The organism is Polaribacter sp. (assembly GCF_036480315.1).
In the GTDB taxonomy this organism is placed as follows: Bacteria; Bacteroidota; Bacteroidia; order Flavobacteriales; family Flavobacteriaceae; genus Polaribacter.
The window spans coordinates 1-57671 of record NZ_JAZGGG010000005.1; the positions used below are offsets into that span (position 1 = coordinate 1).

The following is a 57671-nucleotide window of genomic DNA, read 5'->3' on the forward strand; positions in this document are numbered from 1 at the left end:
AGGTTTTAAGACTAGAATACTCTCAAAATTAACCTCATTAACAATTATTCAATTCATTAATAAGTTTACTTTTGATAGAAATATTAACAACTTAAAAATTAGTATTATTTAAATGCACAACGGGTTAAGTATTCTTTTATTAATATGTTTAATACAAAGTTGTAAAACGAAACATCCTTTAATTCCAATAAAAACAGATTTTGGGAAAGTGTCTTCATATGCAGGAACATGTGAAAAAGCACAAGGGTTTTGTTCTGGTCTTGGTGATTCAAATGGTACTATTCAGGGAATTGAAAAAGGTTTTCAAATGAAACTATCTAAAGAAAATCTTTCTAAAGAGTTTGTAGATAATTTAATGAATAAAAAGATATTTACAGTTGAAAAAGATTTTTATATTTCTGAAAAGCTTACAGATAGGCTCTTTGAAAAAGAAAAAGGAAAGAAGTATAAATTAAAAGTTAAAAAAGGAAAGTATCCTGTAAAAATTAAAAAAACAGAAAAAGGAACTGTTATAGTTATCCATTTTAAGCCTCCCTCAGATGTTTATCTTAACGGAAAATATATTGGAAAATATGAGTGGGTTATTATAATAGATTGATTAAAAAATAAAAAGTTCTAAAAAAGTTGTCTTTAATAAGGCAGCTTTTTTATTTTTACAAAATGAAAAAAATCGAGCACATAGGTATTGCTGTAAAAAATATTGAAGAATCGAACACATTATTTGCTTCACTTTTTGGTAAGCCACATTATAAAATGGAAGAAGTTCTTTCCGAAGGTGTAAAAACTTCTTTTTTTAAAGCTGGTCCTAATAAAATTGAATTACTTGAAGCCACAAACCCAGAAAGTCCTATTGCAAAATTTATAGAAAAAAAAGGAGAAGGAGTTCATCATATTGCTTTTGCTGTTAAAGATATTTATTCAGAAATCGAAAGATTACAAAAAGAAGGATTTACTGTTTTAAACACCACTCCAAAAAAAGGAGCTGACAATAAATTGGTTGCTTTTTTACATCCAAAGTCTACAAACGGAGTTCTAATTGAATTGTGCCAAGAAATAGAATAGTTAAAATACTGCTAACAGTTACTGTCAACTAGATACTAATTATTATCTTGCAGCGTTTTTAAAAGTAAAAATAGAATGTCATCAAAATTTGATTCTTATCAGAAACGACGCCTGCAATCTTCTTACATCTCTGTTGTAATTAGTATTGCATTGGTGCTTTTTATGGTTGGTATTTTAGGATTGGTTTTATTAAAATCTACGCTTGTAGCCAATCGCGTAAAAGAAAAAGTAGCTATTTCTTTATTCTTAAAAGATGAGGTTACTAAAAAACAAATAAATACTTTTAAAACTTCTTTGCAAGAAGAAGAATTTACAAAAAGAATTATTTATACTTCAAAAACACAAGCGGCAAAAAAATATAGTAAAGAAATTGGCGAAGATTTTTTACAATTTTTAGGAAAAAATCCACTAAAAAACGGAATCGACATTTATTTAAAAGCAAATTTTGTAACTCCAGAAAAAATACAAGAACTAGAAACTCGTTTTCTAAAAAATGCTTTTGTAGCAGATGTTTCTTATGACAAACCTTTAATAACATTATTAACCAAGAACATTAAAAGAATCAGTTTTTGGTTGTTGGTTGTAAGCAGTTTCTTTGGTTTAATGGCCATTATTTTAATTAATAGTTCTATTAGATTATCCGTTTATTCGAAGAGATTTAACATAAAAACCATGCAAATGGTTGGGGCAACAAAAAGTTTTATTAGAAGGCCATTTATTTGGAGAAGTATAAAACTAGGAATGATTGGTGCATTTTTAGCATTAATTGGTTTAGCATTTGTTATTTATTATGTCGATAAATATGCACCAAGTTTGGCATTAATTAAAGATTATGTAACCTTAAGTTATTTAGTTGGGGGTGTTGTTTTATCAGCATTTATAATTACTTGGTTTAGTACTTTTTTAGCCACACAACGTTTTTTAAATTTACAAACAGACGAACTTTATTACTAAAAATATGAAAGAACAAAATGCTGAAAAGCAAGAATTTTTATTTGGTAAAAAAAATTATACCATCATGATTGTTGGTATACTTGTAATTGCTCTAGGATTTATTTTTATGTCAGGTGGCGGTAGTGATAATCCTGAAGTTTTTAATGAAGATATTTATAATTGGCAACGAATTCGTTTAGCACCAACGTTAGTGATTATTGGTCTTGGAATAGAGATTTACGCTATTCTAGCAAGTCCTAAAAAATAAGATATGGATATTATTGAAGCAATTATTCTTGGAGTTATTCAAGGTTTAACAGAGTTTTTACCAGTTTCATCTAGCGGACATTTAGAATTAACAAAGGCAATTTTAGGCGATACTTCTGTGCCAGAAGAAAGCCTAGCTTTTACAGTAGTATTACATTTTGCAACAGCATTAAGTACGTTAGTTATTTTTAGAAATGAGGTTGCGGAACTTATTAAAGGTTTGTTTCAGTTTAAATGGAACGATGAATTAAAATTTTCATTAAAAATTATTCTTTCCATGTTTCCAGCAGTAATTGTTGGTTTACTTTTTGAAGAACAATTAGAATCTTTTTTTGGCGGAAAAATATTATTAGTTGGTTGCATGCTTTTACTTACAGCGTTATTGCTATTATTGGCAGATAGAGCTAAAAACACCAATAAAGAAGTTTCGTTTTCTAACGCAGTTTTAATAGGTATTTCTCAAGCAATTGCAATGTTGCCTGGTATTTCTAGATCTGGCGCAACAATTTCTACATCAGTTTTATTAGGTATAGATAGAACAAGAGCTGCAAAATTTTCTTTTTTAATGGTAGTTCCATTGATTTTTGGAAAAATAGGAAAAGATGTTTTAAGTGGAGATTTAAACTTTCAATCTTCAGACATGTTATCTATTTCTGTAGGTTTTATTGCCGCTTTTTTAGCAGGTTTATTAGCTTGTAAATGGATGATTGCTTTAGTAAAAAAGAGTAAACTTTCTTACTTCTCTTTATACTGTGCAATTGTAGGTTCAATTGCAATAGGTTATGCATTATTGAATTAATTCTGAAATAAATTCAGCATAAATGACAGAAGAAGATTACAAAAACGGACAAGTTTTATTGATTGATAAACCACTTACTTGGACCTCTTTTCAAGTAGTGAATAAATTACGTTGGGAAATAAAACAACGTTTCAATATAAAAAAAATTAAAGTTGGTCATGCTGGTACTTTAGATCCACTGGCTACAGGTTTATTAATTATCTGTACAGGAAAACAGACCAAACAAATAGATACTTATCAAGGGCAAATTAAAGAATATACAGGTACTTTTACAGTTGGCGGTACAACACCAAGTTATGATTTAGAAACAGAAATCGATCAAACTTTTCCTACAGAACATATTTCTGAAGAATTGTTGAAAGAAGCAACCAAACAATTTATTGGTGAAATTCAGCAAAAACCACCTATTTTTTCTGCAATTAAAAAAGATGGAAAACGATTGTATGAATTGGCAAGAAAAGGTGAAACTACAGAAATAAAAGCAAGAACTGTAACTGTTTTAGAATTTGAAATTACAAACATAAATCTACCAAATGTAGAATTTAGAATTGTTTGTAGTAAAGGAACTTACATTCGTTCAATAGCCTATGATTTTGGTCTAGCTTTAAATTCTGGCGCTCATTTATCAGCATTAAGAAGAACAAAAATTGGAGATTATTCTGTAGATAATGCAGCTTCTGTAGAAGGCTATATCGAAAATTTAAAAAAAGGATAACCTAAACTTTTATTGTTAACATTGGTTTTAAAGCACTTTTAGATAAGTTTTTGGTAACACTTGCTGAAAATAAGTGAGATAAACCACTTCTACCATGCGTACTTAATGCTATAATATCTGCATTTACATCTTTAGAAAAATTTAAAATCCCATTTTCTACAGAAGTGTCATTATATATATTTATAGAATGTTTTGGTAACTTATATTCTTTTATAAAATCCTTTACCTTCTCTTTTGCATCATGTGTACTTTCAAAATGAGAAGGTGTATTAACTTTTAATAAATGTACTTTACTCCCAAATTTATGAGCAAAATCTAAAAATTTACTAAATACTTCTTTATTGTCATTTTTAAAACTTGAAGCAAAAACTAAATTTTTTATTTTAAATTTTTTATCATCCTTTTTAACAACAATAACGGGGGTTTTTGAGGTTCTTACTACTTTTTCTGTGTTAGAACCAATTAAGATTTCTTCAAATTCAGAATGACCTTTTGAACCCATGATTATTAAATCTGCGTTAATTTTTTCTGCATATTTTTGAATTCCTTCAAATGGTGTATTCAGTTTTATAAAGTATTCTACGTGAATATCATCACTAAAGATCTTGTCTTTAAATTGTAGTACTTTTTCTCTAACTTTTCTTAAATATAACATGCTTTCTGGAATGCTAAACCTGCTTCCAGCTCCCATATCTATTACTCCTTTTGGAAGTTCTATCATGTGAATAAGGTAAACGGTGGCATTTGATTTTTTTGCAATTCTAGCTGCCATTTTTGAAGCGTATTCAGATGGTTTAGAAAAATCGATAGGAACTAGAATCTTCTTCATGAGTTAAAAGTTTAAAGTTAAAAAAGTAATATTTAAAGTTACAATTTTTTTTTGAATTAAACTCTGTTTGTTAAATCATAAAGATTTAGTATATTTGCACCGAAATTTATAGTAAATGAAGAAAGAAGGGGACTAAAAGTCCCCTATTTTTATCTTTTATTTTAAGGTGTAAAATGGATCAAACAAAAGTAAAAGATTTAATAGAAGAGGCTTTATCATTGAATGAATCATTGTATTTAGTAGATTTAGTTATTTCTGAAAACAATAAAATTCAAGTTACAGTAGATGGAGACAATGGTGTTCCTTTAAGCGAATGCATAAGAATTAGTAGAAGTGTAGATGGTAATTTTGATAGAGAAGTAGAAGATTTCTCATTAGAAGTTTCAACACCAGATATTTCTCATCCATTAAAACTGAAAAGACAATACGTTAAAAACATCAATAGAATACTAAAAGTAAAAACTGATACGGATAAGTTAGAAGGTACTTTAGTTGAAGCAGACGAAGATAAAATTGTTTTAAAATGGAAAGTAAGAGAGCCTAAACCAATTGGTAAAGGAAAAGTTACTGTAGAAAAAACAGCAACTATAGAGTATAAGGATATTAAAGAAGCAAAAGTGAAAATTGTATTTTAAGCAAAATATATAATGGAGAATATAGCGTTAATTGATTCGTTTTCAGAATTTAAAGATAATAAAAGTATAGACAGAGTAACATTAATGTCTATTTTAGAAGAGGTTTTTAGAGCTGCCTTAAAACGTAAATTTGGGTCTGATGATAATTTTGATATCATTATTAACCCAGATAAGGGAGATTTAGAGATTTGGAGAAATAGAATTGTTGTTGCGGATGGTTTTTCTGAAGATGATAATGAAGAAATAGAATTAGCGGAAGCAAGGTTAATTGAGCCAGATTTTGAAATTGGTGAAGATGTATCTGAAGAAGTAAAGTTAATCGATTTAGGAAGAAGAGCAATTTTGGCATTACGTCAAAATTTAATTTCTAAAATTTATGAACATGATAGTACAAACATCTTTAAGCAGTTTAAAGAACTAGAAGGAGAATTATATACTGCAGAAGTTCACCACATTCGTCATAATGCAATTATCCTGTTAGATGATGATGGAAATGAAATTGTATTACCTAAAAGTGAACAAATCCGTTCAGACTTCTTTAGAAAAGGAGATTCTGTTAAAGGTGTTATAAAAACAGTAGAATTAAGAGGAAACAAACCAGCGATTATCTTATCAAGAACATCGCCAACTTTCTTAAATAAATTGTTTGAACAAGAAATACCAGAAGTATTCGATGGTTTAATTACTGTTGAAGGTGTTGCTAGAATACCGGGTGAAAAAGCAAAAGTAGCGGTAGATTCTTATGATGATAGAATAGATCCTGTTGGAGCTTGTGTAGGTGTAAAAGGTTCAAGAATTCACGGTATTGTTCGTGAATTAGGAAATGAAAATATAGATGTTATTAACTATACCAAAAACGAACAATTATTCATTTCAAGAGCTTTAAGTCCTGCAAAAGTGACTTCAATGGAAATTGAAATGTATGAGGAAGAAAAAAATGGTAAGAAAGGACGAGTTAAAGTTCTTTTAAAACCAGAAGAAGTTTCTAAAGCAATTGGTAGAGGTGGTGTTAATATTCGTTTAGCAAGTGAGTTAACAGGTTACGAAATAGACGTTCAAAGAGAAGGTTTAGAAGAAGAAGATGTTGAGTTAACAGAATTTGTAGACGAAATTGAAGATTGGGTAATTACAGAATTCAAAAAGATTGGTTTAGATACTGCTAGAAGCGTATTGGAAACGAGTGTTGCAGAATTGGTGAAAAGAACTGATTTAGAAGAGGAAACAATTATGGATGTTCAAAGAGTTCTTAAAGAAGAATTCGAAGAATAATCAATATTTAAGAGTAAACGTAAAAAAGTATATTTTTACAAATTAAAGGCTAAAAAATAATATATGTCTGAAGGCAAAACAATGAGGCTTAATAAAGTTTTAAGAGAGTTAAACATTTCTCTTGATAGAGCAGTAGAGTATTTAGCAGATAAAGGTCACGAAATAGAATCTAGACCTACTACTAAAATTTCTGGTGATATCTATCAGGTTTTACAAGATGGCTTCCAAACAGATGCTAGCAAAAAAGCTGCGTCTAAAGAAGTTGGCGCGGAAAAACGTAAAGAAAAAGAAGCAATTCGTTTAGAGCTAGAGGCTAAATTAGAAAAGAAAAGAGCGGAAGAGGTTAAAAAAGAAGAAGTTCTAAAAGCCAAGGCAGAAAAATTAGAGTTTAAAACTGTTGGTAAGATAGATATAGACAATCTTAACAAAAAAGGAACTCCTAAAAAGGAAGAAGTAAAAACTGAAGCTCCTAAAGCAGAGGTTGTTGCAGAACCTAAAGTTGAAAAACCGGTTGAAGAAAAACCAGTTGTTGCTGAGGTAAAAGTTGAAGTTCCTAAAGTAGAGGAAGCTAAAATCGAGTCTCCTAAAGTAGAAAAGCCTAAAGCTCAAGGGCCAGTTTCTCAAATAGAGAAAGAAGCTTCTAGAGTTGATGAAAAATCTTCTACAAAAAAAGATGGTAATTCTAAAGCTACTGAAACTCCAGAAGAAGTTAATGTAGAGAATGCTGAAGCCATTAAAACACAGTATAAAAAGCTAGATGGACCTAATTTTACTGGTAAGAAAATTGATTTAAAACAATTTGAAAAACCAAAGAAAAAGAAACCTGAAGCTAAAAAAGACGCAAATTCAGATCCTAAAAAGAAACGTAAGCGTATAGTAACTAAAGCAACTGGAAATACAGGTGCAAATAGAGGAACTGCTGGAAACAGAGGTCCAGGAAGTAGAGGTCCAGGTAATAATAGACCAGGTTTTAGAGGTGGAAGAGGAAACACAAGACCAGCAGCAGTTAAAAAAGAAGAACCAACAGAAGCAGATATCCAGAAGCAAGTTAGAGAAACTCTCGAGAAACTTCAAGGAAAATCTTCAAGAGGAAAAGGAGCAAAATACCGTAGAAATAAAAGAGATGCTCATAGAGAACACACAGAAGCTGAACTTGAAGCGCAAGCATTAGGTAGTAAAATATTAAAAGTAACAGAATTTGTTACAGTAAGTGAAGTTGCTACAATGATGGAGGTTCCTGTAACTAATATTATTTCTGCATGTATGTCTTTAGGGATGATGGTAACAATGAATCAGCGTTTAGATGCAGAAACATTAGTTATTGTTGCAGAAGAATTTAATCATAAAGTTGAGTTTATCGGTGCGGAAGTAGAGGAGTCTATTGAAGAAATAATCGACAAGCCAGAAGATTTAGAAACTCGTGCGCCAATTGTTACGGTAATGGGTCACGTAGATCATGGTAAAACATCTTTATTAGATTATATTAGAAAAGCAAATGTAATTGAAGGCGAAAGTGGAGGAATCACACAACATATTGGTGCGTATTCTGTTAAAGTAGGTGATCAAAAAATAGCATTTTTAGATACACCAGGTCACGAGGCCTTTACAGCAATGCGTGCACGTGGTGCTCAAGTAACGGATTTAGTTATTATTGTAGCTGCAGCAGATGATGATGTAATGCCACAAACAAAAGAAGCAATTTCTCATGCACAAGCTGCAGGAGTTCCAATTATATTTGCAATTAATAAAATTGATAAGCCAAACGCGAATCCAGATAATGTAAAAACACAACTTTCTTCAATGAATTTATTGATAGAAGAATGGGGTGGTACTATTCAGTCTCAAGATATATCAGCAAAAACTGGTCAAGGAGTTGAAGAGTTATTAGAAAAAGTTTTATTAGAAGCAGAAATTTTAGAATTAAAAGCTAATCCTAATAGAAATGCAGTTGGTACAGTTGTAGAAGCATTATTAGATAAAGGAAGAGGTTATGTATCTACAATAATGGTACAAACTGGAACTTTAAAAATTGGTGATTATATTCTTGCAGGAAAAAATAGTGGTAAAGTAAGAGCTATGTTTGATGAGCAAGGAAACAACTTAAAAGTTGCTGGCCCATCAACACCTGTATCTATTTTAGGTTTAGACGGCGCGCCACAGGCAGGTGATAAATTTAATGTATTTGATGATGAACGTGAAGCAAAACAAATTGCATCTAAACGATCACAATTACAACGTGAGCAATCTGTAAGAACTCAAAAAACATTAACGTTAGATGAAATCGGACGTAGAATTGCTTTAGGAGACTTTAAAGAATTAAATATTATTCTTAAAGGTGATGTTGATGGTTCTGTTGAAGCATTAACAAATTCATTCCAAAAATTATCTACAGAAGAAATTCAAGTTAATATTTTACATAAAGGTGTTGGAGCCATTACAGAAAGTGATGTGTTATTAGCAACAGCTTCAGATGCAATTATTGTAGGGTTTAATGTACGTCCGCAGGGAAATGCTAGAACTATAGCAGATAAAGAAGAAGTAGATATTAGAACTTATTCTATTATTTATGATGCAATAAATGACTTAAAAGACGCCATGGAAGGAATGTTATCTCCGGAAATGAAAGAAGAAGTTATTGGTAATGTAGAAGTTAGAGAAATTTATAAGATTTCTAAAGTTGGTAACATTGCAGGTTGTATGGTAATGTCTGGTAAGATTCAAAGAGATTCTCAAATTAGAATTATTAGAGACGGAATTGTAGTTCACGATGGAACTTTAACAGCGTTAAAACGTTTTAAAGACGATGTAAGAGAAGTTACAAAAGGCTTTGATTGTGGTGTTCAAATTAAAAATTTCAATGATATTTTAGAAGGCGATGTAATTGAAGCTTATAAAGAAGTAGCAGTAAAAAAGAAGTTGAAATAAACTGATTATTATATAAAGTAAAAGCCGAAATTCGTAAGAATTTCGGCTTTTTTTATTTTGCAACCCTTCAGGTAAATCGAATATTTTCACTTATTATTTCCCCATAGGTATTACAATAATTCCAGAAAATTTTTCTTTAAATTTTAATACAGCCTTGTCTGCATCTAATTTTGTTTTATAATTCCCAACCTGTACTTTCCAATAAGGTTGGTTATATTCTAATGAATTATAAACTCCAGGAAACTGAAATCTAAATTTATTTCTTAGGCTTCTTGCTTTAGTTTCATTTCCGTAATAAATCTGAATTTTATAACCAAAACCAATTTCTTTATTGTAAGCTCGCTTTTTTGTAATTAAATCTTTTACTTGTTTGCTACTATTTGTGCTATTTTGAGCCGAAAAGGTCTGTATTCCATAAAATGAAGAAGCTAAAAAAGTGACTAAAAGGAGTTTATTTTTCATATTAAATTTATTTTTACAAAAATAACGACTTGTAATAGAATAAATTGAATAACATTGCTATTTAGAATTATTATAAATTAAATTTAACAGTCTTTTAGCTTTTCAAATTTTAGCAATAAGTAGTACTTTTGTCAAACTGTTCTAAAAATCTGTTTTTTTGGACGAATTTATACACATTACTAAAATAATAGTTTGTAAATATGAAAAGTGTAGCACTACACAATAGACTAACAACGGTACTTCTTAAGAGTTTTACGTTACTTCTATTTTTTGCATTTAGCTTATCGTCTTATTCTCAAGACATAGATGAAGCACGTCAGAAAGAAGGAAAAAAATTGTTTAAATCTTTATGTGCTTCTTGTCATAAGCTAGATAAGAAACTAATAGGTCCTGCTATAGGAGGAATTGAAGATCGAAGAGAAAATGCTTGGTTACAGGCTTGGATTAAAAACAATGCAGAATTAAGAGCTTCTGGAGATAGAGATGCAATCGAAATCTTTGATGAGTATAAAGGTTCTAATATGACTGCTTTTCCTCAGTTGACAGATCAAAATGTAAACGACATTTTGTATTATACAACTGTTGGAGAAATTAAAAAAGTAGCAGATAATGCAAGTCAAGGTTCTCTTGATGCTCCTTCAAGTGGAGCTCCAGGGTGGTTGATTTATTTATTAGCATCTGCAATAATTGTTGCCTTTTTAATGATTGCAAGTTTATTGAAACAAGTAAACGAATTAAAAGGAAATACTGCTCCTGGTGAAACTTCTAATCTTAAAAGGGATTTGCAAGAACTTTGGTCTGGTATGGCAAATAATACTTTCTTAAAAGTATTGTCAACAATATTTTTACTTTTAATAGGTGCATATCTAGTATTTGGTACTTTATTTAAAATAGGTGTTGATGAGGGATATATGCCACTTCAAGAAATTGCTTTTTCTCATAAAATACATGCAGGAGATAATAAGATAGATTGTCAATATTGTCATTCATCTGCTAAACACAGTAAAACATCAGGTATACCATCTGCAAATGTTTGTATGAATTGTCATAAAAATATTTCTGAAGTAGCTGAAGATACAAAAGTAGAATGGGATGGTTTAACTTATGGGAAGCCTGAGTTAGATAAAGAAATTGCTAAAGTATACGATGCTGTTGGTTGGGATGCTGAAACTCTAGAATATACTGGTGTAACAAAACCTATTAAATGGGTAAGAGTTCATAATTTACCAGATTTTGTATATTTCAATCACTCACAACACGTAACTGTTGCGGGTTTAAAATGTCAGAAATGTCATGGACCAGTTGAGGAAATGGATGAAATGCGTCAGTATTCTCCATTAACAATGGGTTGGTGTATCGATTGTCATAAGGATACTAAAGTGGATTTAAAAGGTAATGAGTATTACAAAAAAATTCATGAAGAATTGGCAAAGAAATTCAATGTTGAGCAAGTTACAATTGCACAATTAGGAGGAAAAGAATGTGGTAAGTGTCACTACTAATTCAAAAAAATTAAAAATTAGAAGATTAAGAAATAGTATTATTTTAGAATCTTTCAATCATTAAATAAAAAGTATAAATGGCTTCAAACAAAAAATACTGGCAAAGTGTTGAGGAACTTAAAGGAAGTTCTATTGTTGAAACGTTAGGTAAAAATGAATTTGTAGAAGAGATTCCTACAGATGATTTTTTAGGTGATAAAGAGACATTAGAAAATTCTTCTACTTCACGTAGAGATTTCTTGAAATATGTTGGTTTCACAACTGCTGCAGCTTCTTTAGCTGCCTGTGAAGGTCCAGTAAGAAAGGCTATTCCTTATGTTGTAAAACCAGATGACGTTACTATTGGTGTAGCAGATTGGTATGCAACTGCTATGGCAGATGGTTACGATTTTGCAAACGTGTTGGTAAAAACTCGTGAAGGTCGTCCAATTCAAATAATGCCAAATAAAGAAGCAAACGGAACAACAAGCGCAAGAGTACAAGCTGCTGTTCTTTCTTTATATGATGAAAAACTACGTTTAAAAGAACCTACTAAAGGAGGTGAAACAATTTCTTGGGCAAATGCAGATAAAGAAATTGGTGCTAAATTAAACGAATTAAAAGAAGCAAATAAACCTGTTGTGTTATTAACAGGTACAATGGCAAGCCCATCAATAGATAAGATTGTTGAAGAATTTGTAACTGCAAACCCAAATGTAAAACATGTGGTATATGATGCGGTTTCAGAATCTGGTGCTGCTGATGCTTTTATGGCAATGTATGGTAAACGTGCATTACCAAATTACCATTTACAAAATGCAGAAACAATTATTTCTTTTGGAGCAGATTTTTTAGGAGATTTTCACGGAGGACTTGAAAAAGCATTTATTGATGGTAGAAGACCAGAAAACGGTAAAATGTCTTACCATGTTCAGTTTGAAAGTAATATGTCTTTAACTGGAGCAAATTCTGATAAACGTGTGGTTTTAAAGCCATCTGATCAAGTATTTGCTTTATTAAATTTATATAATGCTATTACAGGACAAGGTGTTACTTCTAAAGTAACTCCAGTAGATGCAGATGTTAAAGCAGCTGCGAAAGCTTTGAAAAAAGCAGGATCTAAAGGTGTTGTCTTAACAGGATTAAATGATAAAAATGCACAGTTAATTACATTAGCAATTAACAAAGTATTAAAAAGTGAAATTATTGATACAAACAACACATTAAATATCCGTCAAGGAAATGATGCAGAAGTTGCTCAATTAGTTTCTGATATGAAAGCAGGTAAAGTTGCAGGATTAATTTCTTACAATGTAGATCCTATTTATTCATTATCAAATTCTTCAGATTTTTCTGAAGGATTAAAAAAATTAGAATTATCAGTTGCATTATCAACAGAAAATAATGAGACGGTAAACGCTTCTAATTTTGCATTACCAACTCCACACTTTTTAGAATCTTGGGGAGATACTCAATTCGATTCAGTAACTTATGGTTTAATGCAGCCAACAATTCAACCATTATTTAATACACGTCAAGTTCAAGACACGTTATTAGGTTGGTCTGGAAATTCAACAAAATATTACGATTATTTAAAAGCCTTTGCTACTTCTAATGTTTTAGGAGGTAGTTCTTGGAATACAGCGTTACACAATGGTTTCTTTAAAAAAGATTTACCATTTAGTATTATTGAAGAGTTTGAATCTAATTCAACAGTCTCTACAGCTGCTAGTTCATTATCAAGTTCTGCAAAAAAAGCTTCAGGTTTTGAATTAAACTTATATACTAAAACAGGTTTAGGAGACGGTAAACAAGCAAACAATCCTTGGTTACAAGAATTTCCTGATCCAATTACTAGAGCTTCTTGGGATAATTACTTAACAATGTCTATGGCAGATGCTAGAGAGTTAGGTTTTTCTAATCCTGTAAAAGATAACGGTGCTATTGATGGTGATTATGCCAAAGTATCTGTTAATGGAAAAGAAGTTGTTGTTCCAGTAATGGTTCAACCAGGGCAAGCAAATGGTTCTGTAGGTTTAGCATTAGGTTTTGGTAAAACTTTCGGATTAAATAAAGAAATGCAAGTTGGTGTTAATGCTTACACATTATATGCTAACGGAAACAACATACAATACGGAGTTGCAATAGAAAAAGTATCAGGGACACATCAATTTGCTTGTACACAAGTACAAAAAACAATTGCTGGTCGTCATGATATTTTAAAAGTTGCTTCTTTAAAAGAATATAATACAGTTGCTCCAAAGGACAAAAAGAATGGTTGGAATAGACCTTCAATGGTTTCTTACGATCATCAAGAAGTAGAAGCAAATACTATTGATTTATGGGATGAACATAACAGAGAAGTTGGTCATCACTTTAATTTATCAATAGATTTAACATCCTGTACAGGATGTGGTGCTTGTGTTGTTGCATGTCATGCAGAGAACAATGTACCAGTAGTCGGTAAAAAAGAAGTTAGAGTTGGTAGAGATATGCACTGGTTGCGTATCGATAGATATTATTCTTCTGAAGTTGAAACTAGAGAAGATGCAAAAGAATTAGGATTAAGTAGAGCAGATACTTATAGAGCTTTAGAAACTGAAGCAGAAAATCCTGAAGTTACTTTTCAACCAATGATGTGTCAGCATTGTAATCATGCTCCTTGTGAGACTGTTTGTCCAGTAGCAGCAACGTCGCATGGTCGTCAAGGTCAAAATCAAATGGCATATAACAGATGTGTTGGTACAAGATATTGTGCAAACAATTGCCCATATAGAGTTCGTCGTTTTAACTGGTTTAGTTATTCAGATAATAATGAGTTCGACTTTAATATGAACAACCAATACGGTAAAATGGTGTTAAACCCAGATGTTGTAGTTCGTTCTAGAGGAGTTATGGAGAAATGTTCTATGTGTATTCAAATGACACAAGCAACAATTCTAAAAGCTAAAAAAGAAGGAAGAGCTGTTAATACAGATGAGTTTGAAACAGCTTGTTCATCTGCATGTACTACAGGAGCTATGGTTTTTGGAGATGTGAATAACAAGAAAGATAAAGTAGCTGCATTAGCAGAAGATAAAAGAGCTTATAACGTGTTAGATTATTTACAGACGAAACCGAATGTGATTTATCAAGTTAAAGTTAAGAATACAAACGAAGCGTAATTAAAAATTAAGATATAAAAATATGTCTCATTACGAAGCACCCATAAGGGAACCTTTAGTATTAGGTGATAAAAGTTACCACGATATTACCGAAGATATTGCAAGACCTATAGAAGGTGCTGCAAATAAAAACTGGTACATCGCATTTTATATTTCTTTAGCTGCAATGCTATGGGGATTTGGATGTATTTTCTATACAGTAGGAACTGGTATTGGAGTTTGGGGATTAAGCAAGAACATTGGATGGGCTTGGGATATTACCAACTTTGTATGGTGGGTAGGTATTGGTCACGCAGGAACATTAATTTCCGCGGTACTTTTATTATTCCGTCAGAAATGGAGAATGGCAATTAACCGTTCTGCAGAAGCAATGACAATTTTTGCTGTTTTTCAAGCAGGATTGTTTCCTATTATTCACATGGGAAGACCATGGAATGGATATTGGGTATTGCCAATGCCAAATCAATTTGGATCATTATGGGTAAACTTTAACTCACCATTATTATGGGATGTTTTTGCAATATCTACTTATTTATCTGTATCATTAGTTTTCTGGTGGACAGGTTTATTACCAGATTTTGCAATGATTAGAGATAGAGCAGTAAAGCCTTTTCAAAAGAAAATATATGCTTTATTATCATTTGGGTGGTCTGGAAGAGCAAAAGATTGGCAACGTTTTGAAGAAGTATCATTGGTACTTGCTGGTTTAGCAACTCCATTAGTACTTTCTGTACATACAATTGTATCTATGGATTTTGCAACATCAATCAATCCAGGATGGCACTCAACAATTTTCCCACCTTATTTCGTAGCTGGAGCAATCTTTTCAGGATTTGCAATGGTACAAACGTTATTAGGAATTATGAGAAAAGTTACTAATATGGAAGATTATATTACACGTATGCACGTAGAATATATGAACATTGTAATTATCTTAACAGGTGGAATTGTAGCTGTAGCTTATGCAACTGAATTCTTTATTGCATGGTATACAGGATCTCCTTATGAAAACTATACGTATTTATCGGTAGGTGCTGCAACAGGACCTTATGCTTGGGCATTTTATTCATTATTATTCTTCAATATTTTAACACCTCAAATACTTTGGTTTAAGAAAATTAGAAGAAGTTTTATATGGTCATTTATCATTTCAATATTTATTAATATTGGTATGTGGTTTGAGCGTTTTGATATTATAGCAATTGTATTAAGTAAAGGTCATTTACCATCAACATGGTGGCGTTTTGAACCTACGTTTGTAGATGTAGGTATCTTTATAGGTACAATAGGATTCTTCTTTGTATTATTCTTATTATATGCAAGAACATTCCCAGTTATCGCGCAAGCGGAAGTAAAAACTATTTTAAAATCTTCTGGTGAGTTTTACAAGAAGAGAAGAGAACAAGGAATTCCTACTAAACCTGCAATTGTAGTTACAAATGCAGCAGCAATTAAAAAGGAAGATTCTGATAACACCTTAAACGAATAATTATGGAATCATCAAAAGTTATTCACGCGTTTTATACTGATGACGAAGTTTTAATGGATGCAGTTAAAGCTGTAAAAGAAAAACATCATCATATTGAAGAAGTATTCTGTCCTTTTCCAGTTCATGGACTAGATAAGGCAATGGGATTAGCACCAACTAGATTGGCAATAACTGCATTTTTCTACGGAATTATAGGTTTAGCATTTGCTATTTGGATGACTAATTATATGATGATTGAAGATTGGCCGCAAGATATTGGTGGTAAACCAAGTTTTTCTTGGATAGATAATATGCCTGCATTTGTACCAATTATGTTTGAATTAACAGTGTTTTTCGCAGCTCACTTAATGGTGATTACTTTTTATATGAGAAGTAGAATTTGGCCGTTTAAAGAAGCAGAAAACCCAGATCCAAGAACTACAGATGATCATTTTTTAATGGAAATCCCTGTACATAATAATGAAGCCGAGTTAACGGAGTTATTAGCATCAACAGGAGCTGTAGAAATTAATGTAGTAGACAAGCACTAATATATAGATGATAATGAAGAATTTTAAATTTTTTATCGCTTTAGCAGTTGTTGCAAGTTTTATGTCTTGTAACGATAGAAGAACACCACAAGTACAATACATGCCAGATATGTATGTTTCTGTACCTTATAACCCAAATGGAGCTGATGGATTAAATGGAAATCCAGTTAATTCTGAACCTGTATCAGGAACAATAGCACGTGGTGGACATCCTACTTATGATATTCCTAATACGAATGAAGGATATGAAAAAGCAAAAGCTGAATTAACAAACCCTATTGAAGCTACAGAAGAAAACTTAGCAAACGGAAAAGTTATGTACGATATTTATTGTGCAACTTGTCACGGAACTAAAGGTGATGGAAACGGAGTTTTATCTCAAAGAGATAAGTTTTCAGGAATTCCTAACTATAAAGATAGAGATATTAATGCAGGATCTATTTATCATGTAATTATGCACGGTAAAAACTTAATGGGTTCTCATGCTTCTCAAATAACGTATACAGAACGTTGGCAAATAGTACAATACGTAGAAAAATTACGTATAGATTTAGCAAAATAATTACAAAAAGAAGAATACGAAAGATATGTATCAATTCTCAGGTAAATTAAAAACATTCTCATTAGCACTAATTATTTTAGGAGCTTTGGGTATTGCTTATAGTTTTTATTCAGCACCAAAAACTGTTGAACAAGCAAAAGAAATTATAGCAAGTCAAGCAGCACATGGTGACAGCCATGGATCTTCTCATGCAGAAGTTAAGGTTGATGAGCATAAATTAGATGTAGAACCTCATGCACATGATGAGAAAGGAAATCATGAAACAAAGGAAGCGCATCATGAAACAAAAAAAGAAACTCATGTTTCAGCAGATGCTCACGGAGAACACCATGATGCAGCGCATGATTTACATGTTTTTCATCAATTACAAAACAAACCTTGGGCATCATTATATGTAGCGTTATTTTTCTTTTTAGGAATATCGTTATTAGTATTAGCATTTTATGCTATACAGAGAGTAGCACAAGCAGGTTGGTCTGTTGTTCTTTTTAGAGTAATGGAAGCAATTACTGCTAATTTAGTACCAACATCAGTTGTTATGCTATTTGTAATTATTGCATCAGTAATGCATTGGAATCATTTGTTTCCATGGATGGCAGAAGGAATTTTTGATCCAAATCACGCTAACTATGATCCAATTATAGCTGGTAAATCTTGGTGGATGAATGTACCAGGTTGGGCAATAAGAAGTATTGTTTATTTAGCAATATGGAATACTTACAGATGGTTTATCCGTAGAAATTCTATTAAAGAAGACACTGCAAATGATGGTGGTAAAACGTATAAGTTAAACTATAATGTTTCTGTAGGATTTTTATTCTTATTTATGCTTACAGAATCTATGATGTCTTGGGATTGGATTATGGGATTAGACCCACACTGGTTCTCAACATTATTTGGTTGGTATGTATTAGCAAGTCTATTAGTAAGTGCATTAACAGTAATTGCTTTTGTAACAATATATTTACGTTCTAAAGGAGCTTTACTGGCAGTAAACGATAGTCATATTCATGATTTAGCAAAATTTATGTTTGGTTTCTCTGTATTCTGGACATACTTATGGTTCGCTCAATTTATGTTAATATGGTATGCAGATATTCCAGAGGAAACTACTTATTTCGTAGCTAGATTCAATGAATATAAATTACCTTTCTTAGCAATGGTAGCAATGAATTTTGCATTCCCAATATTGTTATTAATAAATAGCGATTTTAAGAGTATTCCATGGTTTGTAGTAATTGGTGGACTTGTAATTTTAGGAGGGCATTATATAGATGTTTTCGTAATGATTATGCCTGCAACAGTTGGTGCTCAATGGTCTTTTGGAATTGCTGAAATAAGTGGATTACTTTTCTTTTTAGGAATCTTTATATATGCTACTTTTAGTTCATTTGCAAAAGCAAATCCAATACCAAAAGGAAATCCATTTTTAGAAGAAAGTGAACATTTCCATTATTACAATATTGAACACAGAGGAGAAGGATCATCAGATCATCATTAATAAATAATTTGAATTAAAATAATTAAGACGGGATAACTATGCTAGCTCTATTTTATATTTTTATAGCTGTTGCAATCGGAGTAAGTTTCTGGCAAATAACCAGAATATTAAACTTAAGAGGCGTAATTGCCACTGATAAAGACAATGCTACTCAGGGTAAAATCGCCATATACTTTATGGTATTCTTTTATGCAATGATGATTTATTGTTTAATCTTCATGAACGTAATTATGTTACCAGAATCTGCTTCTATCGAAGGAGAACATGACGATAATTTATTTGACATCACATTTTGGTTAATTGGTATTGTACAATTTATAATGCAATTCTTAATTTTCTTTTTTACTTTTAAGTATAGAGGGAAACAAGGTAAGAAAGCAAAGTTTTATGCAGATAGCCACAAATTAGAATTAATTTGGACAGTTACACCAGCAATTGTTTTAGTGGTATTAATCGGTTACGGTTTATGGCAATGGAATAACATAATGGATTTATCTGATGAAAAAGACGCTGTTGTAATAGAGGTTTATTCTCAGCAATTTAGATGGGATGCTCGTTATGCAGGAGAAGATAATACTTTAGGTTTAGGAAATGTAAATTATATCAAAGGAATCAATACAATGGGTGTTGATATGACTGATAAAAATTCTGCAGATGATAAACAAGTAACTGAATTGTATTTACCAAAAGGTAGAAAGATTCATTTTAAGTTTAGATCACAAGACGTTTTACATTCAGCATATATGCCACACTTTAGAGCACAAATGAATTGTGTTCCAGGGATGGTTACAGAATTTGGTTTTACACCTAAATTCACTACAGAGGAAATGAGGAAACAATCTGAAGTAGTTGCAAAAACAAAAGGTATTAACAAAATAAGACAAGCTAAGGGAGAAGATCCTTATGTTTTTGATTATTTGTTATTATGTAATAAAATTTGTGGAGCTTCTCATTACAATATGCAAATGAAAATTACAGTTGTAGAAGAAGAAGAGTACAATAAGTGGCTTGCAGAGCAACCAACATTAGCATCAGTTATTAAATAATTAAATTAAGATACTACAAATAAAAAAATTATGTCAGATCATCATCATAAAGAAACATTTGTAACAAAATATATTTTTAGTCAAGATCATAAAATGATTTCTAAACAATTCTTGGTAACAGGAATGTTTATGGGAATTATTGGGGTATTGATGTCAATGTTATTCCGTATGCAAATTGCATGGCCAGAAAAATCGTTTTCACTTGTTGAAGCATTTTTAGGACCTCACCAAACAGATGGTATAATGAACCCAGATATGTATCTAGCATTGGTAACAATTCATGGTACAATAATGGTTTTCTTTGTACTAACAGCAGGTTTAAGTGGTACATTCTCTAACTTATTAATTCCATTGCAAATTGGTGCTAGAGATATGGCTTCTGGTTTCCTAAATATGATTTCTTATTGGTTATTCTTTATTTCAAGTATAATCATGGTTATTTCATTATTTGTTGAAGCAGGACCAGCATCTGCAGGGTGGACAATTTATCCGCCCTTAAGTGCATTACCACAAGCAATACCAGGTTCTGGTATGGGAATGACTTTATGGTTGGTTTCTATGGCAATATTTATTGCATCTTCATTAATTGGATCTTTAAATTATATTGTTACAGTATTTAACTTGAGAACCAAAGGAATGAAAATGACAAGATTGCCATTAACAATTTGGGCATTCTTTATAACTGCAATTATTGGTGTAGTTTCTTTCCCTGTATTATTATCAGCATCATTATTATTAATTTTTGATAGAAGTTTTGGAACATCATTTTACTTATCAGATATATTTATATCAGGTGAAGTATTACATTACCAAGGTGGATCACCCGTTTTATTTGAACATTTATTTTGGTTTTTAGGTCACCCAGAAGTATATATTGTTTTATTACCTGCATTAGGTATCACTTCAGAAATTATATCAACGAACTCTAGAAAACCAATTTTTGGTTATAGAGCAATGATTGGTTCTATTATGGCAATTGCATTTTTATCTACAATTGTTTGGGGTCACCATATGTTTATTTCAGGAATGAATCCATTTTTAGGTTCTGTATTTACATTTACAACTTTATTAATTGCAATTCCATCTGCAGTAAAAGCTTTTAACTATATTACTACTTTATGGAAAGGTAATTTGCAATTAAACCCAGCAATGTTATTTTCTATTGGATTAGTTTCTACATTTGTAACAGGAGGTTTAACCGGTTTAGTTTTAGGTGATTCAGCTTTAGATATTGCAATTCATGATACGTATTTTGTAGTAGCACATTTCCATTTAGTAATGGGAGTTTCTGCTATCTTTGGTATGTTTGCTGGTGTGTATCATTGGTTCCCAAAGATGTATGGTAGAATGATGAATAAAACATTAGGTTATTGGCATTTTTGGTTAAGTATTATTTGTGCTTACGGAGTATTTTGGCCAATGCACTTTATAGGATTAGCTGGTTTACCTAGAAGATATTATTCTAACACAGCATTCCCAATGTTTGATGATTTATCAGATATTAATATTGTAATAACAATCTTTGCTTTAGTAGGTGGTTTCGCTCAAATATTTTTTATTGCTAACTTCTTCATCTCTATGTACAGAGGAGAAAAAGCAACACAGAATCCTTGGAAATCTAATACTTTAGAATGGACAACTCCAGTAGAACATATTCATGGAAATTGGCCAGGAAAAATTCCTGAAGTTCACAGATGGGCTTATGACTATAGTAAAAAAGTAGATGCTAACGATGATGATAGTGATTATTTACATGGACAAGATTTTGTTTTACAAACAACACCTTTATTAGATGGTGAAGAACCATCTTAAACATAAAATACTTTTATAATATAGAAACCTTTCCAATTCGGAAAGGTTTCTTCTTTTTAGTAATTTTCGTTTATCTTTATTATATTAGCTACAACTAATTAATAATTGAATGTTATCTCTAGAAAAAATTCGAAACGCAAAAAAATTCATATATAAACTTTTTGATGTAGCTATTAATGAAGAGATTTCAGTTATAGAAGAAGCAGAAGAAAAGGTACAATTGCCAGAAGAATATTTAGAAAGGTTTACTTTATATGAGTTGCAAGACAAAGGTTTTTTAAAAGACAGAGAAAACGAATTTAAAAGTTTAGAACTCGCTTATGAAAACTGGAAAATAGTTAGTTCACCACTCTTGGTAGTTAATAATCCTGGTGAAGGAGGAACTTCTTTATTACATTCTAGCACCTATATCTATCCATCTGCAAAAATTTTAGAAACTAACTTTTCAATAGATAGTAATCAAAAGTTAATTGATTTGTTATCTCATTTTTTTCAAATTTCTGATAATATTTCGACACTTGGAGAATTAGAAAAAGTTATTTATTCTAAAGATGAAAACTACATTGTTATTTTAGAAAATATAGAAAGACTTTTTATTAGAAGAGTAAAAGGTTTTAACTTATTAGAAGATTTTTTACTTTTTCTTCATACAACAAAAAGTAAAGTTTATTGGATTGTTTCTATCAACAAGTATTCTTTTTATTATTTAAATAACGTTAAATATTTTTCATCTCATTTCCCTTCAATTATTCATTTAAACCCTATTGATAATCTGCTTTTAAAAGAAGAGATTATAATGAGAAATAAAGGTTATAATATGTTGTATTTAAAACCAAATAAGATTACGAATAAGGTTGAGAAACAATTAAAAAAAGGAACACCAGAAGAACGTCAAACATTATTAGAGAATATTTTTTTTAAAAAACTGTATGAATTTTCAAAAGGAAACATGTCCAAAGCAATTTTATACGCAAGAGAATCTGCATTTAAAGTAAAAGATAAAACCGTTTTTATAAAACCCTACGAACAAAAAGAAATTGAAGGCTTAATTTTAGACGATTTATTCATTTTAGAGGCCATTTTTCAACATAGATCATTAACTATTAAGGAACTAAATATTGTATTAAGAAATTCTGATAGACAAAGTAGATTAAGTATAGAAAAATTGTTAGAAAGAGGTCTAATTAGAACAACATCTAATAGTGAAAAAGAAGTAGAGTATAGAATTAATTTAATGTATGTGGATATTTTAAAAGAACGTTTAAGAGAGCGCTTAAATAGAAACTTTAGATAAAAATGAAAAAATTATTAAACATATTATTCTTCTTTTTTTGTATTACAAGTATTGCCCAAGAGAAAACTGTAAACCAAGTTAAGGACAACGTTGAAAATACAATTTCTACAGCAACAGAAGTCGTCTCATTTACAAAAATTTTAACGATTTTAATTGTTATTATCCTTACTTGGGCTCTAATGAAGTTACTAGATTGGTTCTTTAAAAATCTTGTAAAAAACTTTAACAGACATAGATTGAGAATACTTCGTTTGCAGCCTGTGATGAAGATTTTGGTATGGACATTGGCAATCTATACATTAATTATTACGCTATTTAATCCATCTGCAGAAGCAATTTATGCTTTAATGGGTTCATCTGCACTGGCATTAGGATTTGCACTTCAAGATATTGTTAAAAACATTTTTGGAGGGTTATTAATCATTTTAGATAGACCATTTCAAATTGGAGATCGAATAAATATCAAAGGAAATTATGGCGAAGTTGTAAATATTGGTTTAAGAAACACAATTGTAAATACGTTGGATGATAATGCTGTAACCATTCCAAATTCAGCAATAATTTCTGATAGTATTTCTAACGCAAATTCTGGCGCGTTAGATTGTATGGTAGTTATTAATCTTTGGTTACCTATTGATGTTGATGTTACTAAAATCAGAAAAATAGCAGAAGAAGCAGCAATCACATCAAGATATTTAAATATTGATAAACCAGTAACTATTTTGTTTTTTGATCATTTTGATGATCATGCAGCAACAAAAGTGGTAATTAAAGGATATGTTTTAGATGCACGCTATGAAAAACTCTTTGAAGGAGATGTTACCGAGGCTGCAAAAAAAGCCTTTATTGAGGCAGGAATTTATAATTAGAAACCTTTCCATTTTTTGAAAGGTTTTTTTATGTTACAAATGTTACTTAATAGGTATTCTAAAATCATTTATCTTTGTATTTATGAATGAAAACTTAAATCCTGAAAATGACAACTTATCAAATGAAGATTTAGACGTAGAAAAAAAATTACGCCCGCTTTCTTTTGATGATTTTACAGGCCAAGACCAAGCAATTGATAATCTAAAAGTTTTTGTTGAAGCAGCTAATCAAAGAGAAGAAGCATTAGATCATACATTGTTTCATGGACCTCCGGGTTTAGGAAAAACTACATTGGCACATATTTTAGCAAATGAATTACAAGTTGGTATTAAAGTCACCTCTGGCCCTGTATTAGATAAGCCAGGAGATTTAGCAGGTTTATTAACAAACCTAGATGAAAGAGATGTACTTTTTATTGATGAAATACATAGATTAAGTCCTATTGTAGAAGAATATTTATATTCTGCAATGGAAGATTACAAGATTGATATAATGATTGAGTCTGGCCCAAATGCTAGAACAGTTCAAATCAATTTAGAACCATTTACCTTAATTGGTGCAACAACTCGTTCAGGATTGTTAACCGCACCAATGAGAGCACGTTTTGGTATAAGTAGCAGACTTCATTATTATAAAACTGAATTATTAACAACAATTATTCAAAGAAGTGCATATATTTTGGGAGTTCCTATTTCTATGGAAGCTGCTATTGAAATTGCAGGAAGAAGTAGAGGAACACCAAGGATAGCAAATGCATTACTACGTAGAGTTAGAGATTTTGCCCAAATAAAAGGTAATGGAAACATTACTATTGAAATTGCAACTTACGCTCTAAAAGCTTTAAATGTAGATGCACACGGTTTAGATGAAATGGATAATAAAATATTGAAAACTATTATTGATAAATTTAAAGGAGGCCCAGTTGGTTTAAGCACTATTGCTACTGCAGTTTCTGAAAATACAGAAACGATAGAAGAAGTATACGAACCTTTTTTAATTCAACAAGGTTTTATTATGAGAACACCAAGAGGTAGGGAGGTTACAGAATTAGCTTACACTCATTTAGGTAGAACAAAAGGAAAAAATCAAGGAGAATTGTTTTAGTTTTAAGAATTAATAAACAAGAATATTAAAAAAAAACAACAGTAAGAACTCCTTCCTTTTTGGAAGGTTAGGATTGGCTTATGAACATTAAAAAAATAATACCGATTTTAGAATGGTTACCAAACTATAATACTTCTCTTTTAAAAGGAGATTTAGTAGCAGGTATTACGGTTGGCATTGTTTTAATTCCACAAGGAATTGCGTATGCTTTAATAGCAGGTTTACCACCAATTTACGGTTTATATTGTGCTTTAGTTCCACAATTAATGTATGCCATTTTCGGGTCATCTAGACAAGTTGCAATTGGTCCAGTTGCTATGGATTCTTTAATTGTAGCAACAGGTGTTTCTACTTTAGCATTAGCGGGTTCAGAAAGTTATATTTCAATTGCTATTTTATTGGCTTTAATGGTTGGGGCAATTCAATTTATTTTAGGAATTTTTAGTTTAGGTTTTATTGTAAATTTTCTTTCAAAGCCGGTAATTACTGGTTTTACATCTGCAGTAGCTTTAATTATTGGGTTAAATCAATTCCGAAACTTATTGGGTGTAGATTTTATTCAAAGTGATCAAATTCAAATTATTATTGAAGATGTTTGGTTACAAATAGGTGAGTTTAACCTTCAAACAACCAAAATAGGATTAGTATCTGTAATAATAATTATCATTTTCAGGAAGATAAATAAGAAGATTCCGAATGCATTAATCGTTGTTATTTTAGGGATTTTAACTATAAAATACTTTGGTACTAGTTTTTCTGAAGTAGCAATAGTCAAAGACATTCCTTCAGGTTTACCAAAATTTGGAATTCCAGAATTAGATGTAGATCAAATGAGAGAATTATTACCAATTGCATTAACACTGGTAATGGTTGGTTATTTAGAAACCATTTCAATTGGTAAATCATTAGAAGCAAAACAAGACGAATACCGTATAAGACCAAATCAAGAATTAATTGCATTAGGTATAAGTAACATGGTAGGCTCATTATTTAAAGCATATCCTTCAACATCAAGTTTTTCGAGATCTGCAATCAATCAAGAAAGCGGCGCAAAAACAGGAATGGCAGCACTAATTTCTGTTGTTATGGTTATTATTACCTTGTTGTTTTTAACACCTTTGTTTTACCATTTACCCAAAACAGTTTTAGCAGCCATAATTATTGTAGCAGTTTTTGGGTTGATAAATTTTAAAGAAGCAGCATTTTTATGGAAAGCTAACTTTTTAGATTTCTGGTTGATGTTAGCAACATTTATAGCCACATTAACTTTTGGTATTGAATACGGAATTATAGTTGGTGTAGGTTTGTCTCTTATCGTATTAATATTTAAAACTTCTAGACCTTATGTAACTGAATTAGGAAAAGTACCAAACTCTAATTTTTATAGAAATAAAAATAGGTTTGAGGAAGTTGTTGTAGATAATGATATTTTAGTTTTTAGGTTTGATGCACAATTATTTTATGCAAATTCAAGTTATTTTAGAGATAATTTAGATGAAATGGTTGGCAATAAAGGAACGGCATTAAAATTGATAGTTGTAGATGCAGAGAGTATAAATAGAGTAGATAGTACTGGTGTAGAAATGTTGAAGGAACGAGTAAAATACTATCAAAAAAAAGGAGTAACTTTTTATTTTGCAGGTGTTAAAGGGCCTGTAAGAGATGATATATTTAGAAGTGGAATATTAGATATTATAGATATCAATCACTTTTTTATGAGAGCAAATCAAGCTGTTAAGTTTTATAAAACAGGTGACCGAAAAGACCAAGAGAAATACGCCAAATATATCCACCAAGCTTATAAATAAATGAAAAGTAGATTTCGAATTTTATTCGAAGCTTCAATTAAAAATGCCTTTCCTGTGAATACAGGAATCTAATAATAAAACTGATAAATGTCATTAGAAAACACTTTTTTTAATGTTATTTTGAAACTTACAAGAAAAGAAAAATATAGAATATGATTATAGAACAAATATATACAGGTTGCCTTGCACAAGGCGCTTATTACATAGAAAGTAATGGTGAAGTTGCTATTATAGATCCATTAAGAGAAGTACAAGACTATATAGAGAGAGCTAATAAAAATGGTGCAAAAATTAAATATATTTTTGAAACTCATTTTCATGCAGATTTTGTGAGTGGACATGTAACACTTGCGGAAAAGACAGGCGCGAAAATTGTTTATGGACCAACTGCAAAAACAAGTTTTGATTCTATTATTGCAGAAGACAATCAAGTATTTAAGGTAGGTAATATAACAATTACGTTATTGCATACTCCAGGGCATACTATGGAAAGTTCTTGCTATTTATTGAAAGATGAAAATGGAAAAAACCATGCAATCTTTAGCGGTGATACTTTATTTTTAGGAGATGTTGGAAGACCAGATTTAGCACAAAAAGGAGACATTACAGAGAAAGATTTAGCAGGTTTCTTATTCGAGAGTTTACGGAATAAAGTAATGCCTTTAGCAGATGATGTAATTGTATATCCAGCTCATGGTGCAGGTTCTGCATGTGGTAAAAATTTAAGCAAAGAAACTGTTGGTACAATTGGTAATCAAAAAGAAACCAATTATGCATTAAGAGCAAATATGACTAAAGCAGAATTCGTCAAGGAAGTTACAGATGGCTTATTGCCTCCACCTGCTTATTTTCCTTTAAATGTAAAGTTGAATAAAGAAGGATATCAAGATATAGAAGAAGTTATCAAAAATAGTGCAAAACCTTTATCTGTTGATGATTTTGAAATTATTGCTAATGAAACGGATGCAATTATTTTAGACATTAGACATCAATCAGAATTTATAAAAGGCTTTATTCCACAATCAATTTTTATTGGTGTAGATGGCGGATTTGCACCTTGGGTTGGCGCATTAATAAAAGATATTAAACAACCAATCTTATTAGTATCAGAAAAAGGTAGAGAAGAAGAAGTAATTACAAGACTTTCTAGAGTTGGTTTCGATAATGTTTTAGGATATTTAGAAGGTGGTTTCAATTCTTGGCAAGATGCAAGTAAAGAAATAGATACTTTAAGATCTGTTTCGGCAGATGTTTTAGAAGACAAAATAAAAGAAAACGCTTTGGTTTTTGATGTTAGAAAACCAGGTGAATTCACAGGTGAACATATTAAAGTAGCAGAAAGTACACCTTTAGATTTCTTAAATAATCACATTTCTGAATTTCCCAAAAATAAAGATTTTTATGTGCATTGTGCTGGCGGATATAGGTCTGTAATAGCATCATCAATTTTAAAAGCACGTGGTTTTCATAATGTAATTGATGTTGCTGGTGGTTATTCGGCAATTAGAAATACAGATATAGAAAGAACATATGTGGTTTGTCCATCAACTTTAAAATAAAATGAAAAAGATAACATACATTTTCGTATTGAGTTTTTTCTTTATCAATTGTGATAAAAAACAAGAAGTAAACACAATTACAACATCAGAATTAAAAGTACTTTTAAGTAAAGAAAAAGTTCAATTATTAGATGTTAGAACACAGAAAGAAATAAAAGAAGGGTTTATAGAAACGGCATTTTTTGCCAATTTTTATGACGAAAATTTTTACACGCAAGCAACAGTAAAATTAGATAAAACTAAACCTGTTTATTTGTACTGTAGATCAGGTAACAGAAGCGGAAAAGCAGGCGTAATTCTTCAAGAAAAAGGATATAAAGTTGTAAATGTTTTAGGCGGATACAACCAATGGAAACAAGAAAATTAAAAAAAATGAAAATAGATATACAGATTGAAAACTTAAAATGTGGTGGTTGTGCAGCAACCATTAAAAAAGGATTGTTAAGTTTAGAAAATATTAATGAAGTTGAAATAGATTTAGAAAATTCAATAGTTTCTGTTACTTCTAACAAGGAAAATATTTCTGGAATTAAGGAAAAATTATCTAAATTAGGATACCCAGAAGTAGGTGATAAAAATACAATTGTACATAAAGCAAAGTCTTTTGTTAGCTGTGCTGTTGGTAGAATAGAATCTTAAACAATTTTAAATTTTGATAAAACTTAAAGCGAACATTTTGTTCGCTTTTTTTATTGCACTCAAAATAGGAAATTAGATATCATTAAAACAAATTTGTTCGTACTTTTGTAATCTATGATAGATGCAAAAGAAGCCATTTCAGAAAAAGCCGTTTTAATTGGTGTAATTACTCAAAATCAAAACGAAACTCAATCTACAGAATTTTTAGATGAGTTAGAGTTTTTAACTTTAACCGCTGGTGGAGTAACGGTAAAACGCTTTGTTCAAAAGTTAGAAAGACCAAACCCTAAAACTTTTTTAGGAGTAGGAAAATTAGATGAAGTAAAGGTTTTTATTGAATCTAATCATATTGGGACTGCTATTTTTGATGATGAATTGTCTCCAGCACAATTAAGAAATATCGAGAAGATTTTAGATTGTAAAATTTTAGACAGAACCAATTTAATATTAGACATTTTTGCACAAAGAGCGCAAACAAGTTCTGCAAAAACACAAGTAGAATTAGCACAACATCAATATTTATTACCTCGATTAACAAGACTTTGGACTCACCTTGATAAGCAAAAAGGAGGTATTGGTATGCGCGGACCTGGTGAAACTGAAATAGAAACTGATAGACGTATTATTAACGATAGAATTGTTCTCTTAAAAAAGAAATTAAAAACTATTGATAAACAAATGGCTGTGCAACGTAAAAACCGTGGAAAAATGGTTAGAGTTGCGCTAGTAGGTTATACAAATGTTGGTAAATCAACATTAATGAATGTAATAAGCAAGAGTGATGTTTTTGCTGAAAACAAACTTTTTGCAACATTAGATACTACGGTTAGAAAAGTAGTTATTAAGAATATTCCTTTTTTAATGACGGATACTGTTGGTTTTATTAGAAAATTACCAACGCAATTAGTAGAGTCTTTTAAATCTACTTTAGACGAAGTTAGAGAAGCAGATTTGTTGTTACATGTTGTTGATATTTCTCACCCAAATTTTGAAGATCATATTGCATCTGTAAATACAATTTTAGCAGATATTAAATGTGTAGATAAACCAACTTTAATGGTTTTTAATAAGATTGATGCTTATAAGTACGGAACTATAGACGAAGATGATTTGGTTACTGAAAGAGGAAAAGAGCACTATACTCTACAAGACTGGCAAAAAACGTGGATGAATGATAAAGACCGAGAATCTATTTTTATTTCTGCTCTAAATAAAGAAAATTTAGAAGATTTTAAAGTTATAACATATGAAGAAGTAAAGAAAATTCACATTCAGCGTTTTCCTTATAATGACTTTTTGTACTATGAATATAAGGAAGAAGGATAGTTAATAAAAGAGCGTTTAATTTTAAAAACCTTGTGCAATTTTTTCTAATGCTATTTCGTCTAAAATTTTAATTTCTTTACCATGAAATTCAATAATTTTTTTCTTTTTAAGATCTGATAATAATCGAATTGCAGATTCAGTTGCAGTACCAATAATATTTGCAATATCTTCTCTGGAAAGATGCACACCTATATAACCTTCGCTGTCATTATTAAATTTAGTATGCAAATGTAAAAGAGCTTCTGCCAAACGTTGTTTTACGGTTTTTTGAGCCATATCAACAATTAAATTGTCAGCACTTTTAAGAGATGTTGCCATATCTTTTAAAATACTCATAGTAAAAGTATTGTTCTTTTCTAAATCTCTAATAATTTCTTCTTTAGGAATAAAACAAACTTCCATATCATTTAAAGCTACAGCTTTTAAGTTTGAAACTTCTTCAGAAACTAAGCTTCTTTCACCTAATAAGTTCCCTTTTTGAACTAAGCTAATAATTTGATTCCTCCCATTTTCACTCATTTTAGATACTTTACAAACACCGTCTTTAATACAAAAAACACCATTTAAATGCTCTCCTTCGCTAAAAAGAACTTCACCTTTCTTTATAGTTTTAGATGTTTTACAAGCAGATATTCTTAACAATTCTTCTTTAGAAAGATGTTTTAGAGAATTAAATTGACGTACAATGCATTGTTCGCACTTGCTCATAATTAAGAAATTATTATTTATATCAAAGATATCGAAAAGCTGACAAATATCATATTTTAAAACAAACTCTTATTAGAAATTTGCAAAAGGCAAAAGAGTAAGTATGAAATCTACACAATGTTATCACTGTGGCGATTCTTGTGAAGACAGTTTAATTATATTTGATAAAAAAAAATTCTGTTGTAACGGTTGTAAAACCGTATATGAGATTTTTTCTGATAATGATTTAACCTGTTATTACAATTTTCAAGACAATCCTGGTGCAATTCCAACTGAAATTCAAGGAAAATATGGTTTCTTAGACACTAAAGAAATTGCAGAAAAGTTATTAGATTTTTCTGATGGAAATACTCAAATTGCAACTTTATACATTCCGCATATTCATTGTAGTTCTTGTATTTGGGTTTTAGAAAATTTACATAAGTTAAATTCAAAAATCTCCTCTTCTCAAGTAGATTTTCCGAAGAAAAAAGTAAGAGTTACCTATAATTCTTCTGAAACTTCTCTTAAGGAAATAGTGTTACTATTAAGCGCAATTGGTTATGAACCTTATATTAGTTTAGAAGATTACGAAAGTGGAAAAAAAGCAGTAGATAGAAGTTTAACTTATAAGTTAGGTATAGCTGGTTTTGCTTTTGGGAATGTAATGTTTTTGTCGTTTCCAGAATATTTTGAAGTAGATGGTTTTTGGATAGAAAAGTATAAAAATATCTTTAGATGGCTAATGTTTTTCTTCTCTTTACCCGTCGTTATTTACGCAGCTAAAGACTATTTTATATCGGCTTTTAAAGGTTTATGTTCTAATATTTTAAATATTGATGTTCCTATAGCTTTGGGTATTTCTGTATTATTTATTAGAAGTTCTGTAGAAATTATATTCGATTTAGGAACAGGTTTTTTTGATAGTTTAACAGGTTTGGTTTTCTTTCTTTTACTAGGGAAATTCTTTCAACAGAAAACATATAATTTTTTATCTTTTGAACGAGATTATAAATCTTATTTTCCCATTGCTGTCACTCGAATTTCAAAAGATGACAAAGAAGAAAATGTACAAATTTATGATATTGAAAAGGGAGATAAATTACTCATTAGAAACCAAGAATTAATTCCTGTAGACGGAGTTTTAATTAACGGATACGCAGAAATAGATTATAGTTTTGTTACTGGCGAAGCAGTGCCAGTTACTAAACAATCTGGTGATAAATTATTTGCAGGAGGAAAACAACTTTCAGGAATACTAGAAATGGAAGTTTTAGCATCAGTTTCTCAAAGTTACTTAACACAATTATGGAGTAATGATGTTTTTCAAAAAGATAATAAATCAAACTTTAAAACAATAACAGATAACATTAGTAAAAACTTTACAGTTGCAGTTTTGTTAATTGCTTTTTTATCAACTGCTTATTGGGTGTTTAGTGATGCAAGCAAAGCATTAAATGTGTTTACTGCAGTATTAATTATTGCATGCCCTTGTGCTATTGCATTAGCAGCTCCATTTACGCTGGGAAATATGCTACGTATTTTTGGGAAGCAAAAATTTTATTTAAAAAACGCAACAGTTATAGAACAATTAGCGGCAATAGATACCATCATTTTCGATAAAACAGGAACATTAACTACACATAAAGAAAACACTATTTCTTATGATGGAGATGAATTAAATCAGTTAGAAAAAAATATTTTAAAAAGTTCGTTAAGAGCATCAAACCATCCTCTAAGTAGAACTCTTTATTCTATTTTTAAAGAGTTTGAAACCATAACTATTTCTGATTATAAAGAAATTGTAGGCAAAGGTATTGAGGTAATTTATAAAGGAACAAACTTAAAGTTAGGTTCTGCTTCTTTTGTGAAAAAAAATGAAGGATTATTAATTTTAGATACAGCTGTTTATATCAGTTTTAATGATGTTTATAAAGGGAAATTCACTTTTAAAAACTCTTATAGACAAGGTGTAAAAACATTGTTTAATTCTCTAAAAAGTAATTTTAACTTATCGGTTGTTTCTGGTGATAATGAAGGTGAAAGAAAGTATCTACAAGAAAATTTACCTGAAGGAACTAATTTATTATTCAATCAAAAACCTGAAGATAAATTAGATGTAGTGGCAGAACTTCAAAAAAAACATAAAAAAGTTGCCATGATTGGCGATGGTTTAAATGATGCTGGTGCTTTAGCACAAAGTAATGTTGGTATTGCTTTGTCAGAAAACATCAATGTTTTTTCTCCTGCTTGTGATGGTATTTTAGATGCATCCAAATTTAATAAAATAGGAACTTATATTAAAGCTTCAAAAAAAGCAATTCAAATTATTAAATACAGTTTTATACTGTCTTTATGTTACAATCTGGTTGGCTTATATTTTGCAGTTACAGGGCAATTAACGCCTGTTGTTGCTGCAATTTTAATGCCTTTAAGTTCCATTAGTATTGTAATTTTCACAACAATTTCAACCAATTTAGTAGGAAAAAAAATAAAATAAAACATATGAAAGTAGCCTCGTTTTTAGAAGATGTAAAATTTAATTCAAATAAACCATCTGTTTTAATGCTAATGGACACTGATTTTTCGAAAGAGTTAAGAGTTGTTTTTAAAAAAGGTCAAATTATGGAAGATCATCAAGCTCCATTTGCAATTGTAGTTCAGGTAATAAAAGGAGCTATTGATTTTGGAGCAAATGAAGAGTTGATACAATTGAATGATGGTGATTTAGTTTCACTAAAACCACACATAGTGCATAACCTTTCTGCAGCAGAAGATAGTGTAGTAAGATTAACTTTATCGAAAGCAGATTCTTTGCAAAGAGTAAAAAACGTATAAATTAAATACATAATAAATTTTCTAATTATGAGTATTCATATTGAAGCTAAGAAAGGGGAAATAGCAGAAACAGTTTTGTTGCCAGGAGATCCAATGAGAGCAAAATGGATTGCAGATACTTTTTTAGAAAACATTGTTCAATACAATGATGTTCGTGGAATGTTAGGTTTTACAGGAACTTATAAAGGTAAAAAAATATCTGTTCAAGGTACAGGAATGGGAATCCCTTCAACCTTAATTTATTGTACAGAGCTAATTATAGAATATGGAGTGAAAAACTTAATTAGAGTTGGTTCTGCAGGCTCGTATCAAAAAGATGTAAAAATTAGAGATATTGTTTTAGCAATGGCAGCTTCTACAAATTCAGGATTAAATACAATTCGTTTTAACGGAGCAGATTTTGCGCCAACAGCAAGTTTTAAATTATTTCAAAAAGCGATTGAGGTTGCAAAAGAAAAAAATATCACTGTAAAGGCTGGAGGGATTTTAAGTTCAGATGAATTTTATGCAGACGAGTTTGATAGTTATAAAAAATGGGCAGATTATGGAGTTTTATGTGTAGAGATGGAAACATCTGGTTTGTATACTGTTGCAGCTAAATATAACGTAAATGCACTATCAATTTTAACCATTTCTGATAGTTTAATTACTAAAGAAAAAACAACTGCAGAAGAAAGAGAACAGACGTTTAAAGAAATGATAGAAATTGCTTTAGAGCTCAATTAAAACACGCAAAATGAAAAAATCACTAATACAAAAATATAACATTCCAGGACCAAGATACACAAGCTATCCAACGGTGCCTTATTGGAATAAAGAAGGAATTGATAAACAAGATTGGATACAATCTTTTCAAATGTCTTTTAAAGAAAGTAATTCTATAGAAGGCATTAGTATTTATATTCACTTGCCTTTTTGTGAGAATTTGTGTACGTTTTGTGCGTGTCATAAACATATTACAAAACGTCATGAGGTTGAAGAGGAATATATTGATACCGTTTTAAAAGAATGGAAATTGTATGTTGATTTGGTTGATGAAACTCCTATTGTTAAAGAATTACATTTAGGTGGAGGAACACCTACTTTTTTCTCAAAAGAAAACCTAAAATACTTGATGGATGGTATTTTCGAAATTGCAAAAAAACATCCGAAATCTGAATTTAGTTTCGAAGGACATCCAAGTAATACAACCGAAGAACAATTACAAACATTATTTAATTGTGGCTTTACTAGAGTTAGTTTTGGTGTACAAGATTATAATGAAAAAGTACAAAAAGCAATACATAGAATTCAACCTTTTTCTGAAGTAGAACAAGTTACAAAATGGTCTAGAGAAATAGGGTATACATCAGTAAGTCACGATTTAATTTTCGGGTTGCCTTTTCAAACCAAAGAAAACGTAATTCATACAATTAACAAAACCAAAGAATTACAGCCAGATAGAATTTCGTTTTACAGTTATGCGCACGTACCTTGGGTAAAAGGAGTGGGTCAAAGAGGTTTTAATGAAGACGATTTGCCAAAGAATGATGAAAAAAGAGAACTTTACGAAATTGGTAAAGAACTTTTTGCAGAATTAGGTTATGTAGAAATTGGTATGGATCATTTTGCTCTAAAAACAGATAGTTTGTTTGAAGCAACCATCAACAAAACATTACACAGGAATTTTATGGGGTATACAGCAAATAAAACGCAATTAATGATTGGTTTAGGAATGTCTGCAATTTCGGATTCTTGGTATGCATTTGCACAAAATGTAAAGACTGTAAAAGAATATCAGAAAATTGTAAATGAAGGTGAAATTCCAATTTTTAGAGGACATCTATTATCAGAAGAAGATAGAATTATAAGAAAACATATTTTAAATGTTATGTGTCATTTTTCCACTTCGTGGGAAGATAAAGCTATGAGAATAAACAACATTGAATCACATTTAATTTTGTTAGAAGAAATGGAGCAAGATGGTTTGGTTGTAATTGATAAGCTAAGAAAAACATTATCAGTACCAGAAATGGCAAGACCTTATGTTAGAAATATTTGTATGGCTTTTGATGTTCATTTATTAAAGAATAAGCCGAAAACGCAATTATTTTCGATGACTATTTAATTAAAAATTCTCTCTCCTGTGAAAATATAAGTCTATAAATAAAAGTAAAAATATGACAAATGTCATGTTTTAAGAAAATCAACATTATTAATTTTGATGTATCAATTATCAGGCAAGATATGAGCGTAATATACCTACTACTAACTATAAGTATTATAGTAGCAATCTTATTTTTTATCGCATTTATTTATTCAGTAAAAACTGGGCAATATGATGACTCATATACGCCATCGGTTCGTATGCTGTTTGATGATGAACTAGTAAAAGAAAAACAAGAAAAACAAGAAAAATCAACTTTAGACTAAATTTTATATTATGGAAATGCAACAATTTTATTACGATAATAAAATCGTTAAGAAATTTATCTACGCTACCTTACTTTGGGGAATTGTAGGTTTCAGTGTAGGCTTATTACTGGCATTAATGTTTTTGTTCCCAAATATTACAGAAGGAATATCCTGGTTAAGTTTTGGTCGTTTAAGACCTTTACATACCAATGCGGTAATTTTTGCCTTTGTAGGAAATGCAATTTATGCTGGTGTTTATTATTCACTTCAGCGATTATTGAAAGCAAGAATGGCAAGTAACTTTTTAAGTAATTTCAACTTTTGGGGTTGGCAAGCAATTATTGTTGCTGCAGCAATAACACTGCCTTTAGGATATTCGAGTTCTAAAGAATATGCAGAATTAGAGTGGCCAATAGATATTGCAATTGCTTTAGTTTGGGTAGCTTTTGGTGCAAATATGATTTGGACCATTCTACAAAGAAGACAACGTCATTTATATGTAGCAATTTGGTTTTATTTAGGAACTTTTGTTACTGTTGCTGTACTTCATATATTTAATAGTTTAGCATTACCAGTTGGTTTCTTAAAATCTTATTCTGTATATGCAGGTGTTCAAGATGCACTGGTACAATGGTGGTACGGACATAATGCTGTTGCATTTTTCTTAACAACACCGTTTTTAGGGCTAATGTATTATTTTGTTCCTAAAGCAGCTAACAGACCGGTTTATTCATACAGGTTATCTATTGTTCATTTTTGGTCTTTAATCTTTATTTATATCTGGGCAGGACCGCACCATTTATTATATACCTCATTACCAGAATGGGCTCAAAATCTAGGAGTTGCATTTTCTATAATGTTATTAGCACCTTCTTGGGGAGGAATGATAAACGGATTATTAACTCTTCGTGGAGCTTGGGATAAAGTTAGAACAGATCCTGTTTTAAAATTTATGGTGGTTGCAATTACAGGCTATGGTATGGCAACTTTTGAAGGACCACTATTATCTTTAAAAAATGTAAATGCAATTGCTCATTATAGCGATTGGATTATTGCACACGTACACGTTGGTGCATTAGCTTGGAATGGTTTCTTAACTTTTGGTATGTTGTATTGGATGATACCAAGAATGTTTAAAACAAAATTATATTCTGTAGCATTAGCAAATTTCCATTTTTGGATTGGTACTTTAGGTATTATAATGTATGCACTACCTATGTATGTAGCAGGTTTTGTACAAGCTTCTATGTGGAAACAATTTAATCCAGACGGTAAATTAACGTACGGTAACTTTTTAGAAACTGTAAATGAAATTATGCCAATGTATTGGATGCGTGCAATTGGTGGAAGTATGTTTATTATTGGTGCATTTGTAATGTTATATAATGTTATTAGAACAGTAAGAGCTGGTAGTGATGTTACTGATGAATTAGCAGAAGCACCTGCATTAGCAAAAGTTTCTAAATACAGAACAAAAGGTGAAGGATGGCATACATGGTTAGAGAGAAAACCAATTAAATTAACAATCTATGCAACTATTGCAATTTTAATTGGTGGAGCTATTCAAATTATACCAACACTTTTAATAAAATCTAACATACCTACAATTAGTAGTGTAAAACCTTATTCTCCTTTAGAATTAGAAGGAAGAGATCTTTATATAAGAGAAGGTTGTGTTGGTTGTCATTCTCAAATGATAAGGCCGTTTAGAAGTGAAGTAGAACGTTATGGAGAGTATTCTAAAGCAGGTGAGTTTGTATATGATCATCCATTTTTATGGGGATCTAAACGTACAGGACCGGATTTACACAGAATAGGAAAAAAATACAATGATAGCTGGCATTTAAATCACATGTACGATCCACAGAGTACATCTCCAGGTTCAATTATGCCTTCTTATAAATGGTTGATAAATGATGAGTTGGATAAGTCTAACACGGAAACAAAAATGAAAGCCATGGTTACTCTAGGTGTTCCTTATTCAGAAGATGAAATAACAAATGCACAAGAGCACATGTTAGCACAAGGAACACAAATTGAAGAAAACTTGTATTCAGACCCTGATTTTGCAAAAAATTATGATGCAGATAAAAAGTATGCTAAAGAAAGCGGTGAAGCTTTTATCGAAATGAAAAACAGAGAAATTGTTGCTGTAATTGCTTATTTGCAACGTTTAGGAACGGATATAAAAGTTAAGGACGAACAAAAAATCACTAAAAAATAAAGACGATGTTTAAATTTATAAAAGGGCATTTAGAGAGTATTACTGGTATAGAAATCTATCCTTTAATATCATTAATTATATTCTTTACTTTTTTTGTAGCCTTATTTTGGTGGGTTATTACAGCTAAAAAAGAATATATAAACAAGGTAAGTAATTTACCATTAGATCATTAAAAAAGAAACAAAATGAAAAAATATTTTCAATCTACAGTATATGTAATCTTTGTAATTGGTACTTTTTTAGCACTTGCAAAGTCGTTTATGGTGTACGAAAACCCATTTAGTTTTTATGATAATCCTTTAGTTTGGCTTGCTTTAATCGCTTTTGTTTTAGTCGTTGTTTTAAAAGAATTGGTAAATGTTATCGCAATTAATAAAGCAAAGGAATTACAAAACGAAAAAGATGGTGTTGTACCAGAACCGCCAAATGAGTGGGTTAAAAAATTATTAAAATCTTGGACAAACACAAGAGCAATTGAAGAAGAGCAAGAAATAATTTTAGATCATAATTATGATGGAATTAGAGAATTAGATAACTCGCTTCCACCTTGGTGGAAATACCTATTTTATGCATCTATTGTTTTTGCTGTAGTTTATTTGATAAGATTCGAAGTTCTAGATGGTGATAGTCAAATTGTAGAATACGATAAAGCTGTTGCAGAAGCAAAAGCTGAATTAAATAAGTATAAAGCAACTGCTACAGATTTAATTACTGCAGAAAACTTAACGCTATTAACGGATGCAAAAGATTTAAAAAGAGGAAAAGCAATATTTAATTTAAACTGTGCTTCTTGTCATTTAGGTGATGGTGGAGGCTCAATAGGGCCAAACTTAACAGATGAGTTTTGGGTGCTTGGTGGCGGAATTAAAAATGTTTTTAATACTATTTCTGAAGGAGGTAGAGATGGTAAAGGAATGATTGCTTGGAATAAAACCTTAAAAACGTTAGATATGGCAAAGGTAGCTAGCTATGTAATTTCTTTACAAGGAACAACGCCAGTTGTAGCAAAAGCTCCTGAAGGTGAAAAGTGGGTAAAAGAATAAATATAAATTATTAGTTAGTTAAAATGGAAACACCCAAGAACGAACAATTTAGAGATAGTATTGCTACTGTTGATACAGAAGGCAAGCGTTCTTGGGTTTATCCTAAAAAACCAAGTGGTTTTTTTTACAAGTACAGAACGTATGTAAGTTACGTTTTGTTGGCTTTCTTATTATTAGCTCCATTTATTAAAATTAACGGAAACCAGTTTTTACTGTTTAATGTTTTAGAAAGAAAATTTAATATTTTCGGATTTCCATTTTGGCCTCAAGATTTTCATTTGTTGGTAATTTCAATGATTGTTGGTGTTGTATTTGTTATTCTTTTTACTGTCGTTTTTGGACGTATTTTCTGTGGATGGATTTGTCCGCAAACCATTTTTTTAGAAATGGTTTTCAGAAAAATAGAATATTGGATTGATGGTGATAGAGGAAAACAAATTCGTTTAGAAAAACAAGCTTGGAATGCAGATAAAATTAGGAAGAGGCTTTTAAAATGGTTTCTCTTTTTTGTGATTTCGTTTATTATTGCAAATGTATTTTTAGCTTATTTAATTGGCGGAGACACCTTAATAAGTTACATAACGGGTAATCCTTTAGACAATACTAGTACGTTAATTTCATTAACAATTTTTACTTGTGTTTTCTATTTTATATTTGCTTGGTTTAGAGAGCAAGTTTGTATTATTGCTTGCCCTTACGGGCGATTGCAAGGAGTTTTGTTAGACAATAAAACAATAAATGTAGCATACGATTATAAACGTGGAGAAGGAGAAAAAGGAAGATCAAAGTTTAGAAAAAACGAAGACAGAAAAGAAGTAGGAAAAGGAGATTGTATAGATTGTAAACAATGTGTTGTTGTGTGTCCAACAGGAATTGATATTAGAAATGGTACACAATTAGAGTGTGTAAATTGCACGGCTTGTATAGATGAATGCGATCATATTATGGAAAGTGTTGGGTATCCTAAAGGATTAATTAGATACGCAAGTGAAGATAATATTGCTAAAAAGAAACCTTTTAAATTAACACCAAGGATAAAAGGGTATTCTGCCGTTTTATTTATTTTAACAGGAATTTTAATAGGAATGTTATTTTTAAGAAATGATGTTGAAGCAAATATTTTAAGACTACCTGGTCAATTATATCAACACAAAGAAAATAACATTATTAGTAACGTTTACACCTTTAAAGTCATTAATAAAACAACTAAAGATATTAAAGATGTCAGCTATAAAATTCTTTCTCATAAAGGTGAAATTAAATTAGTTTCTAATCATAATTTTATGGTTCCTAAACAAGGTTTAGCAGAAGGAACATTGTTTATAGAAATAAACTCATCTACGTTAGAAAAAGATAAAATTGATTTAAAAATAGGTGTTTTTAGTGGTGATAAGTTAATAGAAACAACTAAAACTAACTTTTTAGGACCAAGAAGTTATAAATAATATACAAGATGAAATTTAATTGGGGAACAGGTATTGTTGTTGCAATTATAGCTTTTATGAGTTTTATTTTATACATGGTAATTACCATGAGTACAGATAAGTCGTATAGTTATGATTTAGTAACTGAAAAATATTACCAGAAAGAAGTTGGTTTTCAAGAAGAAATTAATGCAGAAAAAAATGCATCTGAACTCGTAGAAAATGTAAGCGTTATAAGAACCAAAGAAGGTTTACATATACAATTTCCAAAAGAGTTCTTGCCAAAAGATATTCAAGGAAAAGTGTTCCTATATAGACCATCTAATAAACAATTAGATTTTGAAATACCTATTTCAATTTCTAATACATATTTGCTCGTGCCTGAGAAACGTTTATTGGATGGTCGTTGGAACATTATTGTTACTTGGAATTATAAAAATAAAGATTATTTATTTAAAAAAGAAATAGTCTATTAATGTTTTTATCAGCACTAATTTTTGGTTTATTGGGCAGTTTCCACTGTGTAGGAATGTGTGGACCTATTGCCTTTATGTTGCCAATTGATAGGAAAAACAAAACAAAAGGTTTTTTTCAAATTTTAAGCTACCATTTTGGAAGATTGTTTTCCTATAGTATAATTGGTTTGCTTTTTGGGCTATTAGGAAAAAGTTTTTACTTCTTTGGTTTCCAACAACAATTATCAATTATTGTGGGAACATCTATGATTTTAGTAATTCTATTTCCAAAGATTTTTTCAAAAATAAACTTCTCAAAGAATATTAATAAATTAATTTTTAAGGTGAAGAATACCTTGGGTAAAGAACTGAAGAAGAAAGGAAATGATACTTTTTTTACAATCGGTTTTTTAAATGGATTTTTACCTTGTGGATTAGTTTATATGGCAGTTTTTGGTGCATTAGCAACCACCAATGCTTTTTCTGGTGGTATATATATGTTCTTGTTTGGCTTGGGTACAATTCCATTAATGACAGCTGTAGTATATTTAGGGAATTTTACCAAAGGAACTTTTAGACGAAGAATACAAAAAGCAATACCAATAGTAGTAGTTTTTATTGGTGTATTGTTTATTCTAAGAGGTTTAGGTATAGGAATTCCTTTCGTTTCTCCAAGTCCGGTTTTAGAAATAGTTTCTAATTCAAATGTTTGTCATTAAAGTAAAAACTTTATTTTTCTCATTAAAATTTATTTAGATGAGGTAAAAAGCAATAAATATTCTAAAATTATGTTTAATAACAATGTTAAATCTTTAAGTTGTAAAGTATTTATTCTTATAAAAACAATATATTTGAGAACTTAAAAATAATAGAACTTTAATGAAGTTAATATACGTACAATTCTGTTTTTTATGTTTAGCTTTTTTTTCATTAAAAAGTAACGGACAAGAAACCCTACCAATATATACAGATTATTTATCTGATAATGTTTATTTAGTACATCCATCAGCCGCAGGTATAGGTAATTCTAGTAAATTACGTTTAACGGCCAGACAACAATGGGCAGGAATTCCTGATGCACCAGCTTTACAAACTGTAAGTTTTCATACAAAGTTTGGTGAATATTCTAATGCAGGTTATGGTTTTGTTTTGTTTAATGATAAAAACGGATTTCATTCTCAAAAAGGATTGCAAGGTGCATATTCTTACCATTTACCATTAAGTGATGGTAGATTGTTTGAACAACTTTCTTTTGGTTTGGCATTTACATTTGTACAAAATCAATCTGATCAAAGATCTTTTGGTAATGATGATGTTGCTGCAATCATACAAAGTACAAGCTATTACAACGCAGATTTTAGTGTTGCTTATCATAGAGGCGGGTTATCAACTTATTTTACAGCAAAGAACCTTTTATTAACTGCTAAGAATAATTTAAACGTTCAAGAACCCTTAGATTTAAGAAACTATATATTTTCTGCTGGTTATTTTTATGGTAAAGATAACTATGTACAATTAGAGCCGTCAATGATGATTCAATTTAGAGAAAGTACAGGACAAAGAATTGCAGATTTTAATATAAAAGCTTATAAGACGATTTCGCAAACTCAATTTTGGGCAGCACTTTCTTATAGGAGAAGTTTTGATTCTAATACCATTGAAAATTCTCAATTTATTTCACCAATTGTGGGTATTAATTATAACAACTTTATGTTTTCTTATACCTATACAAGCCAAATGAATGATGTTGTTTTAACCAATTCTGGCTTTCATCAAGTAACGGTTGGTCTTAATTTATGGACTAGAGAGCAAAGAGGTGCAGCTTGCCCTAATATAAATACTGTTTTTGGAGGGTTTTAAAAATCCTTTTCAGTAATTATTAAGTTTTCACTATTATTAGAAATTAGCATTTCTAATACGCTTTTATCTTTATTGATAAATAACTGATGACTTCCAGAAATAATATCTTTATTTGCAAGATTGTGTGCTTCTAAAACCGCTTTTGTCTGTCTTGCAACAGCTTCACCAGAATCTATAATTTGAATTTTAGCACCAACAATTTCTCTAATTTGTGGAATCAAATATGGGTAGTGCGTACATCCTAAAACCAAACAATCTACTTTTTCAATTAACATTGGTTTTAAATAATATGTTAATAATGTTGTCATTTCTTTTGAATATAGTTTTCCGCCTTCAATCAGTTCAACCAAACCTTTACCTATTATTTCTTTTACAATAATCTGTTTATTTATACTAGTAGATGTCTTTTCGAACAACTCGCTATTTAAAGTTCCTTTTGTGGCAAGAATTCCTATAATATTTGTTTTTGTTTGTAACGCTGCAGGTTTTATTGCAGGTTCAATTCCTATTATTGGAATTGAATATTTTTCGCGTAAAATTTTTATGGCGTTTGTTGTAGCAGTATTACATGCAACTACAATTAACTTACAGTTTTGCTGTAAGAGATATTCGGTGTTTTTTATTGATAAATTAATAATTTTTTCTTTAGTTTTTTCTCCATAAGGAGCATTTTTACTATCAGAAAGATAAATGATGTTCTCTTTAGGTAAAAGTGTCTTAATTTCTTTCCAAATAGAAGTTCCACCTACACCAGAGTCAAAAATACCAATAGGAAAGTTGTTTGATTTCATATTTGTAAAAATAAAAAAACCTACTTTAAAAAGTAGGTTTTTTTATATTATTAAGAAAGTAGTTTTTTAGAAACCTAATTTAGCTTTTACAGCATTAAAGATGTCTTCACCTTTACTTACTAAAAGTCCTTTTCCTTTAGAAGAATCCATTATGTATAATAGACCTTTTGTAGCGGCAACTGCCTGAACAGCTTTTTCAGCTTTTTCAATAATTGGGCTTAACTTTTCATTTTGTTGTTTTTGCATATCTTGATAAGCAAACTGTCTTGTTTTCTCATAAGTAGCTCCTTCTTTTTGTAATTCTAAAGCTCTTTGGTCATTTGTGTCTTTTGTTTGTGCTTCAGATTCTGCAATGTACTTTTTTCTTTTAGCATCTAATTTTTTAGCCATCCCTTTAATCTCATCTTGGTAAGTTTTACCAAGTTTTTCAATATCTAGTTTTAGCGCTTTAGTTTGTGGCATTTCTGCTACTAATTTTTCAAAGTCTATATGACCTACTTTTTGTGCATTTGCAATACCAGCAACTCCTAAAGTAAATACAGCAATTAATAGTAATGTTTTTAAATTCTTCATTCTTGTTTTAATTTAATTATTATTTTTGTCTTCTTTGTTATTCTTTTCTTGTTCTTTCTTTTTTCTAGCAGCTTCTTTCTTGTCTCTTAATAATTTTCTTTTTTCTCCCCTTTTTCTAGCTAGTTCTTTTCTTTTTTCTTGAATTACTTTCTTTTTAGCCTCGTTATCTGCAATTTTCTTTGCTTTAGCATCTACTTTTTTAGTTAGAACTTCCTTTTGTTTAGAAGTAAGTTCTTTTTTAGGTGCTTCTTTTTTTGCGTTCTTTTTTTGTTTCTTTTCATCAATTAATCGAGACCTATTTATAGTAGATAAAACGAGGTCGCTAATATCGTATTTTTTATTTGAAAACAGCATTACTAAATCACTAGATTTATCAAAAACAAAGTCATATTTCTTTCTTTTAGAAATACTTTGTATTGCATTGTAAACTTGATCTTGTATTGGCTTTACTAATTGCTTTCTAACTAAAAATAAATCTCCTTTTGGGCCAAAATATAAAGATTCTAATCTTCTTAACTCTTCTTGTTTTAAAGTAATTTCTTCTTCTTTCTCGTCGATTAGATCTTTAGTAAGAATTGCTTTCTCATTTGCCAAGTCAGATTTTAAAACTTCAATATGTCTTGCTTGTTCATCTAATTTTTTTCTCCACTTTGCTACTTTAGCATCTAAAGTGTTTTGTGCTTCTAAATATTCTGGAACATTTTCTAGAATGTATTCCATATCGATATAAGCAATTATTTGATTTCTTTGAGACCAAGAGAATGTAACGCTAAATAAAAGAACGACTAATAAAAATACTTTTTTCATTTCTATAATGTATTTAGAAAAAACCGTGCCAAAAAAACTTTAGACATTACAAATGTACAGTTTTCCTAGAATTGCCTTCCGATAATAAAATGTGTTTGCCAACCAGATTTAACAGTCTGTCCAGGTAAAGGATCAAACCCATGTGCAAAATCTATCCCTAATAAACCAAATGCTGGCATAAAAATTCTTACACCTAAACCTGCTGATCTTTTTAATTCAAACGGATTAAAGTTACTAAAATTGTCATAAGAATTACCTGCTTCTAAAAACCCTAATGTGTAAATTGAAGCAGAAGGTGCATCTGTAATAGAGTAACGTAATTCTAACTGAAATTTGTTGAAAATTGTACCACCTTCAATAGATGAAATTCTATTGTTTTCGTAACCTCTTAGACCAACGGTTTCTCTACCGTCTAATTGAAACTGTGCAATTCCATCTCCTCCAACAAAATAACGTTCTACAGGTGGTGCGCCAAGTTTGCTATTGTAAGTACCTAAATATCCTATTTCTGTATTAGACATTAATACTAATTTATCTGTAAATGATGTGTACCATTTCCCTTTGGCACTAAATTTATAATATTCTAACCATTTATATTTCTCTGCTGGTTCTAATCCAGTGTAATCTTTTTTATTCATTAATGAATAAGGTAAAGTTGCTTTTGCACTAAAAGAAAATTCTGAACCATATGTTGGGAAAATTAAACTTGGTCCTGCAGAGTTTCTGCTTATAGTTGCGTTATATGATAAATTGTTTAGTGTACCATTATCAATTCTAACACCACCTAAACCAAAACTATAATTCTTTACAACAAGAGCTTGGTAACTAATTGTTTGCGATAGTTGAAAGAAATCATCTGGCCATTTTAAACGTTGTCCCAATCCTAAAGAAGCACCAACAATGTTTAAATTTTGAGATTTATCAACATTAAAAGTTTGTCTATTAATTCCATATTGATTAGATGAATATACAGAAAACGATAATGATTTCGGTTTTTTACCACCTAACCATGGTTCTGTAAATGAAAAACTATATGTATTGTAAGTTCTACTAGATTGTAAACGTAAAGATAATTTTTGCCCATCTCCCATTGGTAATGGTTTATAAGCTTCTTTATTGAAAATGTTTCTGATTGAAAAATTGTTAAAAGATAAACCTAAAGTTCCAATAAAAGAACCACCACCATAACCACCTTGTAATTCTATTTGACTACCACCTTTTTCTACTACTGCAAAATTAATATCGGCAGTTTTGTTTTGGTAATCTGGTACTACATCTGGTGATACATTAGCATCAAAGAAACCTAATTGACCAATTTCCCTAATAGACCTAATAATTGCACTTCTGCTAAATAAATCTCCTGGTTTTACACGTAATTCTCTAAAAAGTACATGGTCATTTGTTTTGTCGTTTCCAGAAACAGTTACTTTTTTAATTCTTGCTTTTTCGTCTTCTCTAATTCTAATTTCTACAGTAATAGAATCGTTTTTCACTCTTGTTTCTACTGCATTTACTTGTGAAAATAAGAATCCATTATCTTGGTATAATGTAGAAATATCTTGTGATGTTGGTGTACCATCACCTTTAACACGTTCTTTTAAAACGGCACCATTATAAACATCTCCTTTTTCAATTTTTAAATATATATTTAATTGCTCATCTGTGTATTCTTTGTTTCCAACAAATACTATTTCTGCAAAACGATATTGTCTACCTTCTTCTAAATCTATGTTTATATTAATTGTATTATCGTTATTCCAAGTCATGTTTTCACTTAAAACACGAGCATCTCTATAACCAAGTCTACTGTATTTATCTAAAATACTTTCTAAATCTTCTTGGTAATCTTCTTCAATATATTTTGATGTTTTCCAAAAACGACCTAAAAATTTCTCTTTAGTGTTTTTCATTGCCTTTCTTAAACTTCTTGCAGAAAGGGCTTTGTTTCCAGTAAAAAGAATGTCTTTTATTTTTATTCTTTTACCTTTATCAACAAATATTGACATATTTACAATGTTAACGTCTGAAGTGTCTTTTTTAATATCTAAATTTACTTTGGTTTTTAAGAAACCTTTGTCAGTATATTTTTTTGTGATGTAATTTTTAGTGGTTACAACTAAATTGTCGGTAACCATTGCTCCCGTTTTTAGTTCGGTGTCTTTTTTTAATTCTTTTGCTTTAGATTTTTTTATACCCGTTATTTTAACGTTGTTAAGTTGAGGTAATTCTAAAACATCAAACTGAAGATATACTGTGTTACCATCAATTCGAGCTAAATAAACATCTACGTCACTAAATTGTTTACTTTCGTATAGTTTTTTTATAGCACTTGTTAGTTTATCTCCAGGAAGTTTAATTGGTTGTCCATTTCTTAAGCCTGTAAATACCCTAACAGTTTCTTCACTAAACTTTTTTAAGCCAGTAACAGAAATACCTCCTAAAATATATTCTTTGCCTTTTTTGAAAGCAATATTTTTAGTAGCTGTTGTGTCTATTTTTGCAACAGATAAACTATCTTTTTTTGTTTGTGCAGTTACACTAAAAGTAAAAAATAGTGTTATAAACACTATTGCAGCAGAAAATAATTTCATATAAAATTTATTCTGTAAGTTGTTCGCTTGTTTTTCCAAATCTTCGTTCTCTATTCTGATATTCAATGATTGCATCGTAAAAATGCTCTTCTCTAAAATCTGGCCAAAGTACATCTGTAAAATATAATTCGGCATATGCCATTTGCCATAATAAGAAATTACTAATGCGTTGTTCTCCACTAGTTCTTATCATTAAATCAACATCGGGCAAATTAAATGTATATAAATGGTTATTTATAGTATTTTCATCTATTTTTTCTAAATCAAGCTCTTTATTAACAACTTTTTTAGATATATTTTTGATTGCATTAACAATTTCCTCTCTTGATCCATAACTTAATGCAAAAGTTAATGTAATGTCTGTGTTATTTCTGGTTTCAGAAATAACGTCATTTAACACTCTTTGTGCTTTTTTTGGTAAAGTTTCAATTGCGCCAATAGAATTAACTTTAACTCCATTTTTCATAAAGTCTGGTAATTCTTTTTTTAATGAACTTATTAATAAGCTCATTAATGCATCAACTTCAAGTTTTGGGCGATTCCAGTTTTCTGTAGAAAAAGCATACAAAGTAATTGCTTCTACATTAACTTGTGAGGCAGCTTTTACAGATTCTCTTACGGCGGTAAGCGCGTTTCTATGGCCAAAGATTCTACTCATTCCTTTACCTTTAGCCCAACGACCATTCCCATCCATAATAACGGCAACGTGTTTTGGGGTTTTCTGTAAATCTATACGTAGTTTTTTGTCCATATTTTATTATAATCCGTCTGTGTAACAAGCTGGTCTACCAAATGTATAAATTAATGAAACACCTGTAAACATATACCAATCTTTACCATTTGTACCAAAATTTAAAGATGGTATTCTACTTGTTGAGTAATCTAAATCATCTTCAAAAGTATATCTAAATTTAGCTTCAATTGCAAATGCTAAAGTACCATATAATTTAGACTTATACCCTATACCAATTGGTATAGCATAAGAAGTTTTATTTGAGTACTCATAAACACCAGGAGTTGTTTCAGATACTGGTGTTTTGTAATTAAATGCAGCAAGTTCTAATAAAAGATAAGGAGTCCAACTTTTATCATCTGATGAAACATCATATTCATAAAAATTAAATTCCATACCCACTGCCAATTCGTTTATTGTATTCGAGAAACTTAATCCTCTTTTTTGTTTAAAATCTGTATCAGCATTTTTATCATTAGCGCCAATTGGTAAATAACTATAAGTTGCTCTTAAGGCAATTCTAGGATTCCAATTATACTTAAAAAAAGCAGCTGCAGCTGGTTTATTTGGATAAATGTAATTAGTTCTACCAATATCACCAACATAATTTGTGCCACCTAAAGAAAATCCAACTTCATACTCTTGCCCCAATAATACTGAAGAAAAGCTTATGAATACAATAAATAATAATCTGTTTTTCATTCTAAAAAATAGCGTGCAAATATAGGGATTACAATTTGCTTTATGAAGTTAATAATGAGTCTTTTTTGAATAACTGCTATTTTGGACTTTTATTGTTGAAAATGCTTTAAAGATTGGTTTCGTTTCGAGTATCTTCTCCCCATAATAATTTACTTCGTAAAGTTTGTAAAAATGATTGATTTTTAGGGATTATACTTTTAATGGTAAAAGGTGCTTTTTTTATAAAAACTTTGGTGTTTTGAGTAACAGTAGTAATTCTTGAGTCTAAAGAAATTAAGAAATCTTTTTCTCTAGAATCTACTTCTAATTGAATCGTGGTTTGGTCAGAAATAACCATAGATCTTGCATTTAAATTATGCGGTGCAATTGGTGTAATAACCAAATTTTTAGAATCTGGCGAAACTACAGGACCGTTACAACTTAAAGAATAGCCTGTAGAACCTGTTGGAGTGGCAATAATTAAGCCATCTGCCCAATAATTTGTAAGGTATTCGTCATTTAAATTGGTTTTAACACCAATCATAGAAGTAGTGTTTTTTCTAGCAATTGTAATTTCGTTTAAAGCAAAGTTTAATTCTGATAAATCATCTGTTTCTGGAGATGTTTTAATAGATAAAAGCGTTCTTTCTTGTATAGAATATTCACCATTTAAAATTAAAGCAATACTTTCTTCAATAGCATTTTTATTAATAGTTGCTAAAAAACCTAAACGCCCTGTGTTAATCCCTAAAATAGGAATATTTAAATCTCTAATATAAGTTACAGCTCTTAAGATTGTACCATCTCCACCAACGGTAAAAAGAATGTCGAAAGAATCATTTAAATCAGAAAAATGTGAGAATGTTGGGTATTTTTTATCAAAAATATCTCCTTCTATTAGTAAATTATAAAACTGCTGCTCAATAAAACAAACAATATTGCTTTCTTCTAAAACTTCTAAAAGAATCTTAATTTCTTTTTCTGCTGAAATTGAATAAGACTGACCGTAAATTGCTACTTTTTTCAAAATGTATTATTTATTTTATGCTTTAAAGTTGTAAAGCTACAACTAATATATTGTCAAATTGAAACTTACATTTCTAGGTATTTTTGCAAGTAATCAGATCTGTTTTTTAAATCTTCTAGGTAAATATCATTTTCGTGCGAAGAGATTATTTTATAATCATATCTTCTAAAAGTTTGTATGATTTCGTTTACTTCATTAGAAACTATTTTTAAAGTTACTTGAATAAAGTCATTCGATTTTTCAGAAATATAAACACCTAAAAGTTTTGCGCCATTTGCTTCAACAATTTGGGCAACTTCTCCCATAGAATAATCGTTTTCTAATTTTTCTACAATTAAAGTTTCGCTTTCTTCAATCATAAAAGGGCTTGTAGAAAAAACATCCAAAACATCACATAAATCATAATAACCAATGTAGTTTTTTTCCTTATTTAAAACCGGAATTATATTGGTGTCATTGTCTGCAAAAATCTTTAATAATTCTAAAACAGTTGCTTTTTCACCTGCAAAAAAAGTATTCATTAAATGCGAGTGTGTTGCTAATTCACTTTCTTTATTTTCGATGGTTTGCACATCGCTTTCAGCAAAAGAACCTAATAGTTTATCATTTTCAATTACTGGAAAATGAGTAATAGGGTAGTTTTTAAATATTTTTTGCGCACTTTTTACACTGTCTTTTAAACGAAGTGCTTTTATCTCTTTTAAAATATAATCTGTAATATTCATGCTGTACGAATATAGGATAAAATGATTTAATAAATTATCTTTGTAGTCTAATTTTAGACAATGACAAAGTTAAGTGTAAATATTAATAAAATAGCAACTTTACGTAATTCTCGTGGCGGAAATGTGCCAAATTTACTAAAAGTTGCAAGCGATATTCAGGAATTTGGAGCAGAAGGAATTACAATTCACCCAAGACCAGATGAAAGACATATTCGTTATCAAGATGCAAGAGATTTAGTTTCTGTTGTAAATACTGAATATAATATTGAAGGAAACCCTATCAAATCTTTTATAGATTTAGTGTTAGAAGCCAAACCAACGCAGGTTACTTTAGTGCCAGATTCTGTGGATGCTATTACATCTAATGCTGGTTGGGACACTATAAAAAATCAATCTTTTTTACAAGAAGTGATTAAAGAGTTTCAACAAAACGGAATTAGAACTTCTGTTTTTATTGATACTGATTTAAAGTTGATAGAAGCTGCAGCAAGAACCGGAGCAGATAGAATAGAATTATATACTGAAGAGTTTGCAACGCAATTCGATTTAGGAAATAAAAATGGTATAAAACCATACACCGAAGCTGCTGTTTTAGCACATGAATTAGGTCTAGGAATTAATGCTGGTCATGATTTAAGTCTAGAAAATATTAAATTTTTTAATGAGAATATTCCGAATTTAGCAGAAGTTTCAATCGGGCACGCTCTAATTGCAGAGAGCTTGTATTTAGGTTTAGAGAATGTTGTAAATATGTATCTACACAGATTGAAATAAAAAATAACAAAGTTTAAATCTATTTTTTCGAAATGAGTTTTTTTAAACGATTGATAAATCTATTAATCCAAGAATCTAAATGTCTATTAATCCAATATTAAATTCAACCATAAAAGGCGAAGGAAAACCATTATTAATTTTACATGGTTATTTTGGAATGTCTGATAATTGGAAAACGTTAGGAAATCTGTTTGCTGATAATTTTGAAGTTCATTTAATAGACCAAAGAAACCATGGTAGAAGTTTTCATGAAGATGAATTTAATTATGAAGTCTTGGTTGATGATCTATACAAGTATATTCAGCAGTATCAATTAGAGAATATTTATTTAATTGGCCATTCTATGGGCGGAAAAACAGCAATGTTGTTTGCGGTAACGTACCCAGAATTGGTAGATAAATTAGTAATTGTAGATATTTCTCCTAGAATGTACCAACCACATCATAATGCAATTTTAGCAGGTTTAAATTCGGTTGATTTTTCTGTGCAAAATTCAAGAAAACTAGTTGAAGAAAAAATTGCAGAATTAATTCCAGAATTTGGTGTGCGTCAGTTTTTGTTGAAAAATGTTTATTGGATAGAAAAAGGACAATTAGCGTATCGTTTTAATTTAGAATCTTTAACAGAAAATAATTCTGAAGTTGGTGAAGCGTTGCCTTCTTTTACTGTTTTTGAGAACGAAACCTTATTTTTAAAAGGTTCTAAATCTAATTATATATCTCAAGATGAAGAACCGATAATTGACGCACATTTTCCAAATTCTAAAATTGTGGAAATTAAAAATGCTGGTCATTGGTTGCATGTAGAAAACCCTAAAGATTTTTATAGTGAAGTTTGTGCGTTTTTGTAGTAGTTTTTATTTTTTAAAGATAAAAACCATATTATGATAAAAATGTATAGATGAAACATTTTCGTCATAATAATTTGGTGTGTACTCTTTTTTATGATATTCTTTGTGATTTAGTGAATCTGTAATTTTTTTGAAAAAATTCATTAAAGTATCAGCGTTTTTTAAATCTTCACTATCACCACCAAAATCTTTCCAATAAGAAGTCTGTGTGTCTTCAACTACATAAATTCCTCCATTTTTTAACTTCGGGAATAAATACTCGAAACTGGTAATAACATGATTATTAATATGGCTGCCATCATCTATAATAAGGTCGATTTCACCAATATCAGCAACTGTTTTCTCTAAAAAACTAAAATCGATTTGACTGCCTTTGTATATTTTAATTCTGTATTCTTCTTGTGGAGACTTGTCATAAATATCTAATGAGAATATTCTTCCAAAAGGAAAGTACCTTTTCCACATTCTAAGAGAACTTCCTCCTTTATAAGGAGAATTATATCCACCAACACCAATTTCTAATAATTTAATTTTTTTGTACTTAAACTGTTTAAAATATTTTTGATAATTTGGAGTGTAATAATGAGTACCATATTTATCGGTATTGTAAATAACTGCAAGTTTAGATAAGTTTCTTCCCCACAAAAATCCTATAAAAAAACCTGCAACTTTATTTCTACTAGCAAAATTCAACAGTTTTATAGATTGTTCTTTGCTAAGCTTTTTCTGTATTTTTTTTTTAAGTTTTGTTACGAGCACAATGTGTTTTTTTATTTGAAAATATATAGTTTTAATAGTTTGGTTGTAAAGCTATATCTTTTTAGAATAGAAAACCATAAAATTCATTTTTAATATACTTTTTTTTGTTTTTTCGATTATTATAAATAATTTAAAAGGGAATAGCTTAACTGTAGCCTATATTTAGGTTTTAATTCGCTATGATTTTTATTTCACTTTTATGATTATCCGTAAACAAATCTTTATGAAACGCCAATATTGAAGCAATGTTTTTTTGCTCAACTCTTTGGCAGTCCATAACAGCAGCTTCTAATTCATTTACTATATTATTAAATTCTCCATTTTCAAAAATCAAACCTTCTTTTCTATCAAATGCTCCATTGTCAATAATTGCTTCTTTAAATTCAGCAACATCATCAATATTTGGCAATGGAATAAAATCAATAGTATCAATTTTATTTAATGAGTCATTCAACTTAAAATGCATGTCTTTTACTCTATTCCCAAAAGAAGTTACGGTATGTTGCTCTAAATCTGTTTTTTCTTGTAATTCGGTTAACTCATTAAAAACCGTGTTTTTTACAGCAACAATATCTTTGTAAATTTCTGATATAACTGAATGTTGTTTATAAATTTTAAGTAAAGTATCTTCTTTAGACTTTTCTTTAGCAATTGCCAAGTGAGTTTGACAAAATCGAATATCCCAATCTTTAAAATCTGCATTAAATATTTTTTCTTTTTCTTGCATTAAAAATAGAAAACCTTCTTGTAATGTTTTTTTATTGAATTCTTTTTCTTGAAATTTAAAAGTGGATTCTTTAATAGTTCCTTCAGAAATTTTAACTGCTTTTTCTAAAAGTAAATCAATCTCTTTTATGGGTTTCATTAACTCAACAAGTTCTTCTTTTAGTTTTACGATGTTTTTTATTGAAATATTTTTTATAGAATCTACTTTCTTTAAAAGTTCTTTTTCTTCTTCAATAAATATAAATCGATCTTGAAAAGTGTTTAAATATTCTTCTGCTAATTCTTTTCCTTGTTGTTCTTGAATAATAAATTTTTCGAAAATTGCTTTTTCAGAAAACATTTTAGGTTTTTTATTTATGTATTTTTCATGAATTAAAGCCGTCATTTTTTCCTGTAAACCCTCATCCTCATTAAATAATAACCAAGGAGAACGTTTGTCTTCTATGCAAACTACATAAGGGACTTTTGCATTTTCTTCTCTTTTATCATTTGGTGGATGACTTTCATACATGTTTGCTTTTGAAATTTCAGAATTAGAAAAAAACTTTTTTCCACCTCTTTCATCTTTTGGTAAACTTTCTAATTTAAGTTCTTGCTCTTCTTTAATTCTGGCAATTGCAATATTATTATGGATGTATAAATTCTTAACAAATACTTTCTTTTTAGATGCTAAAAAAGCATTGTTTAAAGTTGAGTTCCAATTTTCAAAACCAGCATCTAATTTCCAAAGAGCAGAAATTATGGCATCACTTCCAGAAGTACTAACTGCAACTTTATCCGCATTAAATTCCATCTCTCTAGAAAGTGAAGAATACATGATGTTTAAAAATTGATAAAACAGTGAAAGTACTTGTCTAATAACCCATATTACTGGCGTAATTGCCCAAGCTGCAGCAGACAATCTCAAATCTGATGATCTCCATTGATCTAAAATATCATCCCATTTATCTCTTGAATAAATCATGTCATGAATGATTGTATTTGCAGAGTTTATATAACTACCTATTTTCATACTGTTTTGAGCAAAATGGCCAAATTCATGACTAATAACTGCTTTAAATTCAGATAAATTTAAACAACTTGTTAAGCCTAGTCCTATAGTAAGTTCTTTTTTTATGGGTAAAAACAAACTCAACCATACATTAGAATAAGCAACGTATGCGTTAACATCAGGATCAATAAAAATGTTTTTTGGTAGTGGGGCTCCCGTTTCTTTACAAATTTTTGAAATAAAATTCCACAATTTCTTTTGTGTTTCTTTTTTTAATTTTATTCTGTTTTCGGGTTTATGATTTTTAAGTTTTAAAAAGAACTTTAATGTAAAAAGTAGTAACATAATAGAACCACCAATTGCACCTACTTTTAATAAAATAGCAAAGGTGTTAATATGTTCTATATTATAAATAAACGCATGGTAAACTAAAAAACCTAAACTGATTACTAGAACGATATAAAGTAAAAAAAAGAGAATGATAGCCAAAATTGCTAGAAATGCTTTAAACTTATAAGATAAAGGTAAAGAGGTTAATTTTAAGGGCGTGTTTTTAGGGCTTTCAGGATAATAGTTTGTAGACATTTAGTAGCATTTTTTTATAATTTTTAAAGCTAATTAAAAAAAATAAATTATCAAGTATATTCAAAAACTTTATCTTTGATACTTTGTAACTTTACAACATAGAAATTTTTTTAAAAATGAACATAGAAAACGCACAAAAACAAGTAGACGATTGGATTAAGGCACATGGAGTTCGTTATTTTAATGAATTAACTAATATGGCGCAATTAACGGAGGAAGTTGGAGAAGTTGCCCGTATTATTGCAAGACGTTACGGAGAGCAAAGCGAAAAAGAATCTGATAAAAATAAGGATTTAGGTGAAGAATTAGCGGACGTACTATTTGTTGTTTTATGTTTGGCAAACCAAACAGGAATTAACTTACAAGATGCTTTTGAGAAAAAATTAGATATAAAAACAAAACGCGATCATGATCGTCATCATAACAACCAAAAATTAAAATAATGAGTTTTTTAGAGAAAATTAAACAACCAATATTTTGGACTAACTTTTTAAAAGTTGCCATCCCTTTTTTTATTGTAGTAACTTTAGTTTCACTTTTTATGAATAGCTGGCGCGATATTTTTGCAGGTGATTTTGCAAAAGTAAATGAAGTTAATTTTAGTGGTGAAAAATGGAAAAGTTTTTGGGCAATAAAAATAGTAATTAGTTTTATTTATGGTTTGTATGTTACTAATAAAAATACAAAATAAATAAAGCTATTAAATATTAATAAAGAACGCGGCTTTTAGCTGCGCTCTTTATTCTGTACAATTTGTTTAATCCAACTGAATTAAATCAATATCACTTTGCTTTACTCTTCTATTTAACTCTTTTACTCTGTTTGTAAAAAGTGTATTTAACTTTAATAATTCAGCATCAATTTCTTTAGTGATTTCATTTTTAAAATCAATTGATTGTTGGGTAGGAGCGTAGTTCCCTATTCTAGTTAACGAATTTAAATGCGCCAATTTATTATTTAATCTAATTGGAAAATTCAAAGGATCTTGCCCACTTTTAGATTTTGTTTGATATAAAGTTTCTTCAATCTTCGTTAAATCTTTTACCAAAGTATCTGCATATTCTAACAGTTCTTTGTGTTTCTTTTTATCTTTTATTGATTTCTTTAACAACCCAACTTGATTTCTAACTTTTTTCACATTTTTTAATGCTTTGTGAATTTCTGTCATTTTTGTGTTGATATCATTTATAAAGTTAAACTGTGCTTTCATATCACTTTCTGAAGCTTCTGAACTAGGATTTTTCAAAATATTAAAATTCTGACTTATCTTGTTATCATTCACAGATAGTTCTACTTTATAAGTTCCTGGTAACGCCATTGGTCCGTTTAAAGAAGCCCACCACAAAATCATTCCTTTTACTTTGTCTGCACCAGTATACATCATATTCCAATTGAAAATATTGTTTCCATCTTCAACTTTTAATTTTTCTTCCTTTTTTTCTTTGTTTGGTTTTGTTGAATATTTTTTAATGAAATTGTCATTCAAATCATAAAAAGATAAAGAAACTACGTCTTTTTCTCCTTTTTCTTTGATGAAGAAATTTACTGCAACTCCACCAGCATGATTTGTACCTTGGGTTCTAGAAGTTCTTCCATTTCCACCCGACATATTGTAAGCATCTTTAGGTTTGTATAAAACTACATTTTCTTTTAAAATTTCTGCATTTAACTGATGAAGAGGTGTTAAATCATCAATAATCCAAAGAGAACGACCTTGTGTTGCAGCAATTAAATTATCATTTTTAATTGCTAAATCTGTAATAGGTACAATTGGTAAATTTTGCTGAAAAGATTCCCATTTTTCACCATCATCAAAAGAAATATACATTCCTTTTTCTGTACCTGCATACAACAATCCTTTTCTTTTTGGATCTGCTCTTAAAGCTCTTGTAAAACTTTCGTTTCCAATTCCCGATACAATTAATTTCCAAGATTTTCCATAATTTTCTGTCTTATAAATATATGGTCTGTAATCTCCTGTTTTGTATTTTGTTCCAACAATATATGCACCACCTTTTGTAAAGGGATCTACTTCAATAGCATTTATCATCA

55 protein-coding genes and 1 pseudogene (1 of these 56 running past the window's edge) are annotated in these 57671 nt (G+C 30.0%); 42 read left to right on the forward strand and 14 right to left on the reverse strand.

What is annotated here, in order from left to right; all coding sequences use genetic code 11:
• The 7 genes and pseudogenes from V3V28_RS00990 to truB form a co-directional block, all read left to right on the forward strand.
• Positions 1-112 (forward strand): annotated as a pseudogene (locus V3V28_RS00990) (IS982 family transposase); the annotation flags it as partial.
• On the forward strand, positions 113-598 hold the full coding sequence (locus tag V3V28_RS00995; RefSeq protein ID WP_331363154.1) for a hypothetical protein: 486 nt from the start codon (positions 113-115) through the stop codon (positions 596-598).
• A 62-nt stretch (positions 599-660) separates the two neighbouring features.
• A complete protein-coding gene (gene mce / locus V3V28_RS01000; protein WP_331363155.1) occupies positions 661-1062 on the forward strand; it encodes a methylmalonyl-CoA epimerase in 402 nt (133 codons plus the stop codon).
• Positions 1063-1137: 75 nt separating this feature from the next.
• Positions 1138-2016 carry a cell division protein FtsX gene (locus tag V3V28_RS01005; protein WP_331363156.1) on the forward strand — a complete coding sequence of 293 codons (879 nt, stop codon included), beginning with the start codon at positions 1138-1140 and terminating at the stop codon, positions 2014-2016.
• Positions 2017-2020: 4 nt separating this feature from the next.
• Positions 2021-2263, forward strand: a complete 243-nt coding sequence (locus V3V28_RS01010) for a DUF3098 domain-containing protein (RefSeq protein WP_331363157.1) — start codon at positions 2021-2023, stop codon at positions 2261-2263.
• Between the two features lie 3 nt (positions 2264-2266).
• Positions 2267-3061 (forward strand): undecaprenyl-diphosphate phosphatase, encoded by a 795-nt coding sequence (locus V3V28_RS01015; RefSeq protein WP_331363158.1) that lies wholly within the window; start codon positions 2267-2269, stop codon positions 3059-3061.
• A gap of 22 nt (positions 3062-3083) precedes the next feature.
• Entirely contained in the window at positions 3084-3776 is a 693-nt protein-coding gene (gene truB / locus V3V28_RS01020; protein ID WP_331363159.1) for a tRNA pseudouridine(55) synthase TruB, read from the forward strand.
• A 1-nt stretch (position 3777) separates the two neighbouring features.
• On the opposite strand, the gene V3V28_RS01025 is transcribed toward truB, so the two are convergent.
• Complete coding sequence (locus tag V3V28_RS01025; protein ID WP_331363160.1) at positions 3778-4605, reverse strand: universal stress protein; 828 nt, start codon at positions 4603-4605, stop codon at positions 3778-3780.
• Positions 4606-4778: 173 nt separating this feature from the next.
• On the opposite strand from V3V28_RS01025, the gene rimP reads away from it, so the two are divergent.
• The 3 genes from rimP (at position 4779) to infB (ending at position 9434) form a co-directional block, all read left to right on the forward strand.
• Positions 4779-5240 carry a ribosome assembly cofactor RimP gene (rimP, locus tag V3V28_RS01030; RefSeq protein ID WP_331363161.1) on the forward strand — a complete coding sequence of 154 codons (462 nt, stop codon included), beginning with the start codon at positions 4779-4781 and terminating at the stop codon, positions 5238-5240.
• Positions 5241-5252: 12 nt separating this feature from the next.
• Positions 5253-6509: a transcription termination factor NusA gene (nusA, locus tag V3V28_RS01035; RefSeq protein ID WP_331363162.1), complete on the forward strand. Its 1257-nt coding sequence runs from the start codon at positions 5253-5255 to the stop codon at positions 6507-6509.
• Positions 6510-6572: 63 nt separating this feature from the next.
• Positions 6573-9434, forward strand: coding sequence for a translation initiation factor IF-2 (infB, locus tag V3V28_RS01040; RefSeq protein WP_331363163.1), 2862 nt, complete (start codon positions 6573-6575; stop codon positions 9432-9434).
• Positions 9435-9527: 93 nt separating this feature from the next.
• On the opposite strand, the gene V3V28_RS01045 is transcribed toward infB, so the two are convergent.
• Positions 9528-9896 carry an SPOR domain-containing protein gene (locus V3V28_RS01045; protein WP_331363164.1) on the reverse strand — a complete coding sequence of 123 codons (369 nt, stop codon included), beginning with the start codon at positions 9894-9896 and terminating at the stop codon, positions 9528-9530.
• A 200-nt stretch (positions 9897-10096) separates the two neighbouring features.
• Between V3V28_RS01045 and V3V28_RS01050 the strand changes: the two genes are divergently transcribed.
• From V3V28_RS01050 to hflX, 16 genes are all read left to right on the forward strand, one after another.
• Positions 10097-11398 (forward strand): c-type cytochrome, encoded by a 1302-nt coding sequence (locus V3V28_RS01050; RefSeq protein ID WP_331363165.1) that lies wholly within the window; start codon positions 10097-10099, stop codon positions 11396-11398.
• A 77-nt stretch (positions 11399-11475) separates the two neighbouring features.
• On the forward strand, positions 11476-14541 hold the full coding sequence (locus tag V3V28_RS01055; protein ID WP_331363166.1) for a TAT-variant-translocated molybdopterin oxidoreductase: 3066 nt from the start codon (positions 11476-11478) through the stop codon (positions 14539-14541).
• A gap of 22 nt (positions 14542-14563) precedes the next feature.
• Positions 14564-16030 carry an NrfD/PsrC family molybdoenzyme membrane anchor subunit gene (gene nrfD / locus V3V28_RS01060; protein WP_331363167.1) on the forward strand — a complete coding sequence of 489 codons (1467 nt, stop codon included), beginning with the start codon at positions 14564-14566 and terminating at the stop codon, positions 16028-16030.
• 2 nt (positions 16031-16032) lie between these two features.
• Positions 16033-16560 carry a DUF3341 domain-containing protein gene (locus tag V3V28_RS01065; RefSeq protein WP_331363168.1) on the forward strand — a complete coding sequence of 176 codons (528 nt, stop codon included), beginning with the start codon at positions 16033-16035 and terminating at the stop codon, positions 16558-16560.
• Positions 16561-16573: 13 nt separating this feature from the next.
• The gene (locus V3V28_RS01070) at positions 16574-17122 is read left to right on the forward strand and encodes a c-type cytochrome (protein WP_331363169.1); all 549 of its coding nucleotides are present in this window, start codon (positions 16574-16576) and stop codon (positions 17120-17122) included.
• A gap of 25 nt (positions 17123-17147) precedes the next feature.
• Positions 17148-18623 carry a quinol:cytochrome C oxidoreductase gene (locus tag V3V28_RS01075; RefSeq protein ID WP_331363170.1) on the forward strand — a complete coding sequence of 492 codons (1476 nt, stop codon included), beginning with the start codon at positions 17148-17150 and terminating at the stop codon, positions 18621-18623.
• 38 nt (positions 18624-18661) lie between these two features.
• On the forward strand, positions 18662-19669 hold the full coding sequence (locus tag V3V28_RS01080) for a cytochrome c oxidase subunit II (protein WP_331363171.1): 1008 nt from the start codon (positions 18662-18664) through the stop codon (positions 19667-19669).
• A 30-nt stretch (positions 19670-19699) separates the two neighbouring features.
• A complete protein-coding gene (locus V3V28_RS01085) occupies positions 19700-21481 on the forward strand; it encodes a cytochrome c oxidase subunit I (RefSeq protein ID WP_331363172.1) in 1782 nt (593 codons plus the stop codon).
• Between the two features lie 109 nt (positions 21482-21590).
• The gene (locus V3V28_RS01090) at positions 21591-22775 is read left to right on the forward strand and encodes a hypothetical protein (protein WP_331363173.1); all 1185 of its coding nucleotides are present in this window, start codon (positions 21591-21593) and stop codon (positions 22773-22775) included.
• A 2-nt stretch (positions 22776-22777) separates the two neighbouring features.
• Complete coding sequence (locus V3V28_RS01095) at positions 22778-23644, forward strand: mechanosensitive ion channel family protein (protein WP_331363174.1); 867 nt, start codon at positions 22778-22780, stop codon at positions 23642-23644.
• A gap of 82 nt (positions 23645-23726) precedes the next feature.
• Positions 23727-24749: a Holliday junction branch migration DNA helicase RuvB gene (gene ruvB / locus V3V28_RS01100; protein WP_331363175.1), complete on the forward strand. Its 1023-nt coding sequence runs from the start codon at positions 23727-23729 to the stop codon at positions 24747-24749.
• 80 nt (positions 24750-24829) lie between these two features.
• Positions 24830-26557 carry a SulP family inorganic anion transporter gene (locus V3V28_RS01105; protein ID WP_331363176.1) on the forward strand — a complete coding sequence of 576 codons (1728 nt, stop codon included), beginning with the start codon at positions 24830-24832 and terminating at the stop codon, positions 26555-26557.
• A gap of 152 nt (positions 26558-26709) precedes the next feature.
• Complete coding sequence (locus tag V3V28_RS01110) at positions 26710-28116, forward strand: MBL fold metallo-hydrolase (protein WP_331363177.1); 1407 nt, start codon at positions 26710-26712, stop codon at positions 28114-28116.
• Position 28117: 1 nt separating this feature from the next.
• Positions 28118-28483 (forward strand): rhodanese-like domain-containing protein, encoded by a 366-nt coding sequence (locus tag V3V28_RS01115; RefSeq protein ID WP_331363178.1) that lies wholly within the window; start codon positions 28118-28120, stop codon positions 28481-28483.
• A gap of 5 nt (positions 28484-28488) precedes the next feature.
• Positions 28489-28755: a heavy-metal-associated domain-containing protein gene (locus tag V3V28_RS01120; RefSeq protein ID WP_331363179.1), complete on the forward strand. Its 267-nt coding sequence runs from the start codon at positions 28489-28491 to the stop codon at positions 28753-28755.
• A 114-nt stretch (positions 28756-28869) separates the two neighbouring features.
• The gene (gene hflX, locus V3V28_RS01125; protein WP_331363180.1) at positions 28870-30081 is read left to right on the forward strand and encodes a GTPase HflX; all 1212 of its coding nucleotides are present in this window, start codon (positions 28870-28872) and stop codon (positions 30079-30081) included.
• A gap of 21 nt (positions 30082-30102) precedes the next feature.
• On the opposite strand, the gene V3V28_RS01130 is transcribed toward hflX, so the two are convergent.
• The gene (locus tag V3V28_RS01130) at positions 30103-30789 is read right to left on the reverse strand and encodes a Crp/Fnr family transcriptional regulator (RefSeq protein WP_331363181.1); all 687 of its coding nucleotides are present in this window, start codon (positions 30787-30789) and stop codon (positions 30103-30105) included.
• A 103-nt stretch (positions 30790-30892) separates the two neighbouring features.
• Here V3V28_RS01130 and V3V28_RS01135 point away from each other — a divergent pair, with 103 nt between their 5' ends.
• From V3V28_RS01135 to V3V28_RS01190, 12 genes are all read left to right on the forward strand, one after another.
• The gene (locus V3V28_RS01135; protein ID WP_331363182.1) at positions 30893-33268 is read left to right on the forward strand and encodes a heavy metal translocating P-type ATPase; all 2376 of its coding nucleotides are present in this window, start codon (positions 30893-30895) and stop codon (positions 33266-33268) included.
• A gap of 5 nt (positions 33269-33273) precedes the next feature.
• On the forward strand, positions 33274-33606 hold the full coding sequence (locus V3V28_RS01140) for an AraC family ligand binding domain-containing protein (protein WP_331363183.1): 333 nt from the start codon (positions 33274-33276) through the stop codon (positions 33604-33606).
• 27 nt (positions 33607-33633) lie between these two features.
• Positions 33634-34332 (forward strand): purine-nucleoside phosphorylase, encoded by a 699-nt coding sequence (deoD, locus tag V3V28_RS01145; protein ID WP_331363184.1) that lies wholly within the window; start codon positions 33634-33636, stop codon positions 34330-34332.
• 10 nt (positions 34333-34342) lie between these two features.
• On the forward strand, positions 34343-35713 hold the full coding sequence (gene hemN / locus V3V28_RS01150; protein ID WP_331363185.1) for an oxygen-independent coproporphyrinogen III oxidase: 1371 nt from the start codon (positions 34343-34345) through the stop codon (positions 35711-35713).
• A gap of 119 nt (positions 35714-35832) precedes the next feature.
• Positions 35833-36018 (forward strand): cbb3-type cytochrome oxidase assembly protein CcoS, encoded by a 186-nt coding sequence (gene ccoS, locus V3V28_RS01155; protein ID WP_331363186.1) that lies wholly within the window; start codon positions 35833-35835, stop codon positions 36016-36018.
• Between the two features lie 10 nt (positions 36019-36028).
• Entirely contained in the window at positions 36029-38224 is a 2196-nt protein-coding gene (gene ccoN / locus V3V28_RS01160; RefSeq protein ID WP_331363187.1) for a cytochrome-c oxidase, cbb3-type subunit I, read from the forward strand.
• Between the two features lie 5 nt (positions 38225-38229).
• Positions 38230-38397 (forward strand): CcoQ/FixQ family Cbb3-type cytochrome c oxidase assembly chaperone, encoded by a 168-nt coding sequence (locus tag V3V28_RS01165; RefSeq protein ID WP_331363188.1) that lies wholly within the window; start codon positions 38230-38232, stop codon positions 38395-38397.
• A 12-nt stretch (positions 38398-38409) separates the two neighbouring features.
• Positions 38410-39267 (forward strand): cbb3-type cytochrome c oxidase N-terminal domain-containing protein, encoded by an 858-nt coding sequence (locus tag V3V28_RS01170; RefSeq protein ID WP_331363189.1) that lies wholly within the window; start codon positions 38410-38412, stop codon positions 39265-39267.
• Positions 39268-39290: 23 nt separating this feature from the next.
• Entirely contained in the window at positions 39291-40712 is a 1422-nt protein-coding gene (gene ccoG, locus V3V28_RS01175) for a cytochrome c oxidase accessory protein CcoG (protein ID WP_331363190.1), read from the forward strand.
• Positions 40713-40720: 8 nt separating this feature from the next.
• Positions 40721-41167 (forward strand): FixH family protein, encoded by a 447-nt coding sequence (locus V3V28_RS01180; protein WP_331363191.1) that lies wholly within the window; start codon positions 40721-40723, stop codon positions 41165-41167.
• Positions 41167-41865 (forward strand): sulfite exporter TauE/SafE family protein, encoded by a 699-nt coding sequence (locus V3V28_RS01185; RefSeq protein ID WP_331363192.1) that lies wholly within the window; start codon positions 41167-41169, stop codon positions 41863-41865. The genes V3V28_RS01180 and V3V28_RS01185 overlap by 1 nt, the downstream gene beginning before the upstream one ends.
• 160 nt (positions 41866-42025) lie before the next feature.
• Entirely contained in the window at positions 42026-43006 is a 981-nt protein-coding gene (locus V3V28_RS01190; RefSeq protein ID WP_331363193.1) for a PorP/SprF family type IX secretion system membrane protein, read from the forward strand.
• Here V3V28_RS01190 and murI read toward each other — a convergent pair.
• The 8 genes from murI to V3V28_RS01230 all read right to left on the reverse strand — a co-directional run bounded on the left by murI (position 43003) and on the right by V3V28_RS01230 (position 50934).
• The gene (murI, locus tag V3V28_RS01195; RefSeq protein ID WP_331363194.1) at positions 43003-43797 is read right to left on the reverse strand and encodes a glutamate racemase; all 795 of its coding nucleotides are present in this window, start codon (positions 43795-43797) and stop codon (positions 43003-43005) included. The genes V3V28_RS01190 and murI overlap by 4 nt on opposite strands.
• A gap of 66 nt (positions 43798-43863) precedes the next feature.
• Positions 43864-44370, reverse strand: coding sequence for an OmpH family outer membrane protein (locus V3V28_RS01200; protein WP_331363195.1), 507 nt, complete (start codon positions 44368-44370; stop codon positions 43864-43866).
• Positions 44371-44382: 12 nt separating this feature from the next.
• Positions 44383-45177, reverse strand: coding sequence for an OmpH family outer membrane protein (locus V3V28_RS01205; protein WP_331363196.1), 795 nt, complete (start codon positions 45175-45177; stop codon positions 44383-44385).
• A 65-nt stretch (positions 45178-45242) separates the two neighbouring features.
• Positions 45243-47768 (reverse strand): outer membrane protein assembly factor BamA, encoded by a 2526-nt coding sequence (bamA, locus tag V3V28_RS01210; protein ID WP_331363197.1) that lies wholly within the window; start codon positions 47766-47768, stop codon positions 45243-45245.
• 7 nt (positions 47769-47775) lie between these two features.
• Positions 47776-48519, reverse strand: a complete 744-nt coding sequence (locus V3V28_RS01215) for an isoprenyl transferase (protein WP_331363198.1) — start codon at positions 48517-48519, stop codon at positions 47776-47778.
• Between the two features lie 6 nt (positions 48520-48525).
• Complete coding sequence (gene porG, locus V3V28_RS01220) at positions 48526-49203, reverse strand: type IX secretion system protein PorG (protein WP_331363199.1); 678 nt, start codon at positions 49201-49203, stop codon at positions 48526-48528.
• A 106-nt stretch (positions 49204-49309) separates the two neighbouring features.
• Entirely contained in the window at positions 49310-50209 is a 900-nt protein-coding gene (locus tag V3V28_RS01225; RefSeq protein WP_331363200.1) for an NAD kinase, read from the reverse strand.
• A 65-nt stretch (positions 50210-50274) separates the two neighbouring features.
• On the reverse strand, positions 50275-50934 hold the full coding sequence (locus V3V28_RS01230; RefSeq protein ID WP_331363201.1) for a CBS domain-containing protein: 660 nt from the start codon (positions 50932-50934) through the stop codon (positions 50275-50277).
• Between the two features lie 60 nt (positions 50935-50994).
• On the opposite strand from V3V28_RS01230, the gene V3V28_RS01235 reads away from it, so the two are divergent.
• On the forward strand, positions 50995-51708 hold the full coding sequence (locus tag V3V28_RS01235) for a pyridoxine 5'-phosphate synthase (protein ID WP_331363202.1): 714 nt from the start codon (positions 50995-50997) through the stop codon (positions 51706-51708).
• A gap of 79 nt (positions 51709-51787) precedes the next feature.
• Positions 51788-52558 carry an alpha/beta fold hydrolase gene (locus V3V28_RS01240; protein ID WP_331363203.1) on the forward strand — a complete coding sequence of 257 codons (771 nt, stop codon included), beginning with the start codon at positions 51788-51790 and terminating at the stop codon, positions 52556-52558.
• A gap of 6 nt (positions 52559-52564) precedes the next feature.
• On the opposite strand, the gene V3V28_RS01245 is transcribed toward V3V28_RS01240, so the two are convergent.
• Positions 52565-53251: a class I SAM-dependent methyltransferase gene (locus V3V28_RS01245; RefSeq protein ID WP_331363204.1), complete on the reverse strand. Its 687-nt coding sequence runs from the start codon at positions 53249-53251 to the stop codon at positions 52565-52567.
• Positions 53252-53486: 235 nt separating this feature from the next.
• Complete coding sequence (locus V3V28_RS01250; protein ID WP_331363205.1) at positions 53487-55619, reverse strand: M48 family metallopeptidase; 2133 nt, start codon at positions 55617-55619, stop codon at positions 53487-53489.
• Between the two features lie 116 nt (positions 55620-55735).
• Between V3V28_RS01250 and V3V28_RS01255 the strand changes: the two genes are divergently transcribed.
• Both V3V28_RS01255 and V3V28_RS01260 read left to right on the forward strand, forming a co-directional pair.
• On the forward strand, positions 55736-56062 hold the full coding sequence (locus tag V3V28_RS01255; RefSeq protein WP_158838193.1) for a nucleotide pyrophosphohydrolase: 327 nt from the start codon (positions 55736-55738) through the stop codon (positions 56060-56062).
• Entirely contained in the window at positions 56062-56310 is a 249-nt protein-coding gene (locus V3V28_RS01260; RefSeq protein ID WP_331363206.1) for a hypothetical protein, read from the forward strand. Before V3V28_RS01255 ends, V3V28_RS01260 begins: the two co-directional genes overlap by 1 nt.
• Before the next feature lie 66 nt (positions 56311-56376).
• On the opposite strand, the gene V3V28_RS01265 is transcribed toward V3V28_RS01260, so the two are convergent.
• On the reverse strand, positions 56377-57671 hold the final stretch of the coding sequence (locus V3V28_RS01265) for a VPS10 domain-containing protein (RefSeq protein ID WP_331363207.1). Its footprint extends 1813 nt past the window's final position; 1295 of the gene's 3108 nt are visible here — the last part of the coding sequence; the start codon falls outside the window, past its right edge; the stop codon is at positions 56377-56379.

Excerpts from the sequence above, each read along its gene's own strand:
- V3V28_RS00995 (WP_331363154.1), top strand. The coding sequence starts at position 113 with ATGCACAACGGGTTAAGTATTCTTTTATTAATATGTTTAATACAAAGT.
- mce (WP_331363155.1), top strand. The coding sequence starts at position 661 with ATGAAAAAAATCGAGCACATAGGTATTGCTGTAAAAAATATTGAAGAA.
- V3V28_RS01005 (WP_331363156.1), top strand. The coding sequence starts at position 1,138 with ATGTCATCAAAATTTGATTCTTATCAGAAACGACGCCTGCAATCTTCT.
- V3V28_RS01010 (WP_331363157.1), top strand. The coding sequence starts at position 2,021 with ATGAAAGAACAAAATGCTGAAAAGCAAGAATTTTTATTTGGTAAAAAA.
- V3V28_RS01015 (WP_331363158.1), top strand. The coding sequence starts at position 2,267 with ATGGATATTATTGAAGCAATTATTCTTGGAGTTATTCAAGGTTTAACA.
- truB (WP_331363159.1), top strand. The coding sequence starts at position 3,084 with ATGACAGAAGAAGATTACAAAAACGGACAAGTTTTATTGATTGATAAA.
- V3V28_RS01025 (WP_331363160.1), bottom strand. The coding sequence starts at position 4,605 with ATGAAGAAGATTCTAGTTCCTATCGATTTTTCTAAACCATCTGAATAC.
- rimP (WP_331363161.1), top strand. The coding sequence starts at position 4,779 with ATGGATCAAACAAAAGTAAAAGATTTAATAGAAGAGGCTTTATCATTG.
- nusA (WP_331363162.1), top strand. The coding sequence starts at position 5,253 with ATGGAGAATATAGCGTTAATTGATTCGTTTTCAGAATTTAAAGATAAT.
- infB (WP_331363163.1), top strand. The coding sequence starts at position 6,573 with ATGTCTGAAGGCAAAACAATGAGGCTTAATAAAGTTTTAAGAGAGTTA.
- V3V28_RS01045 (WP_331363164.1), bottom strand. The coding sequence starts at position 9,896 with ATGAAAAATAAACTCCTTTTAGTCACTTTTTTAGCTTCTTCATTTTAT.
- V3V28_RS01050 (WP_331363165.1), top strand. The coding sequence starts at position 10,097 with ATGAAAAGTGTAGCACTACACAATAGACTAACAACGGTACTTCTTAAG.
- V3V28_RS01055 (WP_331363166.1), top strand. The coding sequence starts at position 11,476 with ATGGCTTCAAACAAAAAATACTGGCAAAGTGTTGAGGAACTTAAAGGA.
- nrfD (WP_331363167.1), top strand. The coding sequence starts at position 14,564 with ATGTCTCATTACGAAGCACCCATAAGGGAACCTTTAGTATTAGGTGAT.
- V3V28_RS01065 (WP_331363168.1), top strand. The coding sequence starts at position 16,033 with ATGGAATCATCAAAAGTTATTCACGCGTTTTATACTGATGACGAAGTT.
- V3V28_RS01070 (WP_331363169.1), top strand. The coding sequence starts at position 16,574 with ATGAAGAATTTTAAATTTTTTATCGCTTTAGCAGTTGTTGCAAGTTTT.
- V3V28_RS01075 (WP_331363170.1), top strand. The coding sequence starts at position 17,148 with ATGTATCAATTCTCAGGTAAATTAAAAACATTCTCATTAGCACTAATT.
- V3V28_RS01080 (WP_331363171.1), top strand. The coding sequence starts at position 18,662 with ATGCTAGCTCTATTTTATATTTTTATAGCTGTTGCAATCGGAGTAAGT.
- V3V28_RS01085 (WP_331363172.1), top strand. The coding sequence starts at position 19,700 with ATGTCAGATCATCATCATAAAGAAACATTTGTAACAAAATATATTTTT.
- V3V28_RS01090 (WP_331363173.1), top strand. The coding sequence starts at position 21,591 with ATGTTATCTCTAGAAAAAATTCGAAACGCAAAAAAATTCATATATAAA.
- V3V28_RS01095 (WP_331363174.1), top strand. The coding sequence starts at position 22,778 with ATGAAAAAATTATTAAACATATTATTCTTCTTTTTTTGTATTACAAGT.
- ruvB (WP_331363175.1), top strand. The coding sequence starts at position 23,727 with ATGAATGAAAACTTAAATCCTGAAAATGACAACTTATCAAATGAAGAT.
- V3V28_RS01105 (WP_331363176.1), top strand. The coding sequence starts at position 24,830 with ATGAACATTAAAAAAATAATACCGATTTTAGAATGGTTACCAAACTAT.
- V3V28_RS01110 (WP_331363177.1), top strand. The coding sequence starts at position 26,710 with ATGATTATAGAACAAATATATACAGGTTGCCTTGCACAAGGCGCTTAT.
- V3V28_RS01115 (WP_331363178.1), top strand. The coding sequence starts at position 28,118 with ATGAAAAAGATAACATACATTTTCGTATTGAGTTTTTTCTTTATCAAT.
- V3V28_RS01120 (WP_331363179.1), top strand. The coding sequence starts at position 28,489 with ATGAAAATAGATATACAGATTGAAAACTTAAAATGTGGTGGTTGTGCA.
- hflX (WP_331363180.1), top strand. The coding sequence starts at position 28,870 with ATGATAGATGCAAAAGAAGCCATTTCAGAAAAAGCCGTTTTAATTGGT.
- V3V28_RS01130 (WP_331363181.1), bottom strand. The coding sequence starts at position 30,789 with ATGAGCAAGTGCGAACAATGCATTGTACGTCAATTTAATTCTCTAAAA.
- V3V28_RS01135 (WP_331363182.1), top strand. The coding sequence starts at position 30,893 with ATGAAATCTACACAATGTTATCACTGTGGCGATTCTTGTGAAGACAGT.
- V3V28_RS01140 (WP_331363183.1), top strand. The coding sequence starts at position 33,274 with ATGAAAGTAGCCTCGTTTTTAGAAGATGTAAAATTTAATTCAAATAAA.
- deoD (WP_331363184.1), top strand. The coding sequence starts at position 33,634 with ATGAGTATTCATATTGAAGCTAAGAAAGGGGAAATAGCAGAAACAGTT.
- hemN (WP_331363185.1), top strand. The coding sequence starts at position 34,343 with ATGAAAAAATCACTAATACAAAAATATAACATTCCAGGACCAAGATAC.
- ccoS (WP_331363186.1), top strand. The coding sequence starts at position 35,833 with ATGAGCGTAATATACCTACTACTAACTATAAGTATTATAGTAGCAATC.
- ccoN (WP_331363187.1), top strand. The coding sequence starts at position 36,029 with ATGGAAATGCAACAATTTTATTACGATAATAAAATCGTTAAGAAATTT.
- V3V28_RS01165 (WP_331363188.1), top strand. The coding sequence starts at position 38,230 with ATGTTTAAATTTATAAAAGGGCATTTAGAGAGTATTACTGGTATAGAA.
- V3V28_RS01170 (WP_331363189.1), top strand. The coding sequence starts at position 38,410 with ATGAAAAAATATTTTCAATCTACAGTATATGTAATCTTTGTAATTGGT.
- ccoG (WP_331363190.1), top strand. The coding sequence starts at position 39,291 with ATGGAAACACCCAAGAACGAACAATTTAGAGATAGTATTGCTACTGTT.
- V3V28_RS01180 (WP_331363191.1), top strand. The coding sequence starts at position 40,721 with ATGAAATTTAATTGGGGAACAGGTATTGTTGTTGCAATTATAGCTTTT.
- V3V28_RS01185 (WP_331363192.1), top strand. The coding sequence starts at position 41,167 with ATGTTTTTATCAGCACTAATTTTTGGTTTATTGGGCAGTTTCCACTGT.
- V3V28_RS01190 (WP_331363193.1), top strand. The coding sequence starts at position 42,026 with ATGAAGTTAATATACGTACAATTCTGTTTTTTATGTTTAGCTTTTTTT.
- murI (WP_331363194.1), bottom strand. The coding sequence starts at position 43,797 with ATGAAATCAAACAACTTTCCTATTGGTATTTTTGACTCTGGTGTAGGT.
- V3V28_RS01200 (WP_331363195.1), bottom strand. The coding sequence starts at position 44,370 with ATGAAGAATTTAAAAACATTACTATTAATTGCTGTATTTACTTTAGGA.
- V3V28_RS01205 (WP_331363196.1), bottom strand. The coding sequence starts at position 45,177 with ATGAAAAAAGTATTTTTATTAGTCGTTCTTTTATTTAGCGTTACATTC.
- bamA (WP_331363197.1), bottom strand. The coding sequence starts at position 47,768 with ATGAAATTATTTTCTGCTGCAATAGTGTTTATAACACTATTTTTTACT.
- V3V28_RS01215 (WP_331363198.1), bottom strand. The coding sequence starts at position 48,519 with ATGGACAAAAAACTACGTATAGATTTACAGAAAACCCCAAAACACGTT.
- porG (WP_331363199.1), bottom strand. The coding sequence starts at position 49,203 with ATGAAAAACAGATTATTATTTATTGTATTCATAAGCTTTTCTTCAGTA.
- V3V28_RS01230 (WP_331363201.1), bottom strand. The coding sequence starts at position 50,934 with ATGAATATTACAGATTATATTTTAAAAGAGATAAAAGCACTTCGTTTA.
- V3V28_RS01235 (WP_331363202.1), top strand. The coding sequence starts at position 50,995 with ATGACAAAGTTAAGTGTAAATATTAATAAAATAGCAACTTTACGTAAT.
- V3V28_RS01240 (WP_331363203.1), top strand. The coding sequence starts at position 51,788 with ATGTCTATTAATCCAATATTAAATTCAACCATAAAAGGCGAAGGAAAA.
- V3V28_RS01250 (WP_331363205.1), bottom strand. The coding sequence starts at position 55,619 with ATGTCTACAAACTATTATCCTGAAAGCCCTAAAAACACGCCCTTAAAA.
- V3V28_RS01255 (WP_158838193.1), top strand. The coding sequence starts at position 55,736 with ATGAACATAGAAAACGCACAAAAACAAGTAGACGATTGGATTAAGGCA.
- V3V28_RS01260 (WP_331363206.1), top strand. The coding sequence starts at position 56,062 with ATGAGTTTTTTAGAGAAAATTAAACAACCAATATTTTGGACTAACTTT.